52 protein-coding genes (1 of these 52 running past the window's edge) are annotated in these 53,875 nt (G+C 63.6%); 26 read left to right on the top strand and 26 right to left on the bottom strand.

Annotated elements, in window-relative coordinates; all coding sequences use genetic code 11:
* Positions 1–563: 563 nt before the first annotated feature.
* Positions 564–1,757, bottom strand: coding sequence for a serine hydrolase domain-containing protein (locus tag AC5ZG1_RS24530; RefSeq protein WP_496134307.1), 1,194 nt, complete (start codon positions 1,755–1,757; stop codon positions 564–566).
* 256 nt (positions 1,758–2,013) lie between these two features.
* On the opposite strand from AC5ZG1_RS24530, the gene AC5ZG1_RS24525 reads away from it, so the two are divergent.
* The 3 genes from AC5ZG1_RS24525 (at position 2,014) to ftsZ (ending at position 5,788) form a co-directional block, all read left to right on the top strand.
* On the top strand, positions 2,014–2,334 hold the full coding sequence (locus AC5ZG1_RS24525; RefSeq protein WP_028162550.1) for a hypothetical protein: 321 nt from the start codon (positions 2,014–2,016) through the stop codon (positions 2,332–2,334).
* A gap of 252 nt (positions 2,335–2,586) precedes the next feature.
* A complete protein-coding gene (locus AC5ZG1_RS24520; RefSeq protein WP_496134306.1) occupies positions 2,587–4,080 on the top strand; it encodes an NAD-dependent succinate-semialdehyde dehydrogenase in 1,494 nt (497 codons plus the stop codon).
* A 460-nt stretch (positions 4,081–4,540) separates the two neighbouring features.
* Positions 4,541–5,788, top strand: a complete 1,248-nt coding sequence (ftsZ, locus tag AC5ZG1_RS24515; RefSeq protein ID WP_496134305.1) for a cell division protein FtsZ — start codon at positions 4,541–4,543, stop codon at positions 5,786–5,788.
* An 88-nt stretch (positions 5,789–5,876) separates the two neighbouring features.
* On the opposite strand, the gene AC5ZG1_RS24510 is transcribed toward ftsZ, so the two are convergent.
* The 4 genes from AC5ZG1_RS24510 to AC5ZG1_RS24495 form a co-directional block, all read right to left on the bottom strand.
* Positions 5,877–6,431 carry a hypothetical protein gene (locus AC5ZG1_RS24510; protein WP_496134304.1) on the bottom strand — a complete coding sequence of 185 codons (555 nt, stop codon included), beginning with the start codon at positions 6,429–6,431 and terminating at the stop codon, positions 5,877–5,879.
* A 264-nt stretch (positions 6,432–6,695) separates the two neighbouring features.
* Positions 6,696–8,903, bottom strand: coding sequence for an SLC26A/SulP transporter family protein (locus AC5ZG1_RS24505; protein ID WP_496134311.1), 2,208 nt, complete (start codon positions 8,901–8,903; stop codon positions 6,696–6,698).
* Positions 8,904–9,108: 205 nt separating this feature from the next.
* A complete protein-coding gene (locus tag AC5ZG1_RS24500) occupies positions 9,109–10,023 on the bottom strand; it encodes a phosphoribosylaminoimidazolesuccinocarboxamide synthase (protein WP_496134303.1) in 915 nt (304 codons plus the stop codon).
* Between the two features lie 65 nt (positions 10,024–10,088).
* Positions 10,089–11,006 (bottom strand): pirin family protein, encoded by a 918-nt coding sequence (locus AC5ZG1_RS24495; protein WP_496134302.1) that lies wholly within the window; start codon positions 11,004–11,006, stop codon positions 10,089–10,091.
* A gap of 171 nt (positions 11,007–11,177) precedes the next feature.
* Here AC5ZG1_RS24495 and AC5ZG1_RS24490 point away from each other — a divergent pair, with 171 nt between their 5' ends.
* Genes AC5ZG1_RS24490 through AC5ZG1_RS24480 form a run of 3 tightly spaced genes read left to right on the top strand, consistent with a single transcriptional unit; the run spans position 11,178 to position 14,038 of the window.
* Complete coding sequence (locus AC5ZG1_RS24490; protein ID WP_496134301.1) at positions 11,178–12,539, top strand: MBOAT family O-acyltransferase; 1,362 nt, start codon at positions 11,178–11,180, stop codon at positions 12,537–12,539.
* A gap of 4 nt (positions 12,540–12,543) precedes the next feature.
* On the top strand, positions 12,544–13,428 hold the full coding sequence (locus AC5ZG1_RS24485; RefSeq protein ID WP_496134300.1) for a hypothetical protein: 885 nt from the start codon (positions 12,544–12,546) through the stop codon (positions 13,426–13,428).
* A 43-nt stretch (positions 13,429–13,471) separates the two neighbouring features.
* Entirely contained in the window at positions 13,472–14,038 is a 567-nt protein-coding gene (locus AC5ZG1_RS24480; protein WP_496134299.1) for a GNAT family N-acetyltransferase, read from the top strand.
* Positions 14,039–14,043: 5 nt separating this feature from the next.
* On the opposite strand, the gene AC5ZG1_RS24475 is transcribed toward AC5ZG1_RS24480, so the two are convergent.
* Positions 14,044–15,414 (bottom strand): MmgE/PrpD family protein, encoded by a 1,371-nt coding sequence (locus tag AC5ZG1_RS24475; RefSeq protein WP_496134298.1) that lies wholly within the window; start codon positions 15,412–15,414, stop codon positions 14,044–14,046.
* A 129-nt stretch (positions 15,415–15,543) separates the two neighbouring features.
* Between AC5ZG1_RS24475 and AC5ZG1_RS24470 the strand changes: the two genes are divergently transcribed.
* From AC5ZG1_RS24470 to AC5ZG1_RS24460, 3 genes are all read left to right on the top strand, one after another.
* Positions 15,544–16,662, top strand: coding sequence for an FUSC family protein (locus AC5ZG1_RS24470; RefSeq protein WP_456644244.1), 1,119 nt, complete (start codon positions 15,544–15,546; stop codon positions 16,660–16,662).
* 413 nt (positions 16,663–17,075) lie between these two features.
* The gene (locus AC5ZG1_RS24465; RefSeq protein ID WP_456644245.1) at positions 17,076–17,594 is read left to right on the top strand and encodes an RlpA-like double-psi beta-barrel domain-containing protein; all 519 of its coding nucleotides are present in this window, start codon (positions 17,076–17,078) and stop codon (positions 17,592–17,594) included.
* A 260-nt stretch (positions 17,595–17,854) separates the two neighbouring features.
* Positions 17,855–18,259 (top strand): hypothetical protein, encoded by a 405-nt coding sequence (locus tag AC5ZG1_RS24460; RefSeq protein WP_496134297.1) that lies wholly within the window; start codon positions 17,855–17,857, stop codon positions 18,257–18,259.
* A 41-nt stretch (positions 18,260–18,300) separates the two neighbouring features.
* Here the strand turns inward: AC5ZG1_RS24460 and AC5ZG1_RS24455 are convergent, their stop codons facing one another.
* The 5 genes from AC5ZG1_RS24455 to AC5ZG1_RS24435 all read right to left on the bottom strand — a co-directional run bounded on the left by AC5ZG1_RS24455 (position 18,301) and on the right by AC5ZG1_RS24435 (position 23,246).
* Positions 18,301–18,774, bottom strand: a complete 474-nt coding sequence (locus AC5ZG1_RS24455) for a DUF2867 domain-containing protein (protein ID WP_496134296.1) — start codon at positions 18,772–18,774, stop codon at positions 18,301–18,303.
* Complete coding sequence (locus AC5ZG1_RS24450) at positions 18,774–20,189, bottom strand: MATE family efflux transporter (protein WP_496134295.1); 1,416 nt, start codon at positions 20,187–20,189, stop codon at positions 18,774–18,776. The genes AC5ZG1_RS24455 and AC5ZG1_RS24450 overlap by 1 nt, the downstream gene beginning before the upstream one ends.
* A gap of 151 nt (positions 20,190–20,340) precedes the next feature.
* Positions 20,341–20,628, bottom strand: coding sequence for a hypothetical protein (locus AC5ZG1_RS24445; protein ID WP_464347148.1), 288 nt, complete (start codon positions 20,626–20,628; stop codon positions 20,341–20,343).
* A gap of 60 nt (positions 20,629–20,688) precedes the next feature.
* Complete coding sequence (gene murA, locus AC5ZG1_RS24440; protein ID WP_496134294.1) at positions 20,689–21,984, bottom strand: UDP-N-acetylglucosamine 1-carboxyvinyltransferase; 1,296 nt, start codon at positions 21,982–21,984, stop codon at positions 20,689–20,691.
* A gap of 125 nt (positions 21,985–22,109) precedes the next feature.
* Positions 22,110–23,246: an aldo/keto reductase gene (locus AC5ZG1_RS24435; protein ID WP_496134293.1), complete on the bottom strand. Its 1,137-nt coding sequence runs from the start codon at positions 23,244–23,246 to the stop codon at positions 22,110–22,112.
* A 151-nt stretch (positions 23,247–23,397) separates the two neighbouring features.
* Between AC5ZG1_RS24435 and AC5ZG1_RS24430 the strand changes: the two genes are divergently transcribed.
* Positions 23,398–24,327 carry a LysR family transcriptional regulator gene (locus tag AC5ZG1_RS24430; protein WP_456644251.1) on the top strand — a complete coding sequence of 310 codons (930 nt, stop codon included), beginning with the start codon at positions 23,398–23,400 and terminating at the stop codon, positions 24,325–24,327.
* Between the two features lie 27 nt (positions 24,328–24,354).
* Here AC5ZG1_RS24430 and gyrB read toward each other — a convergent pair whose 3' ends face one another.
* Positions 24,355–26,790 (bottom strand): DNA topoisomerase (ATP-hydrolyzing) subunit B, encoded by a 2,436-nt coding sequence (gene gyrB, locus AC5ZG1_RS24425; RefSeq protein ID WP_456644252.1) that lies wholly within the window; start codon positions 26,788–26,790, stop codon positions 24,355–24,357.
* A 333-nt stretch (positions 26,791–27,123) separates the two neighbouring features.
* Here gyrB and AC5ZG1_RS24420 point away from each other — a divergent pair, with 333 nt between their 5' ends.
* Positions 27,124–29,010 (top strand): acyltransferase family protein, encoded by a 1,887-nt coding sequence (locus AC5ZG1_RS24420; protein WP_496134292.1) that lies wholly within the window; start codon positions 27,124–27,126, stop codon positions 29,008–29,010.
* A 2-nt stretch (positions 29,011–29,012) separates the two neighbouring features.
* On the opposite strand, the gene recF is transcribed toward AC5ZG1_RS24420, so the two are convergent.
* The 5 genes from recF to rpsT form a co-directional block, all read right to left on the bottom strand.
* Positions 29,013–30,152 (bottom strand): DNA replication/repair protein RecF, encoded by a 1,140-nt coding sequence (gene recF / locus AC5ZG1_RS24415; RefSeq protein WP_130229518.1) that lies wholly within the window; start codon positions 30,150–30,152, stop codon positions 29,013–29,015.
* A gap of 78 nt (positions 30,153–30,230) precedes the next feature.
* A complete protein-coding gene (locus AC5ZG1_RS24410) occupies positions 30,231–30,536 on the bottom strand; it encodes an endonuclease domain-containing protein (protein WP_130229517.1) in 306 nt (101 codons plus the stop codon).
* A gap of 149 nt (positions 30,537–30,685) precedes the next feature.
* Positions 30,686–31,804 carry a DNA polymerase III subunit beta gene (dnaN, locus tag AC5ZG1_RS24405; RefSeq protein WP_496134291.1) on the bottom strand — a complete coding sequence of 373 codons (1,119 nt, stop codon included), beginning with the start codon at positions 31,802–31,804 and terminating at the stop codon, positions 30,686–30,688.
* 271 nt (positions 31,805–32,075) lie between these two features.
* On the bottom strand, positions 32,076–33,506 hold the full coding sequence (gene dnaA / locus AC5ZG1_RS24400; protein WP_028162525.1) for a chromosomal replication initiator protein DnaA: 1,431 nt from the start codon (positions 33,504–33,506) through the stop codon (positions 32,076–32,078).
* Between the two features lie 1,215 nt (positions 33,507–34,721).
* A complete protein-coding gene (gene rpsT, locus AC5ZG1_RS24395; protein WP_028162524.1) occupies positions 34,722–34,988 on the bottom strand; it encodes a 30S ribosomal protein S20 in 267 nt (88 codons plus the stop codon).
* A 356-nt stretch (positions 34,989–35,344) separates the two neighbouring features.
* Between rpsT and AC5ZG1_RS24390 the strand changes: the two genes are divergently transcribed.
* The 3 genes from AC5ZG1_RS24390 (at position 35,345) to AC5ZG1_RS24380 (ending at position 37,290) form a co-directional block, all read left to right on the top strand.
* Positions 35,345–35,662 carry a hypothetical protein gene (locus AC5ZG1_RS24390; RefSeq protein WP_028162523.1) on the top strand — a complete coding sequence of 106 codons (318 nt, stop codon included), beginning with the start codon at positions 35,345–35,347 and terminating at the stop codon, positions 35,660–35,662.
* A 132-nt stretch (positions 35,663–35,794) separates the two neighbouring features.
* The gene (gene msrA / locus AC5ZG1_RS24385) at positions 35,795–36,451 is read left to right on the top strand and encodes a peptide-methionine (S)-S-oxide reductase MsrA (RefSeq protein ID WP_208823490.1); all 657 of its coding nucleotides are present in this window, start codon (positions 35,795–35,797) and stop codon (positions 36,449–36,451) included.
* Between the two features lie 155 nt (positions 36,452–36,606).
* Entirely contained in the window at positions 36,607–37,290 is a 684-nt protein-coding gene (locus AC5ZG1_RS24380) for a polysaccharide biosynthesis/export family protein (protein WP_245474700.1), read from the top strand.
* Between the two features lie 142 nt (positions 37,291–37,432).
* Here the strand turns inward: AC5ZG1_RS24380 and AC5ZG1_RS24375 are convergent, their stop codons facing one another.
* The 3 genes from AC5ZG1_RS24375 to AC5ZG1_RS24365 all read right to left on the bottom strand — a co-directional run bounded on the left by AC5ZG1_RS24375 (position 37,433) and on the right by AC5ZG1_RS24365 (position 39,392).
* On the bottom strand, positions 37,433–38,104 hold the full coding sequence (locus AC5ZG1_RS24375) for a dienelactone hydrolase family protein (protein ID WP_496134290.1): 672 nt from the start codon (positions 38,102–38,104) through the stop codon (positions 37,433–37,435).
* Positions 38,105–38,256: 152 nt separating this feature from the next.
* On the bottom strand, positions 38,257–38,607 hold the full coding sequence (locus AC5ZG1_RS24370; RefSeq protein ID WP_028162519.1) for a hypothetical protein: 351 nt from the start codon (positions 38,605–38,607) through the stop codon (positions 38,257–38,259).
* Positions 38,604–39,392 (bottom strand): alpha/beta fold hydrolase, encoded by a 789-nt coding sequence (locus AC5ZG1_RS24365; RefSeq protein ID WP_496134289.1) that lies wholly within the window; start codon positions 39,390–39,392, stop codon positions 38,604–38,606. The genes AC5ZG1_RS24370 and AC5ZG1_RS24365 overlap by 4 nt, the downstream gene beginning before the upstream one ends.
* Positions 39,393–39,603: 211 nt before the next feature.
* Between AC5ZG1_RS24365 and AC5ZG1_RS24360 the strand changes: the two genes are divergently transcribed.
* Complete coding sequence (locus tag AC5ZG1_RS24360) at positions 39,604–40,704, top strand: HD-GYP domain-containing protein (RefSeq protein WP_496134288.1); 1,101 nt, start codon at positions 39,604–39,606, stop codon at positions 40,702–40,704.
* A 173-nt stretch (positions 40,705–40,877) separates the two neighbouring features.
* Here the strand turns inward: AC5ZG1_RS24360 and AC5ZG1_RS24355 are convergent, their stop codons facing one another.
* Together AC5ZG1_RS24355 and AC5ZG1_RS24350 are read right to left on the bottom strand one after the other, a co-directional pair.
* On the bottom strand, positions 40,878–42,452 hold the full coding sequence (locus AC5ZG1_RS24355; RefSeq protein ID WP_496134287.1) for an AMP-binding protein: 1,575 nt from the start codon (positions 42,450–42,452) through the stop codon (positions 40,878–40,880).
* Between the two features lie 219 nt (positions 42,453–42,671).
* Positions 42,672–43,091, bottom strand: coding sequence for a VOC family protein (locus tag AC5ZG1_RS24350; RefSeq protein ID WP_496134286.1), 420 nt, complete (start codon positions 43,089–43,091; stop codon positions 42,672–42,674).
* A 137-nt stretch (positions 43,092–43,228) separates the two neighbouring features.
* Between AC5ZG1_RS24350 and AC5ZG1_RS24345 the strand changes: the two genes are divergently transcribed.
* From AC5ZG1_RS24345 to AC5ZG1_RS24300, 10 genes are all read left to right on the top strand, one after another.
* Positions 43,229–44,203 carry a Bug family tripartite tricarboxylate transporter substrate binding protein gene (locus AC5ZG1_RS24345; protein ID WP_496134285.1) on the top strand — a complete coding sequence of 325 codons (975 nt, stop codon included), beginning with the start codon at positions 43,229–43,231 and terminating at the stop codon, positions 44,201–44,203.
* Between the two features lie 122 nt (positions 44,204–44,325).
* Positions 44,326–44,601 carry a DUF3551 domain-containing protein gene (locus AC5ZG1_RS24340; protein ID WP_456644266.1) on the top strand — a complete coding sequence of 92 codons (276 nt, stop codon included), beginning with the start codon at positions 44,326–44,328 and terminating at the stop codon, positions 44,599–44,601.
* A gap of 318 nt (positions 44,602–44,919) precedes the next feature.
* The gene (locus AC5ZG1_RS24335; protein ID WP_456644267.1) at positions 44,920–45,366 is read left to right on the top strand and encodes an ArsR/SmtB family transcription factor; all 447 of its coding nucleotides are present in this window, start codon (positions 44,920–44,922) and stop codon (positions 45,364–45,366) included.
* Positions 45,366–45,710, top strand: coding sequence for an SRPBCC family protein (locus tag AC5ZG1_RS24330; RefSeq protein ID WP_496134284.1), 345 nt, complete (start codon positions 45,366–45,368; stop codon positions 45,708–45,710). The genes AC5ZG1_RS24335 and AC5ZG1_RS24330 overlap by 1 nt, the downstream gene beginning before the upstream one ends.
* Before the next feature lie 21 nt (positions 45,711–45,731).
* Positions 45,732–46,469 carry a DUF899 domain-containing protein gene (locus AC5ZG1_RS24325; RefSeq protein WP_496134283.1) on the top strand — a complete coding sequence of 246 codons (738 nt, stop codon included), beginning with the start codon at positions 45,732–45,734 and terminating at the stop codon, positions 46,467–46,469.
* Between the two features lie 139 nt (positions 46,470–46,608).
* Positions 46,609–46,968: a DUF1428 domain-containing protein gene (locus AC5ZG1_RS24320; protein WP_130225788.1), complete on the top strand. Its 360-nt coding sequence runs from the start codon at positions 46,609–46,611 to the stop codon at positions 46,966–46,968.
* 121 nt (positions 46,969–47,089) lie between these two features.
* Positions 47,090–47,707 carry a hypothetical protein gene (locus AC5ZG1_RS24315; RefSeq protein WP_130225789.1) on the top strand — a complete coding sequence of 206 codons (618 nt, stop codon included), beginning with the start codon at positions 47,090–47,092 and terminating at the stop codon, positions 47,705–47,707.
* A complete protein-coding gene (locus tag AC5ZG1_RS24310; RefSeq protein WP_456644268.1) occupies positions 47,694–48,074 on the top strand; it encodes a transcriptional regulator in 381 nt (126 codons plus the stop codon). The genes AC5ZG1_RS24315 and AC5ZG1_RS24310 overlap by 14 nt, the downstream gene beginning before the upstream one ends.
* 33 nt (positions 48,075–48,107) lie before the next feature.
* Complete coding sequence (locus tag AC5ZG1_RS24305; protein WP_496134282.1) at positions 48,108–48,830, top strand: di-trans,poly-cis-decaprenylcistransferase; 723 nt, start codon at positions 48,108–48,110, stop codon at positions 48,828–48,830.
* Positions 48,831–49,018: 188 nt separating this feature from the next.
* Entirely contained in the window at positions 49,019–49,177 is a 159-nt protein-coding gene (locus tag AC5ZG1_RS24300; protein WP_165435197.1) for a hypothetical protein, read from the top strand.
* Between the two features lie 28 nt (positions 49,178–49,205).
* On the opposite strand, the gene AC5ZG1_RS24295 is transcribed toward AC5ZG1_RS24300, so the two are convergent.
* Positions 49,206–49,718, bottom strand: a complete 513-nt coding sequence (locus tag AC5ZG1_RS24295; RefSeq protein ID WP_496134281.1) for a DUF1697 domain-containing protein — start codon at positions 49,716–49,718, stop codon at positions 49,206–49,208.
* 80 nt (positions 49,719–49,798) lie between these two features.
* Between AC5ZG1_RS24295 and AC5ZG1_RS24290 the strand changes: the two genes are divergently transcribed.
* The gene (locus AC5ZG1_RS24290) at positions 49,799–51,010 is read left to right on the top strand and encodes a threonine ammonia-lyase (RefSeq protein WP_496134280.1); all 1,212 of its coding nucleotides are present in this window, start codon (positions 49,799–49,801) and stop codon (positions 51,008–51,010) included.
* A 135-nt stretch (positions 51,011–51,145) separates the two neighbouring features.
* On the opposite strand, the gene poxB is transcribed toward AC5ZG1_RS24290, so the two are convergent.
* The 3 genes from poxB to AC5ZG1_RS24275 all read right to left on the bottom strand — a co-directional run.
* Entirely contained in the window at positions 51,146–52,873 is a 1,728-nt protein-coding gene (gene poxB / locus AC5ZG1_RS24285) for a ubiquinone-dependent pyruvate dehydrogenase (RefSeq protein ID WP_496134279.1), read from the bottom strand.
* 128 nt (positions 52,874–53,001) lie between these two features.
* Complete coding sequence (locus AC5ZG1_RS24280; RefSeq protein ID WP_130225794.1) at positions 53,002–53,769, bottom strand: ABC transporter permease; 768 nt, start codon at positions 53,767–53,769, stop codon at positions 53,002–53,004.
* Positions 53,766–53,875, bottom strand: the final stretch of a protein-coding gene (locus tag AC5ZG1_RS24275) for an ABC transporter ATP-binding protein (protein WP_496134278.1). The gene runs 712 nt beyond the window's last position; only the last 110 of its 822 coding nucleotides appear in the window; its start codon lies beyond the right edge, outside the window; its stop codon occupies positions 53,766–53,768. The genes AC5ZG1_RS24280 and AC5ZG1_RS24275 overlap by 4 nt, the downstream gene beginning before the upstream one ends.

The following is a 53,875-nucleotide window of genomic DNA, read 5'->3' as shown; positions in this document are numbered from 1 at the left end:
GACGCCGTCATGCCCGGGCAAAAGCGCGAAGCGCGTCTTCGCGCAGATGTCCCGGGCATCCACGTCCTTTGCCTCCGCGCACGGGAGAGAACGTGGATGGCCAGGTCAAGCCCGGCCATGACGGAGGAGAGGATTGCGCAATGCGTCCCACTGTCATTCCGGGGCGATGCGAAGCATCGAGCTATGATGTGCAATTGCACATCAGAGAATCCATTTCTCCGCCTCCGCTCGCGGCTCGATAGATTCCAGGCTCGCGCCAAGAGGCGCGCCCGGAATGACGGCGGTGATTGTGGCCCCGCGAGCGGGCGGCTGATTGCGCCGCGGTGGTACAGTCAAAATTCCTGTAACCAGCGGCAGATAGGGAAGACGGGAGCTCGACAATGGCCGACGTTATTTCTGGCGTTAGGATCCCCGATAGCAAGATCGCCCGCGAGGCCGCCGAACGCGTGCGGCAACATGAAACCGAGATGTTCGCTTTGAGCCACCTGTGGCGTGCGCGCGGCGGATCATGCTTTTCGCCTTCGCTCTTGGCGAAGGCGAAAAGCTGATTTCGCCCTACGTCATCACGCCGCCCTCTTGCCGCTGTCGGCGTCGAGGCCGGCATAGATGCCGCGTTCGAAGCCGGCGAAGGCTTCCAGGCATTTGCCGTCGGCGAACGGCAAGAGCTGCATCAGGATCACACCTGTGACATCGCGCGCCGGATCGATCCAGTAATAGGTGTTGGCGAGGCCCGCCCAGGCGAGGCTGCCGGCGCTCCGTCCTTCCTGCGTCTTCAGAGTGTTGATGAGGAAGCTGAGGCCCCATTTCTTGTCCATGTCCGGATAGAGATCGACATGGTTGGACAAAGTGAGATCGGCCGAGACCATCTTGGTGACGTTCAGATCGCCCATGTGGTTCTGGCCCATCAGCGCCACCGTCTCCGGCTTCAGCACCTGGTTGCCGTTGCCGCGGCCTTTGCCCAGGATCATCCGCGTGAACTTGATGTAGTCGCCTGCAGTCGAATAGAGGCCGCCGCCGCCCATATGGAATTCCGGCTCCTGCTCGAGCTCGAACGGGATCGGTGCCAGCGTCCCATCGGGGGCTCTCGCATGCATGCCGACAAGGCGCTGGCGCATCGCATCGGTGATCTTGAATCCGGTATCGCTCATGCCGAGCGGCGCGAACAGGTGATCCCGCAAGTAGGCGTCAAGCCGCTTGCCGCTCGCCGCCTCGACGGCCTTGCCGATGAAATCGATATTGATGCCGTATTCCCAGCGCGTGCCGGGATCTGTCGTCAGCGGCAACTTCAGCGCATCGTTCTTGCAGGTGGTGACGGCGGGCATCCCGGTTTTTGCGAGATACTTGCCCATGTCGTCGTTCCACATGTGGTAGCAGAAGCCCGCTGTGTGGGTCATCAGGTGGCGCAGCGTGATCGGCGTCCTGGCCGGCCGCAGCTTGGGCTCGCCGTCGGCATCGAAGCCCTCAAGCACTTGCGGTGAAGCCAGATCAGGCAGCACCTTGCCGATCGGTTCGTCCAGCGAGAGCTTGCCCTGCTCGACCAGTTGCATCGCGCCTGCGCTGGTCACCGCCTTGGTCATCGAGGCGATCCAGAACACGCTGTCCGTCGTCATCGCATCGTCTTTGCCGAGGTCGCGTTTGCCGAACGCGTTCTCGTAGATGATTTCGTTGCCGGTCGCGGCAATCGCGACCACGCCGGGGATTTCCTTCGCGTCGCATTTCTGACGGAGAAGCTGATCGATCTGAGCTTTGCTCTGCATGGGGCACCTCCTGATTGTTGTTGTGGAGGCTTGATCTTCTTACCGTGTGGCGCGTCCCGCAAGCCGGCCGCTCGCGGATTTTGATTTCAGCGGAAATGCAGCGACGACAACCAGAAACCATCCACGATAACGTGATTTGGTATTGCTTCCTGTCAATGGTTTCGTGATGTAACGCATTCTAATTCCAAGGCAAACTATGCTTCTGGTCTGAATGTTTTGAAGCAAATGGTTGCTTTCGAAGTTGCAGGATGTGGCGATGATCTCGACGTGGAGTGAGTGGAAACGGTACCCCCGGCCCGGCCGGGGCGAGAACATCGAAGCCCCGATCAGCCCCGGCCTTTACGAGGTCCGTTACGCCGGCACCGGCGCGTTGCACTCCTTCGAAGCGGTCGACAATGTCGCGCAGGCGCTGGCGCTACTCCAGGTCGCGCCCAGGTCGTGGTTCGGCCGCCGTGACCCGGCCAAGTTGCCGGACCTCGAATATCGCACCTGCGCGACGTCCTCGAAGGCCGATGCCAAGGCGGCGGCGGAACGTATGATCGGGCGTCGCGAAACCTATCTGAACGGCGCGGCCTAGAGCTTCGGTTCTGATTGAATCAGAACCGAAGCTTGCTGGTTTTGGTGCGTTTTTTGCGCGGATAAGTCTACGCAGCGAACCGGTGTCCACCCTCGGATCAAGTCCGAGGCTATGCTTCGCTCGAAAACGCTCCAGCGGCTCCCGCACACCCGCAAAATTGCTTGACGCATCCGCCCTCAGCGGACGATGCATTGCGACCGGTTTCGACTTATCTTTGGGCGACAACGCCCAGAAAATGCCAGGAGTGACGCCATGAATCCGCCCGTTGCCGCACGCGCTTCGCAATCAGGAACCTCGCTTCGCGATCGCCTGAAAGATCCCTCGCTGCTGCGCGACCGCTGCTTCATCGATGGCGCCTGGGTCGGAACGCCCGTCTTCTCCGTGAACAATCCCGCTACCGGCGCCGAACTGGTGCAGATCCCGCAACTCAGCGCCGGTGACGCCACCAAGGCGGTCGAAGCCGCCGAACGTGCTTTCCCAGCCTGGGCCAAGCTGACGGCCAAGCAGCGTTCCAACATCCTGCGCAAATGGTTCGAACTGATCATCGCCAACCGCGAGGACCTGGCGCTGATCCTGACCTCGGAACAGGGCAAGCCGCTGGCCGAGGCGCTCGGCGAGGTCGATATCGGCGGCGCCTATGTCGAGTTTTTCGCCGAGGAGGCCCGCCGCGTCTATGGCGAGACCATCCCGACCCAGCGGCCGGATGCGCGGCTGCTCGCGATCAAGCAGCCGATCGGCGTCTGCGGCGCGATTACGCCGTGGAACTTCCCGAACTCGATGATCACCCGCAAGGTTTCGCCGGCGCTTGCCGCCGGCTGCACCGTGGTGCTGAAGCCTGCCAACGAGACGCCGCTGTCGGCGCTGGCGCTGGCGGCGCTGGCCGAGAAGGCCGGCGTGCCGAAGGGCGTGTTCAACATCATCACCGGCGATGCGCCGCCGATTGGCAAGGTCCTGTGCGAGCATCCTGCCGTGCGCTTCGTCGGCTTCACCGGCTCGACCGAGGTCGGCAAGATCCTGTACCGGCAGGCGTCCGTCGGCGTGAAGAAGCTCGGGCTGGAGCTCGGCGGCAACGCGCCCTTCGTGGTGTTCGATGACGCCGATATCGATGCCGCGGTCGAGGGCGCGATCGTCTCGAAATACCGCAACATGGGCCAGACCTGCGTCTGCGCCAACCGCCTTTATGCCCAGGACAAGATCTACGACGAGTTCGTGCAGAAGCTCTCGAAGAAGGTTGCCGCCATGAAGATCGGCGACGGCACCGAGCAGGGCGTGGTGCAGGGGCCGCTGATCAACATGGAAGCGATCGAGAAGGTCGAGCGGCACATTGCCGATGCGGTGAAGGGCGGCGCCAAGGTCGTCACCGGCGGCAAGCGCTCTTCGCTCGGCCGCACCTTCTTCGAACCGACGGTGCTCTCCGACGTCAAGTCGGATGCGCTGGTATCGCAGGAAGAGACATTCGGCCCGCTCGCGCCAGTGATCCGCTTCAAGGATGAAGCCGACGTGATCGCGATGTGCAACAAGTCGCCGTTCGGCCTCGCCTCGTACTTCTACTCACGCGACCTCGGCCGCGTCTGGCGCGTCGCGGAGGCGCTGGAATCAGGCATGGTCGGCGTCAACACCGGCCTGATCACGACCGAAGTCGCGCCGTTCGGCGGCGTCAAGGAGAGCGGCCTGGGGCGCGAAGGCTCGCATCACGGCATGGAAGAATATGTCGAGATCAAATACGTGATGATGGCGGGCGTGTAGTCCGTCGTCGGAGCGAAGTCGCGTAGGGTGGGCAAAGCGCAGCGTGCCCACCATCCGCAGTCGAGCCAGAATGGTGGGCACGCTGCGCTTTGCCCACCCTACGACGCTGAGGTCGCTCTTTCCGGGCGGCTTTTTGCTGAGTCAGATCATACACGCCCGGTAACACTCTGTTAACCAACGCAGCCTAGCCTGCGGTCATCGCCCGGTCATCATCAGCCGATTGCCGCCCGGTTCGTTCTAGGAGAACAGCCGATGTCCGTTGAGGCGCTGACATATGCCGCTCCAGGTGCCCGCCTGACAGTCCCGCCAGAGGCTGCTCGTTCGCTTGCCAAGCGACGTCAGGCAACATCGCCCATTAGCGGCGAAGATCGAGAACCAAAGTGGAAACAGACCGCAGGGCTTGTAGATAGCTGATCCGTACCCTCTCATTCCCGACTTGCCGGAGCAACGTGAGGCAAAAATGACCCAGACCATCGATATCAGGGAAATGAAGGCGCGCGTTGTCGTGTTTGGGGTCGGCGGCGCCGGCGGCAATGCCGTCAACAACATGATCGCGAGTGGGCTGAGAGGCGTCGACTTCATCGTTGCCAATACCGACGCGCAGGCACTCAGCATGTCGAAGGCCACGCGCATCGTTCAGATGGGCACCCAGGTGACCGGGGGTCTTGGCGCCGGCGCGCAGCCTGAAGTGGGCTGCGCTGCGGCCGAAGAGGCGACCGATGCAATCCGCGATCATTTGGCCGGCGCGCACATGGTGTTTGTCACGGCCGGCATGGGCGGCGGTACGGGCACTGGGGCGGCGCCCGTTATAGCCAGGACCGCGCGCGAGCTTGGCATTCTCACCATTGGTGTCGTCACCAAGCCATTCCACTTCGAGGGTCAGCGCCGCATGCGCGTTGCCGAAGCAGGTATTGCCGAACTGCTGAAGGCTGTTGACACGCTGCTGATCATCCCGAACCAGAACCTGTTCCGGGTCGCCAGCGAGAGAACCACATTCGCCGATGCCTTCGTCCTGGCCGATCAAGTGCTTTATTCGGGCGTGGCATGCATCAGCGATCTGATCGTCAAGGAAGGTCTGATCAATCTCGATTTTGCCGACGTTCTCTCGGTCATGCGCGAGAAGGGCAAAGCCATGATGGGCAGGGGCGAGGCTTCCGGCGAGAAGCGCGTGCTCAACGCCGCTGTGGCCGCGATTTCCAATCCATTGATCGAGGACCCCTCGATCAAGCGCGCCAGCGGCCTCATCGTCTCCATCTCCGGCGGCAGGGATCTGACGTTGTTCGAGGTCGACGAAGCCGCTACGCGCATTCGCGAACAGGCCGACCCGGACGCCAACATCATCATCGGCGCCACTTTCGACGAAAGCCTGGAAGGCATCGTCCGCGTCTCCGTGGTGGCGACCGGCATCGATAATCTTGGCCCGGCGCAACGGGTGGAAAGCGCAGTTACCGAACTTGCGGGCAGGCTGCAGAACGACAACCGTCGCATTGCCAATGGGATCGAGCGTCGTGCACCGGTGCCTCAATCAGAGCGTTCGCCGCTCCGCCCGACGAGCCGCCACCCTGAACCGGCAGCGCCGATTTCGGAACATGCGCGTCATGCGGCTCCGCAAGGCGTCGATTCGTACGGCCGCTCCGCTCCCGGGCGGAATTTGATCGAGGAAAACCTTCTCGATATCCCGGCCTTCCTGCGCCGGAAGGCCACCTGAGCACATCCAACTGCCGGAAGTAGACGGATTGCAAAAGTCCGTCACACGAGCATCGAGGGTCTTCCTTGAGGTGCGCAGCGCCGATGTTTTACGCGACTGTGCTGCCCGGGTTCTCTGCTGCTTCTTTATTTCCAACCTCCTTGCTGCGCGACAGCCATGCTGGAAGACGGAGTAAGCCAAGCAGGCGATCGTTATTATCTTTTGGCAGCTCGGTCGGCGCCTCATTGGTCAGGCGCGGGAGATCCAGCGCAGCCTGGCCAACTCGCACCGCATCCGCGCGTCGGTCCAGTTCGCGCAACAAGGGATCGATGACGGCTTCGACTTCGGTCGCGACGGATGATAGAAAATTATTGAGCTCGCGAGCTTCGGGCACAACTGCCGCCGCCATCTCTGTCGCCTCGCAGAGCTCGCTGATGACAGGTGTAAACGCTTTGCCAGTTTGCGCGATTCGCTTTTTTATCGCTTCGATTTCGCCCAAAACGTGATTGCGTTCGCGCCGAACTCTTTCCTCAGAAAGGCGGGCCTCGATCTCGGCGATCTGAGCCGTCAGTGTCGTGACATCGGATGCAAGTGCGTCGCGCTTTCCGCGCGCGCGATCGAGATCGCGGCTGAGAGTGTCCACTAGATCGTTCTCTCCGGACATTTTTTGCTCCGCGTAGGACAGCCGTAACGCGAACCGTCAGCCTGGCAAAGGAACGTAAGATCGGCCGACAAAGGCATCGACTTCGTTCGCGTCGCCGGGGCGGTGGATCTAAATACCCCCCAAATCATTCGCATTAGGCGACCGTATGGTTAACAAGTGGTTAATTTCCACCGGAGCCAAGCGCGAGAACCCCGGATTGCGCGGAGCCTGTCATCGGGCGCGCATTCGCGCGACCCGTTGGCTCCATCCGGGCTACGACCGTTGCTATCGCCGCAGCACCGCGATGGTGCGGTTGGCGAAGCTCAGGCGCTCGGCCATGATCGAGACGAAATAGGTCAGGAGCTTGTGGCTGAGCGCGGGGTCGCCGTCCCTGAGCGCTTCGAACTGATGCGTGTTCAGGACGTAGAGCACGCTTGCGACCTCGGCCTGGATGGTGGCGCTGCGCCGCGTTTGCGAGACGAGGCCCATCTCGCCGACCGTGGTGTAGCGGCCGAGGCTGCGCACGCGGGTCGGGCGGCCATCATCGGCCGCGACCATCACACCGACGCGCCCGTCCAGAATGAAATGCATGGATTCGGCGAGGTCGCCGGCGCGGACGATGGTCTCTCCGGCATCGACCTCGACGCGCTCGCAATAATGCATCAGCGCGCTCGCCTCCTGCTCGGAGCCGAGAATTTCGGTGAACCAGTCGCGCAGGCTCGCTTCCTCCTGCTCCAGCCCGCGGTGCTCGGCGATGATCTCGTTCTCGCACCATTCCAGCGCATGATCGAGCTCGGGCTCGATCCTGACCTCGCCGGAAATGAAGCCGCTCGCGCGCAACGTCTTTTCGGCTGCTGGCGCCAGATGCACCAGCAGCAGCTTGACGCCGCGCTCGTCGGCGCAGCGCTTGATCTGTGCAAAGCTGTAGGCTGCCGATGAATCGATGCCGGTGACGAGCTTGAAGTCGAACACCAGATAGTGGCATTCCGGATGGCGCGCGAGCAGCGCCTTGACGTGCTGGTAGAGCCGGTTGGCCGAGCCGAAGAACAGATAGCTCTGCAGGTTCAGGCCCTGGATCGCGCTGCCATGGTCCGCCAGCAGGTCGAGATCATCGCGCGAGCGGTCCAGCGAGCTGCGATACTCGGTGCCGTCGAAACCATACTTGATCGATTCGATCCGCGCGGCGCTGAAGGCAAAGGTGGCGCAGCCGATCACGACGCCGATCAAGACCCCGGCGACGAAGCCCCATTGCAGGATGATGAGGATGATCGCGAGCAGCGACACATATTCGGTTTTCGACAACCGCCGTCGCGACTCGACGATCCATTTGTGGAGCTGATCGGCGCCGAGATAGATCAACAGGCCGCCGAGCACGAATTTCGGCATGTAGCCCAGCAACTCGGGCGCGACCGCGAGCATCAGCACCGAGAAGGCCGCGACTGTCACGCCGCAAAGGCGGCCGGTGCCGCCGCTGTTCAGACTGAGCAGCGAGCGGGTGGTGGAGGTGCAGCCGGCGTAACCGGCCAAGGCGCCGGTCAGGATGTTGGCGAGGCCGGTGATATTGAGTTCCCGTTCCAGGTTGGCCTCGCGATGCGCGGCGACCTCGATGCCGGTGGTGTTGAAGAGGGTGCTGGTTGCCGTGACGAACACGACGGCGACGAGATTGCCGAGCAGGTCCGGCACGGCATACCAGGGATAGTCAGCGAAATTCTCCGCGCTCCACGGCAGCATGAATCTGGTCGGAGGCGGCGGATGAAAGGTCCAGCCCGCGGCCTGCGCCTCGGCGGGCGTGAGGCCGACGATCCAGAATGCGAGATGGCCGATGAGCACGCCGCCGACCAGGATCACCGGCAGCCCGAACGGGCTGCGCGAGCGATGCCAGGTCAGGTACAGGATCAGCGCCATGGCGCAGGCGGCCGACAGCTCGGCGATGGTGACGACGTTTGCGAACTGAGGCAGCGTCGCAAACTTCAGCTCCATGCCCGTGATGACCCTGATGGCGCCGAGCACGAGCAGGCAGCCGGTGGCGCCGAGGAAGCCGCCGACGACGGGATAGGGCACATAGCGGATGGCGCGGCCCATCCGCGTCACGCCGAAGCCGCACAGCACGATGCCGGTGACGATGGTGGCAAGCCCGAGCGTGATCAGGACCGGCGCCAGCATAGGCGCCGCCGGATTGACGGCCGCCACGCGCTCGACCAGCGCGGAGGCGAGGATCGCGGTCATCGCCGCGGTGGAACTCTCGGGACCCGCGACCGCAAATGGCACCGAGCTGCCGAGCGCGATCACCAGCGCCAGCACCGCCGATGAGATGAAGGTGGCGGCGACGCCGTAAGCGAGATAGGGCGACAGTGGGCCTGCGAAGATCAGGAGCGCATAGGACAGGCCGAAGGTGATCGAGAGTACGCTGGCGGCGCTGCCGCCGAGGATGTCGCTGAACGCGCGACCAATCCGCGGACCCGGTTTGACGTTTCGATGCACCACGCCTTGCATTGCCCTCAACACCCGCGCCACTGGTAAACGAGCGCGGCCGGCCGCGACAACAAGATTCTTGTGTCAACGCGTGCATTCGTGGTTCCCGCGAAAGCGGGAACCCATAACCACAGGGGAGTCGTTGTCTGGCGAGAGTGTCGAGCAGATCGCGCTATGGACGGATGTCGCGGAATGGGTCCCGGCTCAAGGCCGGGACGACGAGAAGTTAGATTTTGAGCTCGCTGCCCGTTACCCGCCGATAAGCCTCCAGGTAGCGCTTGCTGGTCGCGTCCACCACGCTGGCTGGCAATGGCGGCGCCGGGGCGTCGCCGTTCCAGCGGCCGGCGTGGCGCTCAGTGTCGAGATAGTCGCGCAAGGGCTGCTTGTCGAAGCTCGGCTGCGGCTGGCCCGGCTTGTAGACATCGACCGCCCAGAAGCGCGAGGAGTCCGGCGTCATCACCTCGTCGATCAGGATGATCCGTCCATCCTTATCGCGACCGAATTCGAACTTGGTGTCGGCGATGATGATGCCGCGCTCGCGGCTGGCCTTTTCGCCGTAAGCGTAGACCGTGCGCGCCATCCGCTCCAGCGTGTCGGCAACATCAAAGCCGACGATCTCGCGCACGCGGGCGACCGTGATATTCTCGTCATGCCCGGTCTCGGCCTTGGTCGCCGGGCTGAAGATCGCAGGCTCCAGCTTGGCGCTCTCGACGAGGCCCGCCGGCAGCTTTTCGCCGGCAAGCGTGCCGTGCGCGGCATATTCCTTCCAGGCCGAGCCGGAGATGTAGCCGCGGATCACGCATTCGATCGGGAAGACGGTGGTGCGCCGGCACAGCATCGCGCGCCCGACGATATCGGCGCGATGGCCTTTCAGCGCGGGCACCTCGCGGATGATTTCATCGGCATCGGCGCTGATCATGTGATGCGGCACGGTGCTCTCGAGCTGGCGAAACCACCAGGCGCTGATCTGGGTCAGCACCGCGCCCTTCATCGGGATGGTCTCGGCCATCACCACGTCGAACGCCGAGATGCGATCGGTGGTCAACAGCAGCACGCGGTCCTCGCCCACGGCATAGATATCGCGGACTTTGCCGCGGCCGATTTGCGGCAAGGGCAGGTCGCTGGCGCGCATCGCATTCATCTGGTCAGACCTTCAAAGCGGCCGCCCGCGAGATTGCGGGCGGCATAGAGCGATGGGGAGATAGCTCACTCCGGCAGCGGAATGAACTCATGTTCCTGCGGGACCGGCTCGAAACGTCCGGTTTTCCAGTCCTGTTTGGCCTGCTCGATCCGCTCCTTGCTGGACGAGACGAAATTCCACCAGATGTGGCGTGGGCCTTCGAGCGCGTCGCCGCCCAGGAACATCATCCGCGTCGGCTGCAGCGCTTTCACGGTGATGCGATCGCCGGGCCGGAAGATCAGGAGGCGCGGTCCCTCATAACGCTCGTTCGCGATCTCGACCTCGCCGTCGACGAGATAGATCCCGCGTTCCTCATGATCGGGATCGAGTGGCACGCTGGTGCCGGCTTCTGCGGCGACCTCGGTGTAGAACCAGGGCGAGACCATCTCGACCGGCGAAGAGATGCCGAACGACGAGCCCGCGATGACGCGCGCGGTGAAGCCCCGTTCGCTGATCATGGGCAGGTCGCCGGCGGCATAATGCTGGAACGAGGGCGCGATCTCTTCCTTGGCCTGAGGCAGCGCGATCCAGCTCTGCAGGCCCAGCATCTTCTGGCCGTCGCGGCGCTGGACGTCGGGCGTCCGTTCGGAATGGGCGATGCCGCGGCCCGCCGTCATCAGGTTCATCGCGCCGGGCTGGATCTCCTGGATGTTGCCCTCGCTGTCGCGGTGCATGATGCTGCCGTCGAACAGATAGGTGACGGTGGCAAGCCCGATATGCGGATGCGGCCGCACATCCATGCCCTTGCCGGCAATAAACTGCATCGGCCCGAAATGGTCGAAGAAGATGAAGGGGCCGACCATCTGCCGCTTGCCATGCGGCAGCGCGCGCCGCACGGCAAAGCCGTCGCCGAGATCGCGGGTGCGCGGCACGATGACGAGCTCCAGCGCGTCGCAGGTCTTGGGATCGCCGAGGATCGGATCGTTGGAGGGAAGCCAGCTCATGAGGGGGACTCCTTATTTCGTGGCTTCAATGATAGCAGGAATCCGCCGCCCGCACGCCATCATCCCGGACGTGCACGCCGGGTGCCGGCTTTTGGCATCATCGTGGCTTGACTCCGGAATCGCCAATGGGGCATGCCATGGGCTTCAAGGTTCCTGCGAGGCCCCCGGAACATGACTTTCACGTCGTGGCAATTCGGCTTGTTTGCCGCGATCGTATTTGTGGCCTACTACCTCCCGCCGCTCCGGCGGTTCCAGGTCCTGCTCCTGGTGGTTGCGAGCCTGTTCTTCTATGGATACGGCCAGCCCGAGCTGCTGCCGCTGCTCGCGGTCGCGGTCGGCGGGACCTATCTGTTCCTGGTGCTGTCGCTGCACGATCGGCGCTGGCTGCCGGCCGGCATCGTCTTCAACCTCGCGCTGCTCGCCTTCTTCAAATACAAATTCCTGTTTCTCGATCCGAAGGCGCCGGTGCTGGTCGACAATGCGGCGATCGACTTCCTCTTGAGGCTGCCGCTACCGATCGGCATCTCCTTTTTCGTCTTCCACAATATCAGCCTGTTGGTTGACCTCACGCGCAGCAAGGCCTTGCGGCCGCCTCTCACCGACGTCTTCCTCTACATCATCTTCTTTCCGCAGCTCGTCTCCGGGCCGATCACGCGCGCCGGCAATTTCATGCCGCAGATCGTGCCGAAGCGGCTTGCCGACGTGCCGTTCGTCGAAGCCACGAAATGGATCATCGCGGGCTTCTTCTTCAAGCTCTACGTGGCCAACAATCTCAACGAGATGACGGCCTATATGGACTTCCCGCTCTACGAGACGCTGCAAACCCAGGACCGCTGGCTGCTCGTTTTCCTCTACGGCTATCAGATCTATGCCGACTTCTTCGGTTATTCTGCAATCGCGATCGGTCTCGCGCTTCTGTTCGGCTATCGCCTGCCGATCAATTTCGACCTGCCCTATACGTCGCTGTCGTTCTCGGAATTCTGGACCCGGTGGCACATCTCGCTGTCAACCTGGCTGCGCACCTATCTTTACATCCCCTTAGGGGGAAACCGCCATGGGCGTGTCAGAACCTATCTCAACCTGATGATCGTGATGGGGCTGGGCGGCCTCTGGCACGGCGCAGGCTTCAGCTATCTGGCCTGGGGCGTACTGCACGGGCTGTTCCTCGTGATCGAGCGGCCGTTCCTGCGCCTGCTGCAGGCGATCGATTCCGTGCCGCTGCGGCTGTTGCGGATGGGGGTGGTGTTCTTCTGCGTCACCATGGCCTGGATCTTCTTCAAGCTGCCGAATTTCGATCATGCGCTCGCCTATCTCACCGGCATGTTCACGCCGACCACCAACCCGAATCCGCCCAAATTGTTCTACAATCTTGCGCTGCTCTACGCGCTTCCGGTCCTGCTGCAGCATATGCGCATCACATCGCTGTTCGAGACCGCGCTGACGCGGTGGGAGCCATATGCCTATGGTGCGCTGGTCGCGCTTGCCTATCTGGAGGCGGGGCCGGACAGTGCCTTCATCTATTTCCAGTTCTGATCGCATGGAGCAGCAGCCCAAACCCACCGCCTGGTTGATCAAGAGCGCCGTTGCGGCAGCGCTCCTGCTGCTCGCCTGCGGTATCGCGACCGCGCGGTTCGGACACACGCTGCAACTGCCGGTGACGACCGCGCGCGATGGCGCGCTCGTCATCGTGAACCGCTATGTCGACAATCCCGTTCCGGATGTCGTGCTGGTCGGCAGCTCGCTGACCTTCCGGCTGAGGGAGGAATATTTCGAAACGCCGCGCGTGGGGAATCTGGCGTTCGCGGGCGGCTCGCCCGTCACTGCGCTCGAGATCCTCGCGAGCCAGCGGCAGCTTCCCAAGCTGATCGTCGTCGAGACCAATATCTTGTCCCGCGCGCCGGATGTGGAGCTGGTGAAGCGCTTCTCCACCAAGGAAGGGCACGAGGCGCTGTTCTTGCGCCCGATCCGGACCGCCGTTGCGGCCTATGAGAACCGGGTGCATGCCCCGGTCACCCACGCCCAGATTGCGGCCCGGCTGAAAAGCCTGCTCGCGCAGCCGCCCGGCAATTTCGACAACCAAGTCTATCTGCAGCGGGCGATCGGAGAGATGGAGTCCGAAGACCCGAGCGCCGCCGCCAAGGTCAATATCGAAACGATCGGCCGGCTGATCGAGGTGCTGGAACAGCGCGGCGCCCGCGTGCTGCTGATGGAAATGCCCTACGCTGCCCCGATCGAGACATCGCTCTATGTCAGGACCACGCGCGAGATCGTCCATCGCGCATTTCCAGATCAGAGCCGGTGGCTGCCGATCGACGTCGACCGTAGCCAACTGCGATGGGACGACGGCGTGCACCTGGACGCACGGTCGGCGGTGCTGGTGAGCCGCTACCTGGATGAACGCTTTTCCGCTAGATTGAAGTGATATCCGCGGATCTTCTCATTCTGGTCAGTAGGGTGCAGGAGCAATGGTCGCTTGGCTCAAGTCCGGCTCAGCGCCGGCGCAATTTCACGGTCCCACAATCGAGACGCCGCGGTTGATCCTGCGCTCGTGGAAGGCTTCCGACATCGCGCCGAACACCGCCATGCTCGCCGATCCCGAGACGGCGCGATTCATCACGCCCGACCACAAGGCGGTGACAAACGAAACGACTGGCTGGCGCAACGCGGCCGTCATCGCCGGGCACTGGGCGCTGTATGGTTTCGGCATGTTTGCCGTCGAAGAAAGATCATCGGGCCGCTACGTGGGCCGTGTGGGCCCCTGGTACCCGGCGGGATGGCCGGGGTTTGAGGTCGGCTGGGGTATCGCCAAGGACTATCGCGGCAAAGGCTATGCGGTCGAGGCCGCGCGCGCGGCCATCGACTGGGTGTTCGCCAATCTTGCAGTCGATCGCATCATTCATTGCATCGATCCGGTCAACGCCGCCTCGCAGAGCGTGGCACGCCGGCTTGGTGCGAAAATCGACGGCCAGGCCGAGCTCAATGGCGATACCGTCGATATCTGGGTGACCGATCGCGATCGATGGACGGTTTGAGAGGCCTACTGCCGGCCCAATTGCGTCGCCTGTTCCACGCGGTCGAAGCGTTCCAGCGACAGGATCGCATCGGCGAATTGGTCGGCACGGCCGTTCAGGACCGGGCGGGCCAGGGTGAGGAATTTCTGCTGCATCGCCTGCGCATCGGGGAACGAGGTCGGCTCGCCGGAGGGATCGGCATAGAGCCGCTCATGCACGCCGTCGTCGGTGGTGATGCTGACGCGCGCGCCGAACGGATGGGTGCGGCCGATCTCCAGCCGGTCGTCCTGCACCACGTCGAACTTGTCGGCGAGCGCATCGATCGCGGCATCGCCAAGCCGACTGTAGTCGTCCCAGCCGAAGCGGCCCTGGTCGAGTGCAACAGCACCGGTGAAGAACATCGAGAACTGGCCGCCAACGATCGAGGTCGGATGCCGCTTGGTGGCGGCGTCGCCGGTCAGGGTGATGCCGTTGCGGTGCAGGCCGATCTCGACCCGCTTCACCTGGTCCGGCGTCAGATTGTGCTCGCGCCGCATCGCGATCAGCGCATCGATCGCGGCATGGGTGTAGCGGCAGCTCGGATAGGGTTTGACGCCGATCTTCATGGTCTCAAAGATGCTACCGAGCCCCGCAATCGCCTTGTCCGGGTGCGCGTCGTCGCTGTAGCCGACGAGCAGGCCATGCTTGCCTTCCACCGATTCGACCGAGCCGACGAAATCGTTGCGCGCCAGCGTTGCGGCGATGACGCCGTTCATCGCGGCGGCGCCGACCTGGTAGCGCTTGTTCCAGGCGCCGTTGATCAGGAACTGCAGCGAGCCCGCGGCCTGGCTGCCGGAGACGCCGAAGGCCGCGATGATCTGCTCCTTCGATAGTCCGAACAGTTTCGCGGCCGCCGCCGCCGCGCCATAGGTGCCGGCGGTCGCGGTCGGATGGAAGCCGCGCGCATAATGCGAGGTCGGATCGAGCGCATTGCCGAGCCGGCAGCAGACCTCATAGCCCGCGACAATAGCGGTCAGCACATCGCGGCCGGACGCGCCGACCATCTCGCCGACGGCAAACGCAGCAGGCACCACGGGCGCGCTTGGATGCAGCGAGGAATCGGCATGCGTGTCGTCGAAGTCGAGCGAATGGCCGAGCGCGCCGTTGAGCAGCGCCGCGACCGCCGGCGTCCAGGTCTTGCCGTCGCCGAACACGGTGGCTTCGCCCTTGCCATCAAGCGCCAGCGCTTCCAGCATCTTGAGCAGCGAGGGCGTGGATTCGGCTTCGCGCCGCGCCCGGATCGTGCTGCCGAGGAAGTCCAGCGTCAGCACCTTGGCGCGCTGCAATACTTCCGGTGGAATATCCGCGAATTTCAGGTTAGCGACATAGGCGGCGAGCGTTGCGGTTTCGTTGGCCATCGTGTTTCCTCGTTCTGTCGCGCAGGGTAGGCGGGCCGGTTTCACGTTTCAAGCCGCCTTCACGCCGCGGGCATCAGCCATGCCGAACGTCAGCCATAGGATCGTCGTGAGCAGCAGAGATTTGGTCGCATGACAGCCGCCGCGAAACGTGTGCTCGGCTGGATTCGCAGCCGAAAGGGCCAATTGGCGCTGGCAGTCAGGGTCACGGTGGCGGCCGCGATCGCCTATGCGGTGGCCGTCGCGCTGCACCTCCTGCTGCCGCTCTGGGCGGTGCTGACGTCGCTGATCGTGACCCAGATGAGCGTCGGCCGATCGCTGAAGGCAACCCGCGACTACATGCTCGGCACCATCGGCGGCGCGATCTATGGCGGCGCCATCGCGGTGCTGATCCCGTATTCCGGAGAGAGCGGCCTGCTCGGCTTGCTGGTGCTGGCGGTTGCACCACTGGCCTTTGTCGCGGCCATCAACCCCAGCCTCAGTGCGGCCACCGTGACGGCCGTGATCGTGCTGCTGGTCCCGACCATGCATCACGCCGATCCGCTGGTATCCGCAATCGACCGCGTCAGCGAGGTCGCGGTCGGCGCGGTCACTGGGCTTCTGGTGTCGTTTCTGGTGTTGCCCTCACGCGCGGTGAGCCAGATCCGCGTCAACGCCGCGCGCCTGCTGGAACTGATCGCGGCCGCCTTCACTGAGCTGCTCGCCGGCCTGACGCGCGGCCGTGACAATGACGCTCTCCACCGCATCCAGGACGGCATCGGCACCGCGCTGGTCGGCTTGGACGCGACCGGCGCGGAGGCGGAGCGCGAGCGCTCCGCGCATCTATCGTCCGGTCCGGATACCGGGCCGCTGCTGCGGACCATCTTGCGACTGCGCCATGATGTCGTGATGATCGGCCGCGCCACTGTGGTGCCGCTGCCGGCGAATGTGCAGGCGCGACTTGCGGCGCCATTGTCCGACGTCAGCAAGGCGATCACGCTCTATTTGCGTTCTGCCGCCGCAGCGCTGCGCATGGGCGCTGGCGCGCCGCCGATTGCGCCTGTTCATGCCGCCCTGCAGCGCTATGCGAACGAAGTCGCCGCTGTTCGCAGCGAGGGCCTGATCCGCGGCCTTCCGGGCGACATGGCGGAGCGTTTCTTCGCACTCGGATTCTCGCTGGAGCAGATGCGGCAGAACCTGCTCGATCTCGATCGCGTCGTTGGCGAGTGGTCGGAGACGTCGGCAGCGGCGAAAGAGGCGGCCGAAGAATAGGGCGTGCGCTCTGTAGGATGACATAACAATGAGATCGCGGCCCCTGTCCTTGGCTGCTGCGATGATGGCTTGATAGGGTTGCCCGTTCTCCACTGAATCGTCTCGCAGGAAACACCGGCCTTCTTGGCCGCATTTGCCGCGCGATCCAATGGGCTTGTGGCTTGTTCCTTGCGCCCTCGGCAGAACGCTTGCTCCTGCGCACGCGCTGTCATGCTGCTGACGCAATCTCTGTCTTAGTCGACGAGAACTAAAACACTGTGTGAGAACCACCCCGGTTCCCACAGCGGTTCCATCGCCCGGGTTGGCGCGAATCCGCAAAAAATTGGCACGAGTTCGTAAACGCCTCCGCGTTCGCTTGGCCATGCGTTGCGGCATCGGGAACCGAACGATCGAAGAAAATCAATCAAGGAGTTATGATGCTCTTCCGCTCGAGCGCCGCAATTTGCGGCGCCCTAGTTGCACTTGCCATTTCTGTTACCATTGCTCGCAGTGAAACCCGCGCGGTTTATTCAAGCGCTGTCGTCGATGTCGCTTCTGGGGATGCGATTGTTGGCGCAGCATCCATGTACAATCCGTTCCGGCCCGGATGGCGGGAGGGCGGCCCGAATACAGCCTCCGGCGAGCGCTATGATCCCTCTGGCTGGGCGGCTGCCATCAAGACAAGTTTGCGTCAGAAATTCGGTGGGGTGCAGTATGGCGCGAAGCCGAAGTATGCCCTCGTTGAGGCTGTAGGCAAGAAGGTCATCGTCAAGATAAATGACGTGGGGCCACTGACGCCTGGCCGCATCATTGACCTGAATGAGCGGACGATGCGCCATTTCGATCCAAGCCTGCAGCTCGGAGTCATCAATGACGTAACGGTCAGGCCGCTCTCAGGGGACGATTGGACCCCCGGACCGGTCCGCGATGGCCTCCTCGCCGCTGATTCTTGAAGCGATTGCACCTCTGGCGACAAGACGCCGGCGGGCGCAATTTGCACGCCGGCGATCGCGCCTATTTATGCTGCCCTGCAGCGCGACGTCGGCGAAGTCGCCGCCGTCCGCAGCGCTCGTGACCAAGGCGGAAGTTACACCTTAAGCTATCGTTTACTCTCGAAAGCTGCACTTTACCGCCTCGCGCTCAACCGCTCTTAAATCTTAGGAGGTATCGTCCGGAGACACAGGCTTCATCTCCACTATCATGCGGCCATGCGATGAATGATACCGAATCCGAAGAAAGCAAAGCTCAGCGCTTTGCGGCATTACCGAGATGGAAAAGATGGCTCGTCTACTTCGGCATCCTTAACCGCCGCTTCTTGCTTATGAGCGATGCCGAACGGCAGACATTCAGGACTGAGCAGCTCAGGCGATTTGCCGATTGGCCGATGTGGAAGAAGTTGCTCGCGACGGCAGGGCTTGCGGTCGGCGCGATTGCGGGACCTTTGCATTTCTACTTATTCGGACAATTGACAATCGGATGGAAAAAGCTCGGTTTTACCAGGACGATTGTTGCCTCCGAAGAGCCCGTGCTTTTCGTTGCGACGTTGCTGTTTCTCGAGTGCACCGTCATCTTGATGCTTTGTCTCACGACCAAAGTTTTCTTCTTCCATCGCGACTAGGTTCAGTTCACGCCCGAGCGCGCGATGCGGTTAGGCTGGCTCTAAAGCGCGACCTGCCGCAGCATCGCGGCCACGACCAGACGGTGAAAGGGCAGGATGATCGCGAGGTAGGTCCGGCCGAGCCGATTATGCGTCCGCACCAGCGTGGTGGTGGTGACCTCCTGGCCACCGGCATGCGCCGTGACATCGACCACGACACGAAAATCGAGATGGCTGTCGTTGAAGCCCGCCACCAGCCGTTCCGGCGTCTCGCTGAGAACCGGAAACATGCCGACCATGCCAAGCGATGCCCTATCGCCTTCGCCCGACGTCTTCAGGCCAAGCGGCGCGACAATCAGATTGCGCAATCGCAACAGCGCTTCGATCCAGCGCTGCCGGCGCGCGAACATCTTCTCGGCCGCCTTGCGCGCATCGAGCGCGGTGCCGTCGACGGCGATGCGAAAGGCGTCGATGAACTCGGCGCCGGCGAGGAGCGGGCCGGGATCGATATCGGGCGTGACTTCGCGCGCTTTCATCACATGGCCAGTCTGTTGCTCAGCAGGCGGAAACGCAAGATCAGCAGAATGGCATAGGCCGCGGTTCCGGCCGATAGCCCGATCCAGATGCCGACCGCGCCGAGCGTGGTCGCGAAGCCGAGCAGGCATGCGGAGGTGAACCCGATCAGCCAATAGCTGATCGTGGCGAACAGCAGCGGCAGGCGCGTATCGTTCATGCCGCGCAGCGCGCCGGCGGCCACCGTCTGCACGCCGTCGGCGATGAAGAACGTCGAGCCGACCAGGAGCAGCGAGGCCGTCAATTGCACGGTCGCTTCGGCTGCTTCGCCGAGGAAGATTTCGGCGATCGCGGATCGTCCGAGAATGACAAAGAGCGTCATCGTCGACATGAAGGCGATGCCGAGCCCGGTTGCGACGAGCCCCGCGCGCCTGACCGCCTGCGCATCGGTGCGTCCGACCGCATGGCCGACACGGACCGTCGCCGCCATGCCGATGCCGAACGGCACCATGAACAGGATGGCTGCGATCTGCAGCGCGATCTGATGCGCGGCCAGCGCGGCCGTCGAGATCAGGCCCATCAACAGCCCCGCCGCGCCGAACAGGCCAAATTCCAGCAGGAACGAGACCGAGATCGGCGCGCCGACAATGACGAGCTGCCGCATCAGTGGCCAATCGATGCGCCAGACGCGGCCGAGCACCTGGTATTTCCGGAACGGCCGGCGGCGGTAGGCGAACCACAGGCCGGCGAGGAAGGTCCCGAGATTGACGATCGAGGTGGCAATGCCGACCCCGAACAGCCCGAGCGACGGCAATCGCCAAGCGCCATAGGAAGCACCATAGAGCAGGAGATAGACCAGCAGCGCATTGGCCGGGATCGCCGCGAGCGTGATCCACAGGATCGGCTCGGGCCGGTTGACCGCACTCATGAAGCCGCGGATCGCGATGAACCACAACGCCGGCAGCATGCCCCAGGCGAGGCCGAACAGATATTGCTGCGCGAGCTGCGCGGCCGTGGCGGACTGGCCGAGCGCGAGCAGGATCTGCTCACCGCGGAACGGCAGCACCATCAGCGGCAGCGTGATGAACAGCGCGGCCCACAGCCCGACGCGGAGCGAGCGCCGCACCATGCGCGGATTGCGCGCGCCAAAGGCTTGCGCCGCCAGCGGGGCGACGGCGGACATCAGGCCCATGCCGAAGGTGAAGCTGACAAAGTAGACCGTGCCCGCCAAGGCTGCGGCGGCGACAGCCTCGTCGCCGAACCGGCCGATGAAGGCGAGGTCGGTCGTCATCATCGCGATCTGGCCGAGCTGCGTCAGCGCCATTGGCACTGCCAGGCGCAGGGTCTCAGTGAGCTCGTCGCGCAAATGGTGACGAGGCGCACGCGCGGCCACGCGCGGCGCCATCGAAGCGCGTTCGATGTTCTCGGTTGAGGTCATGGCGTGAGATTAGCACTGCCGCGCGCCTAAAAGGTGGCGGAACAGCCACTGCGGTGGCCCGGGTGGAGCGCAGGCGTAACCCCCGCCCCCTCGCGAATGCCGATGCGGCTGTCCCGGGTTGTGCTTCGCTTCACCCGGGCTACGGCCCGGTTTACGGCTGGCCCTGCCTGATCGCGTTGATTTCGCGCTGCTGGGCCTCGATGACGCCGTCGGCGATCTGTCCGACGCGGGGATCGCTGACATGGGCGCGCTCGCTGGTCAGGAGCGCCGCCGAATGGTGCGGGATCACGACCGGGATGCCCGCGACGCCGCTCGGGCTCTCGTTGCTATGCGCGAGCCAGAGCGCAATCGTCAGCACCGCGACTGCTGCCGCGGCAATGGTGAGATTGGCGGCATCGCCGCCGGTGATCTGGAGAAAGCTGGGCAGACGAACGCGCATGGTCGCACCTGCCTATGGGGGATTGGCAGTGCAACGGACAGGTCGGCCGATTGTTCCAATTTACCGCACGCGTTCGGGCACGCGGGTGATCTTGGCGCCGAGCGCGTTCAGCCGCTGCTCGATCCGCTCGTAGCCGCGCTCGATCTGGTCGGCATTGTTGATGGTGGAAGTGCCCTCGGCGCAGACGGCCGCAAGCAGCATCGCCATGCCGGCGCGGATGTCGGGGGAGGTCATCGGCGCGCCGCGCAGGCGGCTCGGACCGGCGACGATGGCGCGATGCGGGTCGCACAACACGATGCGCCCGCCCATTGCGATGAGCTTGTCGACGAAGAACATCCGCGATTCGAACATTTTTTCGAACATCAGGATGACGCCATCGCATTGGGTCGCGGTGACGATCGCGATCGACATCAAATCTGCGGGGAAGGCCGGCCAGGGCTGGTCCTCCAACTTCGGCACATGGCCGCCGAAATCATCATGGATCTTCATGGTCTGGCCCGAGGGCACCACGAGGTCGTCGCCCTCGACGCCGCAGACGATGCCGAGCCGCTCAAAACCCATCCGGATCGAGCGCAGATGCTCGACGCCGGCACGCGCGATGCGCAGCGGCGAGCGCGTCACCGCGGCAAGCCCGATCAGCGAGCCGACCTCGATGTGATCGGGCTGGATCGCGTAGTGCGTGCCGCCGAGCGTGGCCGGGCCGTGCACGATGATGGTATTGGTGCCGATGCCCTCGATCTTGGCGCCAAGCGCGACTAGGAAATGCGCGAGATCCTGCACATGCGGCTCGGACGCGGCGTTGCGCAGGTATGTGGTGCCGCGCGCGGCCACGGCCGCGACGAGCGCGTTCTCGGTCGCGGTGACGCTGGGCTCGTCGAGGAACACGTCGGCGCCCCTCAGGCGGGAGGCGCGGAACTCCAGCCGATGGGTCGCGGTGACGCTGGCACCTAACTGCTCGAAAGCGAGGAAATGCGTGTCGAGACGGCGGCGCCCGATCACGTCGCCACCGGGCGGCGGCAACGCGACTTCTCCGCAGCGGGCGAGCAGGGGTCCCGCAAGCAGGATCGAAGCGCGGATCCGCGCACACAGTTCCGGATCGAGATCGGCGGCGCGGATCTCCTTGGCGTGGATTGCAAGCGTGTTGCGCTCGGTCCACTCGGCCGACGCGCCGACGGAGCGGCAAAGCTCAACCAGCGTCTCGGTGTCGCGGATCCGCGGCACATTGGTCAGCGTGACCGGATGCTCGGTCAGTAGCGCCGCCGCAATGATCGGCAGCGCCGAATTCTTGTTGCCGGACGGCTCGATCGTGCCGGAGAGCCGGTGGCCGCCCTCGACGATATATTGGATGGGCGCCACGTTGTCCTCGACGGGTTGGTTGCTTCGCTCGTGGAAGATTCCGTAACGGAATCAAAGGGCGATGCGAGCGACATAGCACATAAGGTCCGTCCAAGTCATGCCCTTAGCGAGCCACTGCCCGGCCATCAGGCCGGGACTGTGGCTGCCTGCTCGATCAGCCCGCTTTCCTTCAGCTCCTGCCAGAATTCCGCGGGGATCTTGGCCTGTATTGAATTGTAGTCCTCGAGGATCTGCCGGTGGCTGCTCGCGCCCACGACCAAGGCGACGACAACGTCAGGGGCTGATGAGAACTGCAACGCCGCGGTCCGCAGATCGACGCCGTGGCGGGCGGCAGCTGCGCGCAGCTGGTCGCGTTTCTCGATATGGGCCGGGGAGATCTTGTAATTGTTCGGCCCGTAATTGTAGCGCGGACTGCCGGAGATGAAGCCTGCATTCAGCGCCGAGCCGATTACCAGCGACACGTTCTTTTTCCGCACCGCCGGGAAAACCTGATTGACGGCGTTGGCATGATCGACCAGCGAGTACTGCGACGCGCACAGGCAGACGTCGGGATCGGCAACGTCGATGACGCGCAGGATCGGCTCGGGACAATTCACGCCGATGCCCCAGGCCTTGATGATGCCTTCCTCGCGCATGCGCGACAGTGCAGGGAACGCGCCGCGTTCGGCGATCGCGAACTGCTCCTGCCATGATGTCGGGAAGTATGGAAAATCAGGCGAGATGTCGTGGACGAACGCCACATCAAGGCTGTCGACACCGAGCCGCTGCAGGCTGTCCTCGATTGAACGGCGAACACCGTCAGCGGTGTAGTCGTAGGTGACGTCATTCGGCGAGTCCGAGAGTGGAAAGATTTCCGCATGCCGGTTGTTCTTCGAGGCCTTGAACAGCTTGCCGACCTTCGACGAAAGGACGTAATCGCCGCGGGGCTTGTTGTGCAGGAAGTGGCCGAAGCGGCGCTCGGACAATCCGAAGCCGTACCAGGGCGCGACGTCGAAATAACGCACGCCTGCGCTCCACGCAGCCTCCAGCGTCGCCTCGGCATCGACGTCCGTGACCTTGTTGAACTCGTTGCCAAGCGGAACGCCGCCCAGCCCGAAGCGGAACTCCGGCTTGAAAAGCTGTGTCGCCCGATTTGCCTGTGCCATGCGATTGTCTCCTTTAGTGTCGGTGGCGGCTATCACCAATGACGGTGCCGCAAGGGCGCCGACCGTCGCCGCGGCGACGGTGAGGAAATCCCTGCGGCTGCCAGTTCGTTTCGTCATCGCGTGTCTCCTTCGTCATGCGGGGAAGGCGCCGAGAAGCGCGGCTCCATGCGCGGCGCCTCTTCCTTGAAACTTGAGTATGGGTCGTAAAACCGCGGCGACCAGGGTAGGTTCGTTGAGTGCAGCTCAACGACGTCTTGAGAAGCGGTTCATGAAAACGTTCGACCGAAACATGCTGGCGGACCTGAACGTGTTCCTGACAATCGTGCGCCGCGGCAGCCTTGCCAAAGCGGGCATTGAACTCGGCGTGAGCACGTCCGCCTTGAGCCATCGGCTGCGCAAGCTGGAGTCCGATCTGGGCGTAAGGCTGTTGCATCGCTCCAGCCGTTCCGTCAGGCCGACTGACGCAGGAGCCGCGCTTGCCGCTGAGCTGGAGAATGGATTTCGCACCATCCGCGATGCCTTGACCGGGCTGGAGAACCATCGACGTGTCCCGGTGGGGCGGCTTCGTCTCAACGTTCTCCGTGATGCCGCGCGGCTTGTGCTTGGTCCCGTGCTGCCGCGTTACTGCAAGGAATTTCCGGGCATGTATGTCGACGTAATCGTCGAGGATCGCATGGTCGAGATCATCGCCGAGGGCTTTGACGCCGGTATCCGTTACGGCGATCGCGTGCCGCTGGACATGGTGGGGATAGCGCTGACGAAACCGTTGAAGTGGGTCGTGGTCGGCTCACCCGAACTGATCGCGCGTGCTGGCCGTCCCGATACTCCCGGCGATCTGCTGCAGCTTCCGTGCGTCGAGATGCGCGTCGGCGATAACCGCAACTTCCCGTGGGAATTGGGCAATGGCGATTCGATGATCCGGCTCGATGTCCGCGGGCCGGTATGCGCCAACGAGACGGAACATGCGGTCGACATGGCGCTGCGTGGCGTGGGCTTCGTCTATTGCCTGGAACGGCGGATCGAAGCGGAGGTCGTATCCGGCGCGCTGGAAATCCTGTTGCCGGATTGGGCCTCGGAAGGCCCGCCCTTCACCATCTACTATCCGAGCCGCCGCCAACCGCCGCCCGGTCTGCGCCAGCTCATCGACCTCACGCGCAAGACCGAAAGCCTGCCGCCATTGGCCGCGACCGACGCCTGATGCGCTCGGGCTGGCAGCGTCGCGGCCTCAGATGTCGATGGTTGCGCTGAGCGAGTTTTCCTGGATGAAGTCGCGGCGCGGCTCGACCACATCGCCCATCAGCTTGGTGAAGATGTCGTCGGCCTCATCGACCTCCTTGACCTTCACCTGCAACAGCGAGCGCGCGTCGGTATCCAGCGTGGTCTCCCAGAGCTGCTCCGGGTTCATCTCGCCGAGACCTTTGTAGCGTTGCAGGGTCAGGCCCTTGCGGGCCGTGTTGGTTACGGCTTCGAACAGGTCGACGGGGCCGTAGATGAGTTGCTCGCTGTCCTTGCGGCGCAGCTTGCCGGAGCGGGCATAGACGCTCTGCAGCCGCTCCCGGTATTCGTGGAGCTTGCGGGCGTCGGCCGAACCGAGGAAGGCGTCGTCGATGACGGCGACATCCTTGACGCCGCGTACGGTGCGTTCGAACATGAAGCCCTGGCCTTCGACGAATTGTCCGGCCCAGCCGCGTTCGACTTCTTCGGCCTGATTGTCCAGCCGTCCCGCCATGTATTCTGCCGCGGCAGCGGCGGTTTCGGGATTGCTGTAGATATCCTTGCCGAACAGACCTGCGATGGCAGCCTGCTCGACGACCTTCCGATTGTAGCGGCTATGCAGGTTGCGCAGCACGGCGCGAATGACGCGGGCATCGTCGATCAGGGAGCGCAGATCGCGGCCCGAGCGTTCCTCGCCGGTGCCAAGCGTGAACACGCAATCGTCGAGCCCGGCCTCGATCAGATAATCTTCCAGCGCGCGCTCGTCCTTCAGATACTGCTCGGACTTGCCGCGCGTGACCTTATAGAGCGGCGGCTGCGCAATATAGAGATAACCGCCGTCGATGATCTCGCGCATCTGGCGATAGAAGAAGGTCAAGAGCAGCGTGCGGATATGGGCGCCGTCGACGTCGGCGTCCGTCATCACGATGATCTTGTGATAGCGCAGCTTGTCGATCGAGAAGTCGTCGCTGATCCCGGTGCCGAGCGCCGTGATCAGCGTACCGATCTGCTCAGAGGACAGCATCTTGTCGGGGCGGACGCGCTCGACATTGAGGATCTTGCCGCGCAGCGGCAGCACCGCCTGGAATTCGCGGTTGCGGCCCTGCTTGGCGCTGCCGCCTGCCGAGTCACCCTCGACGATGAAGAGTTCCGACTTGGCGGGATCCTTCTCCTGGCAGTCGGCCAGTTTGCCCGGCAGCGAGGAGACCGCGAGCGGATTCTTGCGGGTCAGTTCGCGCGCTTTGCGCGCGGCCTCGCGGGCGGCCGCGGCCTGGATCACCTTGCCGACGATGACTTTCGCCTCGCTCGGATGCTCCTCGAACCAGGCGGCAAGGGCCTCGTTGATGACGTTCTCGACGACGGGACGCACTTCCGAGGACACCAGCTTGTCCTTGGTCTGCGACGAGAACTTCGGATCCGGCACTTTCACCGAGAGCACGGCGGTCAGGCCCTCACGACAGTCGTCGCCGGTCAGCGTGATCTTTTCCTTTTTCGCATTGGCCTCGGCATAGCCGTTGACCTGACGCGTCAGCGCGCCGCGGAAGCCGGCCAGATGGGTGCCGCCGTCACGCTGCGGGATGTTGTTGGTGAAGCACAGCACGTTCTCGTGGTAGCTGTCGTTCCACCACAGCGCGGCTTCGACCCCGATGCCGTTCATCTCCGAACGGACCATGATCGGATTGGCGACGACCGCCTTCTTGTTGCGGTCGAGATATTTGACGAATTCCTCGACGCCGCCGACATAGTGCAGTTCCTCGCGCTTCTCGACCGCATGGCGCATGTCCGAGAGCACGATGTTGACGCCGGAATTGAGGAAGGCGAGTTCGCGCAGGCGATGCTCCAGCGTCGCGAAATCATATTCGATGTTCTTGAAGGTCTCGGTGGAGGCGAGGAAGGTGACCTCGGTGCCGCGCTTGCCATTGGCGTCGCCGACCACCTTCAACGGGGCGAGCGAATCGCCATGGGCGAACTCGACAAAATGTTCCTTGTCGTCGCGCCAGACGCGGAGCTTCAACGAACTCGACAGCGCGTTGACGACGGATACGCCGACGCCGTGCAGGCCGCCCGAAACCTTGTAGGAGTTCTGGTCGAATTTACCACCGGCATGGAGCTGGGTCATGATGACCTCGGCCGCGGAGATGCCTTCGCCCTTGTGGATGCCGACGGGAATACCGCGGCCGTCGTCGCGCACGGTGACGGAATTGTCGGGATTGAGCACGACTTCGACGCGCGTCGCATGGCCCGCGAGCGCTTCGTCGATCGCGTTATCGACGACTTCATAGACCATGTGATGCAGGCCGGAACCGTCATCGGTGTCACCGATATACATGCCCGGCCGCTTGCGCACGGCATCCAGGCCCTTCAAGACCCGGATCGATTCCGCACCATATTCCACGGGAATGGGATGCTCGCTTTCGGCAGGGGTCTGCCGGGCTGGTTCTGTCATGTGAGGCCTTAGGATGTCCCGAATCAGCAGCGCAAAACTGAGGGCTGATTACACTATTTGTGCCACGAAAGATGCATCGCGCCTAGCGCAAAGTCTGTCTCCGCAAGCTGTTGAATAAATAGTATTTTTCTGCCTTTTTTCAAGGCGGTTTAAGGCTGTTTCAAAGGCCGCGAAAAAGCGCGATTCGAGGTCCATTTCGAGCGCTCGAGAATCCCGATTTGGATCGCTCGGCGAGCTCCCTCTGGCAGCGCTTCGCGGACCTGCTAGAGAGGGCATCGAAGCAGGCTGACTTCGATGCCTTCTCCTAGTTCCGCGATTTCGGATTATTTGCCCTTGTCCCTGCCGTCCCAGCTTTATCGGCCCGATATCGATGGCCTCCGCGCCATCGCCGTGATGCTGGTGCTGATCTTCCACGCTTTTCCTGAAGCCGCGCCGGGCGGGTTCGTCGGCGTCGATGTCTTCTTCGTGATTTCCGGCTTTCTGATCACCGGCATCATCGCGCGCGAGCTCGGCGAGCAGCGCTTCAGTCTGGCCGGCTTCTATGCCAGGCGCATCCGGCGGATTTTTCCAGCGCTGATCGTCGTGCTCGCTGTCGCGCTGGTGGCGGGCTGGCTATTGATGCTGCCGTCCGCCTATGTGCAACTGGGCAGCGACGTCTTTGCCAGCGCTGCGTTTCTCGCCAACATCGCGCTATTGCTGCAGTCGGGCTATTTCGACGTCGAATCGGCGAAAAAGCCGCTGCTGCATCTGTGGTCGCTCGGCATCGAGGAGCAGTTCTACCTGTTCTGGCCGCTATTGCTAATCCTGGTGGCGCGGCTGCGGCTGAAACTGTTCTGGATCGCCGCAATCCTCGGCGCCGCCTCCTTCGCCCTCAATCTGGTGCTGATCGGCGCAAACCCGGTCGCAACCTTCTATCTGCCGTTCACGCGCGCCTTCGAATTGCTCGCCGGCGCCTTGCTGGCGCTGGGCTGGAGCCAGACCGGCAAACCGACCGTCGCGAGTGATTGGCGTGCGTTCGCAGGGTTCGCCCTGATCGCGCTCGCGGTCGGCCTGTACGACAGTCACAGCCAGTTTCCGGGTTGGCGCGCGGCGCTGCCGGTAGTTGGGTCCGCGCTGCTGCTGTCGGCTCCCGCTGCCTGGCTCAATCGCAGCCTGCTCGCCAGCCGGCCGATGGTATGGATCGGGCTGATCAGTTATCCGCTCTATCTCTGGCACTGGCCGCTGCTGGTGTTCTTTGCGCTGATCAAGTTCAGTCCGCTGACGCTGCTCGAGCGCGGCCTGATCCTGCTGCTCAGCGTGCTGCTCGCCTGGGCGACCTACCGCTTCATCGAGAAGCCGCTGCGTTTCGGCCGGCCGCAGCCGCGCAAATTGGTTGCGCTGGGTGCCAGCATCGTGCTCATCGCCGCGCTCGGTGGCACTGTCGTTTGGGGGCGTGGCTATGATTTCCGCCTGCCGCCGGAAATCCGCGCCATGGCCGGTGTATCGACACAGTCAGCGCAATGGCGGTTCCATCAATGCCTGCTCGATCTCGGCCGCGATACGTCGTTCGCCGATGATTGCGTCGATCAGGGCCGCCGCCCGCTGGTCGTGATCTGGGGCGACTCGACCGCGGGCGCGCTGTTGCCCGGATTGCGGAAAGTGCAGGAGACGAAGAATTTCGGCATCGCGCAGTTCACCTCGGCATCCTGCGTCCCCATCCTGAATGTCGATGTGCCCGGCACGCCCAACTGCCGCGCGATGAATGACAAGGTGTTCTCACTGATCCGCGATATCAGGCCCGACATCGTGCTGATGCACGGCACCTGGGATCGATATCCGGATAAGATCGCCGAGACCGCCGCCGCGCTGAAGCGTGAGACCGGCGCGCGCGTGGTCGTGCTCGGTGCGGTGCCGACCTGGCGGCGCGGGCTGCCGAATGAAGTGCTGCGTTATTTCCTGCTTTATCACGACCTGCTCCCGGCGCGCTGGAGCGGCGGCGTGACCAGCGGATGTTTCGACGCGGTGATGCGTGACAAGCTTGCGCCCACCGGTGCGGACTTCGTCTCCGCCTGGGATGTGCTGTGCAATGGCGAGGGCTGCCTGACCCGGATCGGCGACAGTGCCGGCGATATCACCGCTAGCGACGGCATTCACCTCACCGAGAAGGGTTCGGCCTATCTCGTCGACGCGGTGATTGACCGTGTGCTCGACGGGCGCAAAGCAAGCGATCCGGGAAAGTAGCGTCAGCCGCGGCGGCTGATGCGGCCTGCGTCGACGTCGAAGATCTCGCCATTGGCCCCAATATCGACGAACGCGGCAGGATCGGCGCCGGTCATCCAGACCTGCGCGCCGAGCTTTGCCAACTCGTCGAACAGCGCCTTGCGCCTGTTCGGATCGAGATGCGCCACCACTTCGTCGAGCAACAGCAGCGGCACGATGCCGGTCATCTCGGCGACCAATGTCGCATGTGCCAGCACCAGCCCGATCAGAAGCGCCTTCTGCTCGCCGGTGGAGGCGTCGCGTGCCGGCATGTTCTTCGGCGCGTAGACGACCTGCAGATCGGTCAGATGCGGGCCGTCGAGCGTGCGTCCGGCGGCGGCATCCCGCGCGCGGCTGAGGCGCAGGATCTCGCGGTAGCGGTCCTCGACGGCCGTTGCGGGCTCGCTGAGCAGCGCATTCTCCATCCAGCCGTCGAGCGCGATCTCGGCGGAAGGAAACGCCGAGCCCTGCGCGCGCTCGCGCAGCATCGCCGACAGTCTTGCGGCGGTCTGGCCGCGCGTCGCCGCCACCGCGACCGCAAGCTCTGCGGTCTCGCGTTCGATCGCGCCGCACCAGTGGTCGTCATAATTGCGCACTTCCAGGAGGCGATTGCGCGAGCGCAGCGAGCGCTCCAGCGCCGAGACGCGGCTGGAATGCTCGGAGTCGATCGCAAGCACCAGCCGATCGAAGAACCGCCGTCGTTCGGAGGCCGCGCCCATGAACAAGCCGTCCATCGCAGGCGTGAGCCACACCATACGCAGATGGTCGCCGAAGGCCGCGGCCGAACCCACCGGCTCGCGATCGATGCGGCAGCGCCGGCTGACGCTCTCGCCGCCTTGCGCGGGCGCTTCGATCCCGGTGCCGAGCGTCGACAGTCCCAGCGCGCCCTCGACCTCGGCGGAGACCGCCCAGGAACCTTCGCCCTGGTTGTCGGCGACGTCTTCCAGCGTCGCGCGGCGCAGGCCCCGCCCCGGCGCCAGAAACGAGATCGCCTCGAGGCAATTGGTCTTGCCGGCACCGTTCGGCCCGACCAGCACCACCACGTCACCGCGCGTCGAAACGCTCGCCGCCCGATAATTGCGGAAATGCGTCAGCGACAGCCGATGGATGCGCGAAGGGGTCATGTCGTTCGTCGTCCTTCCCCTCTCCCCTTGTGGGAGAGGGTGGCGCCTCGCGAAGCGAGGCGACGGGTGAGGGGTATCTCACAGCTCGGCAAGCTTTGCGAGAATGTCCTCCAATATCGCGCCGGGTTGCAGCAGCACATCGTTGTTCCAGTAACGTGCGACACGAAAGCCTTCCGCGATGAGGGCGGCTTCTCTCACCGCATCTCGTGTCGATGACGCGTGCTGACTGCCGTCTATTTCGATGACGAGGCGCTTCTCGAAACAGACGAAGTCGAGAATATAGGTCTGAAACGGGACTTGGCGACGAAACTTCAGGTGTGAAAGGCGTCGATCGCGGAGCAATCGCCACATCTTCGCTTCGGCATCGGTCGGCTCCCGCCGCATCTTCTTCGCGAAGGTGCGGATGCGCTTGGCGATCGGCCGATGGTGTGGTGTTTGCGGCGCGAACCCCTCACCCGGCGCCTCACTTCGTGAGGCGCCACCCTCTCCCACAAGGGGAGAGGGTACGTCGGAGCGCGTTTCGCGGGACGAGGTCACACCCGCATGGGCATCAGCACGTACAGCGCGCTCTTGTTGTCCTTGTCCTGCACCAGCGTCGGCGAGCCGGGATCGGCGAGTTTCAGGACTGCGACTTCGCCCTCGATCTGGGCGGCGATGTCGAGCAAATAGCGCGAGTTGAAGCCGATATCGAGTGCGTCGGAGGCGTATTCGACCTCCAGTTCCTCGGTGGCGCTGCCGGAATCCGGGTTTGTCACCGACAGCACGAGCTTGCCTGCCGACAGCGACAGCTTGACCGCGCGGCCGCGCTCGCTGGAGATGGTCGAGACGCGGTCGACGGCGGCTTCAAAATCCTTCTTGTCGACCACCAGTTCCTTGTCGTTGTTCTGCGGGATCACGCGGCCGTAATCGGGGAAGGTGCCGTCGATCAATTTCGAGGTCAGCACCACATTGCCGAGCGTGAAGCGGATCTTGCCCGGCGAGAGCTCGATGGTGATTTCCGCCTCGGTATCCTCGATCAGCCGCTGCACTTCGCCGACGGTCTTGCGCGGCACGATCACGCCGGGCATGCCGGCGGCACCCTTCGGCTGCACCAAGTCGACCTGCGCCAGGCGATGGCCGTCGGTCGCGACGCCGCGGAGCGTCGCCTGTTGGGCGGTGCCGGCCGAATGCAGGTAGATGCCGTTGAGGTAATAGCGTGTCTCTTCGGTCGAGATCGCAAACTGCGTGCGGTCGATCAGGCGCTTGACGCCAGCGGCGGGAAGCGAGAACGAATGCGTCATGTCGCCGGCGGCCAGATCCGGGAAATCGCTCTCCGGCAGCGTTTGCAGGGTGAAGCGCGAGCGGCCCGCCCGGATCGCCAGCACCGAGCGGTCGCCGTCCGCCTCCAGCACGATCTGGGAGCCGTCGGGCAGCTTGCGCACGATGTCGTAGAACATGTGGGCGGGCACCGTCGTCGAGCCGGCGGTGGCGGTTTCCGCGGCCAGCGTCTCCGTCACCTCGAGATCGAGGTCGGTCGCCTTCAGCGAGAGTTTGGCATTTTCGGCGCGGACCAGCACATTGCCGAGGATCGGGATGGTGTTGCGACGTTCGACCACGCGATGCACGTGGCCGAGCGACTTCAGGAGTTGCGCGCGCTCGACGGTGACCTTCATTGCAATACCCGCCAGATCCCTGAGTTGAGCATGGTCTGTCCGAAAACCGGTAACCCACCGTGCTCTGAGATGGAAAGGCCGGGCGGCCATGGGGCGCGCCGCGGCGTTTGAGGCCCGAAAGCCGGTTAATCCATGGGATTTGACCAAACCGTCGGGGGGACCGCAAGGTGGCGCGGATAACGCGCGAGCGCAAGGGAGCGGGACGCCGTTCCCCACGTTTTCAGGCATAAAGGTCCCTCCCGCCCCGGAAAACGGGGCGGGAGGGAAGAATTCATTCCTGCAATTGGCGCTTCAGGGATTCGACCTCTTCGGAGAGCGAGTTGTCCTTGGCGACCAGTGCTTCGATCTTGCGCACGGCATGGAGCACCGTGGTGTGGTCGCGCCCGCCGAAGCGCCGGCCGATCTCGGGCAGCGAGCGGAGCGTCAGCGTCTTGGCCAGGTACATAGCGACCTGGCGCGGGCGCACCACGTTCGCCGTGCGGCGCGAGGACAGGAGGTCGGAACGGCTGACATTGTACTGCCGGGCGACCACGCGCTGGATGTCCTCGATCTTGATGCGCTTCGGCTCCTGCGGGCGGATCAGATCGCGGACCTCGCGCTCGGCCATCTCCAGCGTCACCGGCTGGTTGTTCAGCTTGCTGTGCGCGAGCAGGCGGTTGATCGCGCCCTCGAGGTCGCGGCCATTATGGGTGATGGTGCGCGACAGATAGTCCAGCACCTCGTCCGGCACGTCGAAGCTTGCGTGATGGACGCGGGCCGCGGCCACGCGCGATTTGAGGATGCCGAGGCGCAGCTCCTCGCCGAGCGATCCCATTTCGACCACGAGCCCGCCGGCAAGCCGCGAGCGCACGCGATCGTCGAGGCTTTCCAGATCGGACGGCGGACGATCGGCCGCGATCACGACCTGGCGGCCGGCATCGATCAGCGCATTCAGCGTGTGACAGAACTCGGCCTGAGTCGATTTGCCTTGCAGGAATTGCAGGTCGTCAATCACCAGCACGTCGATGCCGCGCAGCGCTTCCTTGAACGCCAGCGCCGTCTGCGTCTTCAGCGCCGCGACGAACCCGTACATGAATTTTTCCGCGGTGAGATACAGCACCTTGCGCTCGCCACCGGAATTGCCGGCCCAGGTCACTGCCTGCAGAAGATGGGTTTTACCGAGCCCCACGCCGGCATGGATGTAGAGCGGGTTGAACATCACGGGATCGCCGCGGCGACCTTCCGCAACCTGGCGCGCCGCCGCATGCGCGAGCGTATTCGAGCGGCCGACCACGAAGCTCGCAAATGTCAGCCGCGGATCGAGCGGTGAACCACCGAGCGCATCGTGGCTCGCCGATACCGGCGCGGTCGCGGTCGAACGCAGTTCGACAGAAGGCCGTCCTTCCGGACGCTCGACGCGGCGCGTTTCTGCCGGCGCGGGAGTCTCCTTCACCGTAGCCGAAGGCCGCACTGCCGTGCGCACGGTCAGATCGATGCGATGCACCTCCGGCATCTCGGCCTGCCAGCAGGAGAGCACGCGATCGGCGTAGTGCGCCTGGATCCAGCTCTTCAGGAATCGGGTCGGAACCGACAGGCGGACGCTTTCGTCCTGCACGCCCTCAAGATCCATGCGTGCAAACCAGCTCGTATAGACATCCTCCCCTACGCTCGTCCGCAACCGTCCCTTCACCCGCGACCAGCGATCCTGTTCCGTGTTTGTCATTGCCTGAAGACTTTTCTCAAGAGTAGTGCCGTTGATTGTGAAAGCGCCGTGCATGTTTCTTGCCACGGCGCGACCTCTAGCGAGGCCCTCTGTTCCGGGCACATCTCTCCCGTTCGGCGAAACCGCCGCAGGGCAGATTTATGTGCTGGAACAGACGTGCGTTCGCGAGGTCAGCGCGTACTCGAAGGAGTATCCGGAGTTCGCGTGGAGCTGTTTGCGGAAGAGCAATTCAAGGTGTCGAATACGGACTTGTCTGAAATGCGCAATTCGAATGCTGCGATGGTTCCGTAAATCATACTGCCTCCCCCTCTCGCCGCGATTGCGCGCGGCGAGCAATCCGCTCGCAAGTGGTCCAAATTCAGTGTGCCGCTCCCAAACATCGAAATGTCCAGTGCTGCGCCGCCGCGTAGTTCAGTCCTTGTCAACCCATTCACGGGCACCGCGTTCCCCGCTGCTTAAGGCCGCGGCTGTTGCGTGTCTCCCCAGTTCGTCTCTCTCGCAGCGCGGACGCTGCGATCGAGAAATCCAGACACAGAACAACCGTTCTCATATTGCTATGAGTTGCCAACTCAGCTTCGCTTGGAAAGCGTCGCTAACGCGCACACCGCCGCCGATTTGCACGTCCGCCCGTGGGTCTAAGATCGCGCTGATCTTAAGAGCCGTGGGCGCCGCGAACGCATAAACAAATACACCAAGCGCGATTTCTGACAATCCGTTGTTTGTGGCTCGTGAGTTGAGTCTTCGCCGGTGTTGCGGCATTGCAATTGCGAAACCGGAAAGCAAGTTTTTGAATCACCGCGCAGATTCGCGCGTGTCACAAAGCGCGGTGTAACGGAAAAAAAAGTTCATAAAATATTTACGTAGCATCTCGGCGGCGCCATTTTTCAAACAAGTCGGCTTCGCTATGTGGGTAAGTGATTAGCGAGACGAAGTTTTTCGCGATTGCTTTTGGAGGGTAACCCTTCGCGGCTTTTCGCCGAGGAAATGTTTAGCGCTATTCCATTTATGCGGCGCGCGCGCGCGTATTTAATCGCGTCGTCGCGTGTGAGGCGCAGCAAGAACTGCAGGTTCGGTAAAACTACGGACGCGCGGAATATGGCACACGCGCTGTCCTGCAACAGCGAGTCACTTCGGGAGCACAGTCGTTCGAAGCTTCGCAAAAGAAAAAGGCCCGGCGTAAAGCCGGGCCCTTGACGAAAGTGTTTTTCCGTCAGCTCACTTCGCCAGCTTGGCGATCTGATGCGTCAGGCGCGAGACTTTGCGGCTCGCAGTATTGCGGTGAACGATGTTGCGCTGTGCGGCCTTCATCAGTTCGGGCTCGGCATGCGCCATCGCCTTCAGCGCTGCATCGCGGTCGCCGCGCTTGATCGCTTCTTCGACCGAGCGAACCGCACCACGCATCTGGGTGCGGCGCGACTTGTTGATGATGGTGCGGCGGGCAATCTTGCGGGTCGCCTTCTTGGCGGAAGTGGTGTTGGCCATGGTCTCAATTGTCCTTCGGCGTTGGTCGCTCTGTTGGTCGGGCTCGAGCGCGCCGGCCGTTGAAATCGCGTGATCTACTCTGCTGTGTTGTCGAGATGTGTTCTTGAGGGAGCCGTGCCCAGAAGCAAAAGTCCCGGCGGCCGCCCGTCCAAAGAACAGCGGCGGCAGGATTGCGCCCGCCGCCATTGCGCGGTCTTATAGAGGGGCCGGCCCCCAGCGTCAACGTTTTCCACCCGGTTCGGAGGGCCGAAACCGGCAAAAAATGGCCGCCAAGGTGCTGAACAGGTTGAATTTCCGCCCTTCCTGCCGTTAATGGGCCTTGGCGCGCTTGGGGCGGACAGGGACTAGGGTGAGGCATGATCCGCGGGTTTTTTCGGTTAATCGGCCTGCTGCTCCTGGCCGGCGGATTTGTTTTCATGGTCTATGACGGCGCCCGCTTCGTCGCCGATCAGACCCTGCGCTTCACCCGTTTCGGCCAGTTCTGGAACGACATCCACCAGTCCAGCCAGGCGGCCTTCCGTGCCTGGATCGAGCGCACCGCGCCTTTCCTCTGGGACAGCGTGATCAAGATCATCCTCGACCAGCCGGTTTTCGTCGTGCTCGGTGTCGCCGGCATCCTCTTGATGATCCTGTTCCGGCCGCGCAAGCCGCTGATCGGCTACGCGCGCGATTGATCGTAACTTTGCTCCTTCGGGTTGTGGGGACGTAACAGGGCTGCCAGATCGCGCGTAAATACCTATATTGAGGGCCAAGCCGGCCGAAGCCGCTCTCGGCTTCAGGCCGATATGCCCGCCTGGAGGTGATCCATGTTGTTCATGCGCAAGACCACCGCGTTGCCGAGTGCAGCCGAAGCGCTGCCGGGACGCGCCACGCCGATCCCGACCGCCACCACCCACTTCGTCAACGGCAGCAAGCTGCAGCCGCCTTATCCTGAAGGTCTGGAGCAGGCGGTGTTCGGGCTCGGCTGCTTCTGGGGCGCCGAGCGCAAATTCTGGGAGCTCGGCGATGGCATCTACACGACCGCCGTTGGCTATGCCGGCGGCTACACGCCGAATCCGACCTATGAGGAGGTTTGCTCCGGTCGTACCGGCCACACCGAAGTGGTGCTGGTCGTGTTCGATCCGAAGAAGATCTCCTACGAGCAACTCCTGAAGACATTCTGGGAAAATCACAACCCGACGCAGGGCATGCGTCAGGGCAACGATGTCGGCACGCAATATCGCTCCGCGATCTACACCTTTGGCGACGCGCAGCGGAAGGCCGCGGAGGCTTCGAAGGCCGCCTATCAGAAAGCGCTTTCGGCCAAGGGCCTCGGTCCGATCACCACCGAGATCGCAAAGGCCGGCGAGTTCTATTTCGCGGAAGACTATCATCAGCAATATCTCGCCAAGAATCCGGCGGGCTATTGCGGCCTTGGCGGCACCGGCGTGTCGTGCCCGATCGGGGTCGGCGTCACCGCCTGATCGCGTTCTCCCTCGCCCCGCAAGAGCGGGGCGAGGGAGTTCTCTCTAACAAACCATTTGTTAACCATAACCGGTGCAAGACTAGGCTGTCTCGCTTTTCAGGGATGGCCAGGGTGCGGGTTGCACGCGCGTTTCGATTGCCGATCACTGCCGTTATGACTGCACTCGTGCTGTCAGGCTGCATGCACGCGAGCGGCCCGGTCGCGGTCGCTCCAGCGCCGGCCGATCTCGACTCCATGGCTTATGGCGGGCCTGCCAGCCCTGCGCCGGTCGCGGTCGCCAGCAGCGGCGGTGGCGCCGTCGGTGCGCTTCGCTCCGCCTTTGCCGCTTCACCCCGCGCGGCCTATGCAGCGGCGCCGGTTGCTGCGGTCCGGTACGACTCGGCCTATCATCTCGATGCCGGCGACCGGCTGCGCGTCGTGGTCTACGGCCAGGAAGGGCTCACCAATACCTACGCGATCGATGCTGCCGGCTCGATCACCATGCCGCTCATCGGGCAGGTGCCCGCGCGCGGCAGGACGACGTCGGGGCTCGCAGGCGAGATCGCGGCAAAGCTGCGCAGCGGCTATATCCGCGAGCCTTCGGTCGCCGTCGAGATCGAGGCGTACAGGCCGTTCTTCATCCTCGGCGAAGTCGCCGCCCCCGGACAATATCCTTATGTGCCCAACATGACCGTCGAAAGCGCCGTGGCGATTGCGGGCGGCTTCTCGCCGCGCGCCAAGCGCGACATGGTGACGCTGACGCATACCGACGCTGGCGGTTCGGGGCGCTACACCGTGCCGCTCGGCACGCCGATGAGTCCCGGCGATACCGTGTTCGTCGGCGAGCGGTGGTTCTAGGCTACGCGACACTCTCTCAACTCTTCATTCCGGGGCGATGCGAAGCGTCGAGCCCGGAACCCATTTAGCCGCCGGCGCCTGCGGCCCGATGGATTCCGGGCTCACGCTGCGCGTGCCCCGGAATGACCGTGGAGAGAGTGCGCTATTTCAAATGCTTCGCGAAGAACACCAGGCTGCGCGGCCAGGCGATGTCGGCGCTGGCCTTGTCGTAGCTCGCCCGTTCGTCGCAGTGAAAGCCGTGCTGCGCGCCGGGATAGATGTGGATCTCGACCTCGGGCCGCTTGGCCTTGATGGTCTCCACATCGGTCAACGGAATACCTGAGTCCTTCTCGCCGAAATGCAGTTGCGTCGGCACTTTCGGCTTGTCGTCGGCAAAGCGGACGATGGCGCCGCCGTAATAGCCGACGGCTGCCTTCAGGCCCGTCAGCTTGGTCGCCGCGACATAGGCGACGCTGCCGCCGAGACAGAAGCCGATGATGCCGACCGGGCCGACGCTCTTCACGGCATCAATCGCAGCCTGCGTGTCGCGCAGTATCGCCGTCCAATCCGGATTGGCGACGAACTTTCGCGCGACGGCGATTTCATCAGGGGAATAGCCGCTCTGGAAATTCGGCTCGCTGCGGTCGAAGATCGAGGGTGCGATCGCGACATAGCCTTCCTGCGCGAGGCGGTCGCAGACCGAGCGGATGTGGTGGTTGACGCCAAAAATCTCCTGGATCACCACGATCGCGCCCTTTGGCGCGCCGGACGGGTCCGCGCGGTAGCCACCGAGCTTGAAGCCGTCCGACGCCGTCAGCGTGATATCTTGTCCCATGGGTCATCCCTTCTGGTTTGAGGGTTGCAATTGCGGTTCGCGAAAGAGGAGCGGGTAGATCATGATCCGATTACGGAATCGGATCATGATCTCCTCTCTTGTTTGAGCATGATCTTTTCGGAAAACCGGTTTCCACTTTTCCGGATCATGCTCTACCGCCACATCCAGTTCTGGCCCCAGTCGGCTTTCCAGCCGGCGAGCCGTCCTTTGCGGAACTGCAGGAACAGCCGGTCCTTGTGCGGGAACAGGCCGCTGCCACCGAGGTCACGGAAGGTGAGATAGATCTCGTTGCCGGGACGTCCGCTAATGTAGGTGAGGGGCGTGCCGAGCGCGCGCGACGTCTCTTCCACATCCATCCCGAACACCAGCGGCGTAATGTTCGACAGCGTCGTCACGAAAGTGGATGGCGCAGGAGCAGGACCGCCAAATGGCGGCAGGTGTTGCGCGTAGGCCGGTTCCGCGGCAGCGGCGAGCACGAGCAGTGTCGCGGTCATCCTCCTCATGACGCAGCCTTCTGCTCCGACTTGACTTCGAGGCTACCGAGGAACGGCAACACCGCCTCGATGAAGGCTTGCGGCTGATCGATATTGACGGCGTGGCCGGCGGCCGGGATCACGATCTTCTGCGCGCCGCGGATCTTGGCCGCCATATAGTCGGAGGCGGCGAGGAACGGCGTGTCGTCGGCGCCGACCACGATCAGCGACGGCACCTTGATCTCGGGCAGCGACTCGATCACGCGCGCGTCGCGCTGGGTCAGCATGCCGCGGGCGGCAAGTGCAAGACCGGTGGCATCGCGGTGCGTTACCGTCGAGCGCTCACGGCTGAACGACTTTAAAAGGTCCAGGCCTTCGCGCTCGAACTTCTCTGCGGTGTCGTAGGCGCGCTTGTTCCAGGCATCGCGGGCGTCGTCCTTCTTGAAGCCGGGTCCGGTGTCGATGATCAGGAGCGCGCGCACCCGCTCCGGGTGGGCGCGATAGAATGCAAGCGACATATAGCCGCCGAGCGAGAGCCCGCCGACGATCGCCTTTTCCGCGCCGACCGTATCGAGCAGCGCGGCCATGTCGGCGACCGTCAGGGCTTCGCTATAGGACGCGGGATCGCTCGGATAGTCCGACTGGCCGTGGCCGCGCATGTCCCACAGCACCAGCCTGTGGCGCTTCGACAGCGCCCCGACCTGGCCCTGCCACATCGCGGAGGTCGATGAATAGCCGTGGGTCAAAAGCAGGGGAGGGCCATCGCCATGGACCTCGTAATAAATCTCGACCCCATCTCGCTTGATTTTCGGCATTGCGTTTCCCCGACCAGATTTTCCGCAGCGATGCTGCGCAATCATCCTAGCGCGATCCGTTCGCGGGTGGGAAATGCGGAAATCGAAGGTCCGATCGTTAAAATTCTAGCATTTCCGCTAGACCGCTGTTCATCACGCCCATTAAGCCGGAGGGAACCCCTTTTCCGCTAGCCTTCGCTGTCGATCGTCATTGCGAACGCCCAGGAATTTCATGACAGCGTTAGCCAACAAGAATTCGCTAAGACGCCGCCGCCTGTTGCTGGCCTCGGATCGAGGCGACCAGAGCAGCGAACTGGCGAGGATTTTGCGGTCCGTCGGCGAGGTCGATACCATCTCGACCGCGGAGATTCCCGAGAAGCCCGCGGATAATCTTTCGGGCATCGTGGTCGACATCAACCTGCGCTCGCCCGAGAGCGTGCAGCTCGTGCGCAACAAGCTCAGGACGGAAGCCTATCGCGAAATGCCGCGCCTGTTCGTGCTGCAGGATGCATTGCACCACGCGACCATGCAGGCCTGGGCGCTCGGGGCCACCGACACGATCTCGCGTCCGTTCGACGCTGCCGGACTGTTGCAGCGCATTCGCGCCGCGTTTCCGGACGCCGACGGCTACGATGAAACCGATCGCGGCAAGGCGCTGAACCGCGGCGTCGAGGCGGCGCACGCGGTCATGGTCAAGATGTTCGAAAAGCTGCCGGCCGGCGTGCCCCTGCAATTCAGCGACATCGTCGCCGCCGAGCGCAAGATCCTGAAGGCGATCAAGCACTCATCCTTGCGCGAATGGCTGACCATGGTCGGCTGCCATCACACCGACACCTATCGTCATTGCCTGTTCGTGACCGGCTTTGCGGTGGCGTTCGCGCAGCACCTCGGCATGCGCGAGGACGACCAGCGCCGCCTCGCCCGCGCGGCGCTCTTGCACGATGTCGGCAAGGCGTTCATCCCGACCTCGATCCTGGACAAGCCGACCGAATTGACGGCGGACGAGATGGCCGAGATGCGCGAGCATCCGCGGCGCGGCTACGAGGCGCTCATGGTCCAAGGCGGCTTTCCGCCTGAAATGCTCGACGTGGTGCTGCACCATCACGAGATGCTGGACGGCTCCGGCTATCCGAATGGCCTCCACGGCGGCCAGATCAGCGACATCGTGCGGGTCACCACCATCGTCGATATCTATGCCGCGCTGGTGGAGAGGCGCGCCTACCGGCTGCAGTTCACCCACGCCAAGGCGTTTGCGATCATGGAAGATATGGGCGCCAAGCTCGACCAGCAATTGCTGCAGGCGTTCCGCCCGGTCGCGTTCGGGCATTATTGATTCGGACTGCTCCGCCCGTGATTGCGAGGAGCCAACGGGTCCCGCCTCTGGCGGGCCCGATGACAGGCTCCACGACGAAGCGATCCATGCTTCCGCAAGCGGCACCATGGATTGCTTCGCTTCGCTCGCAATGACGTGGAGAGGCGTAGCTCCGGAAATGACGCGTCCGCGTGTCACTCCAGCAGCTTGCGCAACTCCGCTTTGGCGACCTTCTCCAGCGTCGAGCGCGGCATGTCGTCGACGAAGCGGATTTCGCGCGGCACCTTGAAGTCGGCGAGCGCGTTGCGGCAGGCGGCCATGACATCGTCGTGCAGGCCTGCGGGTGCGACGCCGCCCTGCGGAATGATGAAGACCACCGGCACCTCCTCGAGCATCGGGTGCTTCTTTGCAACCACCGCCGCCTCGCGCACGCCTGCTACCACCGCGATCACCTGTTCGATCTCGGACGCCGCGACGTTCTCGCCGCCGACCTTCAGCATGTCCTTGGCGCGGTCGCCGAACTTGACGAAGCCGTGTTCGAGCAACATGACGCGGTCGCCGGTCAGGAAATAGCCGTGCTCGTCGAAGCTTTCCTGGGTAGCCTTTTCGTTGTGCAGATATTCCTTGAACAGCGACAATCCGGGAATGCCCTTGATCGAGAGATTGCCGGTGCCGCCGACTTCCGTCGCCGAGCCGTTATCATTGGTGATCCGGATCGAGTATTCGCTCGCCGCGCGGCCGATCGACATCGGCGCGTTCGGCTGGTCGACCTCGCCGACGATGCCGTGGGTGATGGTCTCCGTCATGCCCCACCAGCCGATGGTCCTGACGCCGAACGCGGCAAAGGCCGGCGGCTCGCACACCGCCGTGCCCCAGAGCCGGAACTTGTGATTCTTCGGGATCTCGTGCTCCACCAGCGCCTTCATGCAGAATGGGATGGTCGAGGTCCAGGTGCAGCCATGCTCCAGCGCGACGCCCCAGAACCGGCTTGCGGAAAAGCGCGGCTGGATCACACAGGAGGCACCGACCCAGAGCGTCGCCAGCATCGAATAGGCCAGCGCATTGGTGTGGAACAGTGGCAGGTAGGTCTGGTGCACATCGCCGGCATGCAGGTCTTCGTGCGCGGCATTGACCTTGGCGCCCCACAGCGCATTGGCATGGGTCCACAACACCGCCTTCGGGCGCGATGTCGTGCCGGAGGTGTATTGCACGCTGCAGGGGGCGAGCGGGTCGGTGGCGCGGCGCGGCCGGTCGGCGCTGTCGGCGAACAGCGCTTCAAAACTGTCGCTACGTGAGGTGGCCTGTGCCGGCGCGGCGCCGGCGTTATGCGAGATCACGGCGATCCAGCGCAGCTCGCGGCAATTGGCCGCGATCAGTTCCGCGTAGGCCGGCTGGGTGATGGCGGCGACCGCGCCGCAATGCCCGGCGAAATATTCCATCTCGGCGGCGGCCGAGCGCGTGTTGGTGGTGACCGCGATCGCGCCAAGTTCGACGCAGGCGAACCAGGCAAGCATCGCCTCGATGCAATTGTCGAGATGGATCAGCACATATTCGCCGGGCCTGATGCCGCGTCTCGCAAGTCCTGCGGCCAGCGCGCCGACGCGCTCGTGAAATTCGCCATAGGTCCATTTTCGCGCCGGCGCCTCGAACGGCGCCCAGATCAGAAACGGGTGATCGCGCCGGACCTCGGCGCGCATCCGAAGCAGCCACGGAACGTCGAGGCCTGCGAACGGTCCCACGATCCCAGGTGCTGCCTGTGAATTGGTCATGCTTCCTCCCGTGCAACCTTGCCGGCTGCTTTCGTCGTGCTTGTTCGGAGGACAGTTTTGCCACTGGATTCCGGCGCGATCAAATCGCGCTATTTCTCCCGTCATGGCCGGGCTTGACCCGGCCATCCACGAAACCGCGGCAAGCAAGACGTGGATGCCCGGGTCAAGCCCGGGCATGACGACTGAGGGCGTGCTCGGAAAGGTGCGCTTACTTCGCGCTTACTTGCCGCCATCCTCATACGACGAAATCTCGATCAGGCTGCCGTCGGGATCGCGGCAATAGACCGAGCGCAGCATGCCGCGCGCGCCATGCCTGGGCACCGGGCCTTCCTCGATCCTGACGCCGTTGGCCTTCAGATGCGCGACCACCTGATCGGGCGTGCTGGAGGTGAGGAAGCAGAGGTCCTCGCTGCCGGGCGTCTCGTGGTCGGCCGTGAACCACTCGATCTTGGAGGCATCGCGCGGCCGCACATTGATCTTCTGGTTGCCGAACTCCAGCGATGTCCGTGGCGCCTTGCCTTCGCCGGGATCGAACACCTTGACCTCCATGCCGAGGATCCTGCTGTACCATTCGGTGGATCGCGCCACGTCGTACACGTTGATCACGAGATGGTCGAGCGCGTTCACCTTGACGGCCATGGCCTCATCCTTTCGTCGCGGTCCAGCGCGCAGGCCGCGCACTGGCTGTCCAATGCGTAGTTTGTTACAACGCGCGCCGTCACTCATTCAACAGAAACGGACCGGAGTGTGAACCCGGCCATATCGGAGGAAACTACATGATTTCACGCCGTACTGCGCTTGGCCTGATCGGTTCCGGGATTTCGACATTTGCGATCGGCCGCGCTTCGGCAGCGGCGGACTATCCGGCTCGGCCGGTCCGCTGGATCGTCGGCTATCCGCCGGGCGGCGCCACCGATATCCTGGCGCGTCTGATCGGGCAGCGGCTGTCGGAAAAGCTCGGACAGCAATTCGTGGTCGAGAACAAGCCCGGCGCCGGCAACAATATCGGCACGGAGGCCGCTGTTAATGCCGAGCCGGACGGCTACACCGTGCTGCTGGTCAATCCCGCGAACTACATCAACGCCACGCTGTATGCGAATTTGAAGTTCAATTTCGTTCGCGACATCGCGCCGGTCGCCTCGTTCCAGCGGGTGCCGAACGTGATGACTGTCAACAAGGATGTCCCGGCCAAAAACGTCGCCGAGTTCATCGCATATGTGAAGGCCAATCCCGGCAAGGTGAACATGGCCTCATCAGGCAATGGCACTTCGGTGCATCTCTCCGGCGAGATGTTCATGGCGATGAGCGGCGCCAAGATGCAGCACGTGCCCTATCGCGGCGCGGCGCCGGCCATCACCGACCTGCTTGCCGGTCAAGTGCACGTGATCTTCGACAACATGCCCTCGATCATCCAGCATATCCGCTCCGGCTCATTGCGGGCGCTCGGCGTCACCACGGCGGAGCGTTCATCGCAACTGCCCGACGTGCAGGCCATCAGCGAGACCGTGAAGGGCTATGAGGCGAGCGCCTTGTTCGGCATGGGCGCGCCAAAGAACACACCGAAGGAGATCATCGCCAAGCTCAACAGCGAGATCAACGCTGTGATGGCCGAGCCGGCGATGAAAACACGTTTGATTGAACTGGGCGGCGAGCCGCGCATCCAGACGCCGGAGGCGTTCGGCGCGGAGATCGTCGCCGAGACCGAAAAGTGGAGGAAAGTCGTCGAGGGCGCCGGGCTCAAGGTGGAATAGGACACAAGCGCGCACCAGCCAGAACCTTCCTGCGGCAATCGCGTTCTGAACCTTGACGCCGGCGATGAGACTACGCAGATGCGGGGCAATGGTCAGCTTGGCCCAGGCGAAGGAGAACGACGATGCGCAAACTGATGTTGGCAGTGCTGGCCGTGATGGCCGTCGGGGCGGGTGTCACCGCCGGCTCCGCTCCCGCCGCGGCCTACGACTATCCCTGGTGCGCCCAAGGCAGGGGCTTCGGCATTCCGGGCGACTGCTCGTATCAAACCTACGGGCAATGCATGGCGAGCGCGTCCGGCCGCAACCTCTATTGCAACATCAATCCACGCGTAGCCTTCGGTCAGCAACAGCCGCCGCGTCGCGGGCGCGTGCATAGGGACTATTATTATTACAACTGAGCTTGCGAACGGCGCGCTTCACGCGGTGCGCCTTCGCGGCGTGAGTTGATGTGCCCTCTCCCTTGTGGGAGAGGGCTGCGCCGGCGTCAGCAACAGACCCGCTAGGGTGAGGGGTTGTCTCCACAATCACCGTCGCCCGCGGAGACAACCCCTCATCCGTCGCGCATTGCATGCGCGCCACCTTCTCCCACAAGGGGAGAAGGAAAGAACGGCGCGCGCTAGTCGCTTCTGTCCCCTTCTCTTGCGCGCCAAATTTTCGTGAATGTTCTCGCGATACGCGCCATTGACTCGTGATCGATCGCGTCTATACTAAACCATATGGTTAAGTATCTCGACGAGACGCTGGACCGCACTTTCGCGGCGCTTTCCGATCCCACCCGCCGTGCGCTTCTGGCACGGCTTGGCGAGAAGGACGACTTGTCCGTGAGCGAGCTCGCGCAGCCATTTCAGATGTCGCTGCCCGCGATCATGAAGCATCTCGACGTGTTGTCGGATGCCGGCCTGATCACGCGGGAGAAGACCGGCCGCACGGTGGCGTGCCGGCTGACCGCGCGCCCGATGGAGCAGGCGATGGACTGGCTCAATCGCTATGTGCGCTTCTGGTCCGACAATTTCGATCGCCTTGCCGCCTTCGTGGAGGAAGACCCATGGCCATCAGCACCGCCAGCTCCGGCGCCGCCGCGCGCCCCGGCCTCACCCTCACGCGCCGCCTCCGTGCGCGGCCGGAAAAAGTCTACGCCGCGTGGACCGAACCGGAAAACCTAGTGCAGTGGTTCGGGCCGGCGAATGTGAAGCCCGGCTCGGTGCGGGCTGAGCTCGACGTTCGCGCCGGCGGGCACTACCGCATCAGTTTCACCGGCAACGACGGCGAATATCACGAAGTCGGCGGCGTCTATCGCGATGTCGTGCCAAACGAGCGGCTGGTCTTCAGTTGGGCCTGGCATTCGACCCCCGAGCGCGAGTCGCTGGTGACCGTATCGCTGAGGTCAGATGGCGCCGGCACGCTGCTGACCTTCCATCACGAGCAGTTCGTCGACGAGACCGCGCGCGACAATCATGAGCGCGGATGGACGGAGCTGTTCACCAAGCTGGAAAGTTTCATCGCTTGAATACTGTCAAGGGAGGACACCATGCAGCCACACAAAGTCGTGTCACGCGAGGAGTGGATTGAAGCCCGCAAGGTCCATATGGCGCATGAAAAGGAGCTCACCCGTGCCCGCGATGCCCTCAGCGCGGAGCGTCGGGCATTGCCCTGGGTCAAGATCGACAAGGCCTACATGTTCAACGGCCCGAACGGCAAGATAGCGCTCGCCGACCTGTTCAAGGGCAGGCCGCAACTCGTGGTGCAGCACTTCATGTTCGGGCCCGATTGGGACGAAGGCTGCAAGAGCTGCTCGTTCTGGGCCGACGGATACGAGCGCATGATCCCGCATCTTGCAGCGCGCGACACCACGCTGGTGGCGATCTCGCGTGCGCCATTCGAGAAGCTGGAAGCGTTCAGGAAACGGATGGGCTGGACGTTCGACTGGCTGTCCTCGGCCAACAGCGACTTCAATCATGATTTCGCCGTGTCGTTCACGCCGGAGGAAGTGAAGTCGGGCGCCAAGATCTACAATTTCGGCACGTCCGGCTTCGGTGTCGAGGAGGCGCCGGGCATCAGCGTGTTCTACCGCGATGAGACCGGCAGCATCTTCCACACCTATTCGTGCTTTGCCCGCGGCACCGACATGATGAACGCGGCCTATCAGTATCTCGATCTCACGCCGCTCGGCCGGCATGAAGAGGGCCTGCCTTATCCGATGGACTGGGTGCGGCACCGTGACCAATACCAGCCCACGCCGGTTCAGGCATGCTGTTGCCATAGCTAAGAGCCACTGTCGTCGTTCCGGGGCGATGCGCGAGCATCGAACCCGGAACCTCGAGATTCTCCGATGCGCAATTGCGCATCAGAGTTCACGCGCCGCGTGCCGCGGAATGACGGTGGCTGAACAACAACAGGAATCGCCCATGCCCTATGTCGATGGCTTCATCGTCGCCGTCCCGAAGAAGAATCTCGCCGCCTATGCCCAGATGTCGCGAAAGTGCGGCAAGATCTGGCGCGAGCATGGCGCGCTGGACTATCGCGAATGGGTCGCCGAGGACGTCAAGCCCGGCAAGCTCACCTCGTTCCCGCAAAGCGTCAAGCTGAAACCCGGCGAAACCGTCGTGTTCGCCTGGATCACCTACAAATCGCGTGCCCAGCGCGACAAGATCAATGCCAAGGTGATGGCGGATGAGCGTCTCAAACCCATGATGAACGGAAAGTCGATGCCCTTCGACGGCAAGCGCATGATCTATGGCGGATTTGCGAGCCTGGTGAAGGTGTAGCGGCGCTGGCGCTACACAAACTGTTTCCATGGAGACGGCCGAAGTGATCCAGTCGGCCGCTGGCTGACTTGCGCCCGTCTCGCGACTCGGTGTACTTTGCAATGCAAAGTTCGGACAACCGATGCGCGATCTCGACAAGGCCCTGGCCGACATTCTTGCCATCCGCAGCCAGATTGCGGCGGGCACGGCGTTCCGCGGCTATGGCCCGGCGACCGTGGCCGCCACCGGCGGCGTCGCGTTCTTGACAGCCATCCTGCAGTTCCTCTGGCTCAACAATCCGACCGGGAACCCGCTCACCTTCTTTGGCGGCTGGACCGTCGCCGCGCTGCTTTCGGCCGCGCTGATCTGGACCGAGATGCGGGCGCGCTCGCGCCGGCATCATTCCGGGCTCGCGGACGCCATGATCCAGCAAGCGGTCGAGCAGTTCCTGCCCGCGGGCGTCGCCGGCGTCTTGCTCGCGATCCTGTTGTGGAAGTTCGCGCCCGAAACGCTGTGGATGCTGCCCGGCCTGTGGCAGGTGCTGGTGAGCCTCGGCGTGTTCGCTTCTGTCCGCTCGTTGCCGCGCAGCATCGCCTTTGCCGGCGCCTGGTATTTCCTCTCGGGCTTTGCGGTGCTGGTGGTCGCGAGCCAGAGCCACGCCTTGTCGCCCTGGACCATGGGCCTGCCCTTTGTCGTCGGTCAGGTTTTGATGGCTGCCCTGTTGTATTTCGCCACCGGAGAAAACGATGTCGAAGATTGAAGCCAACACCGCGCCGTTCTCCTATGACGGTCTCGACCGCGTGATCCACGAGAAGGCGCGACTCGGGCTGATGACCTCGCTGATGACGCATCCCAAGGGATTGGCGTTCGCCGATCTCAAGCAGCTTTGCGGATTGACCGACGGTAATCTCAGCCGTCATCTGCAGGTGTTGCAGGAAGCCGGACTCGTCGAAGTCACCAAGAGGTATGAGGGCAATCGCCCGCACACCACTTGCCGCCTCACCAAGGCGGGCCGCCGCCGCTTCCTCGACTATCTGGCTGTGCTGGAACGGCTGGTGCGCGACGCCGCCAAGGCCGCGGGCAAGGAGGGCGCCGCGCCTTCCCAGCTCGGCATCCTGCCGGCCTGATCACGATTCCCTTTTTTGATCGGAGACTTTGTAATGCAAAGTGATATTTCCTCCAAACTTCACGTCGGCATCATCATGGACGGCAATGGAAGATGGGCGACGCGGAGGGGGTTGTCGCGGCTGCGCGGCCACGAGGCCGGGGTCGAAGCGATCCGCCGCATCGTCGAGGCAGCGCCAGAACAGGGGATCGGTACGCTGACACTCTATGCCTTCTCCAGCGACAATTGGCGCAGGCCGAAGACCGAGGTCACCGCGTTGATGGGCCTGTTGCGCTTCTATCTCGCCAACGAGATCCAGGCGCTGGTGCGCAATGGCGTCCGCCTCACCGTGATCGGCCGCCGCGATCGTCTGCCCAACGGCATTGCGGCTGCGATCGCCCGCGCGGAAGACGCGACGGCCGATGGCGACGCCCTGCATCTGCGCATCGCGGTCGATTACTCCGCCCGCGATGCCATCCTCAACGCCGCGACGCAGGTCGCCGGCTTTGGCAAGCTCACGCGCGAGGCCTTCTCAGAGCTCGTCACCGGCGAGCCGAATCTGCGCGACGTCGATCTCATCATCCGCACCAGCGGCGAAAAGCGCCTGTCCGATTTCATGCTGTGGGAAGGCGCCTACGCCGAGCTGCACTTCACCGATCGGATGTGGCCGGAGTTCGACGGGGACGATCTCGCCGAGGCGCTAGCCTCCTTCCACGGCCGGGAACGCCGCTTTGGCGGCTTGCAACCGGTCGCGCTGGAGGAAGTGCCGAGCCTCTGAGCTTGGCCCTCGGCGCCATTGAGCCCGCGACCAGGTCGGCCTCGAACCGCAGGAAAATCGGCGCCGCGGCAAGATGGCTTGTCGAAGCCGCGCCTGATTTGCGTCATCGTCGTCACACTAGGTTAACCCTTAGCGGCTAGCTAGGCGCACTGACCTTCCCGCGAACCAGTACAACCAGGGTCATTCCCATGGACAAGCAGATGCGCTGCCAATGCGGCCGGCAACGGACCGTCGCGCTGGACAAGCATTTCCGTACCGTCCTGCATTGTGAGAATTGCGACGTGGTCGAGCGGGCCGAGCCGGTGAGGCCGCGCGAGCACGCCCAGGCCGCACTCCAGGACGCTTGAGCCGGTCTCCACTTCGCTCAAAGTCGCTCTAGCCGCCCGACGCGAGCTCTACGAGTTTGGCGATCGTGTTGATGTTCCGCGCCGTGCCGTTCGTCGCCGCCGGTATCTTCAGCTTCGAGCGACCCATGCCTGAGCCATAGGCGACATAGATCTCGCGCTTGCCGAGGCGGACGTCCTCGTCCTGCTGCCCCCTGATCGCGGCAAGCGCATCGGGCGGCGGCGCTTCGTCGAGGAAGATCGCAACCGTCCAGTTCGGCTGCGCCTTGGGGAACGGATTGGCCTTCAGCACCGCGGCCATCTCCTCCGCAGTCCTGATCACCACGCCGATCGGGCTGCCCGCATAGGCCTGCAGCCGCTTCTCCAATGCAGCCTTCACCTTCCCGGCGGGCAATTTGCTGTCGAACACCACATTGCCGCTGGCGATATAGGTTTGTACGCTTGCAAATCCTTCGGCGACGCACATCGCTTTCAGCTCGGCCATTGGCAGCTTGCCGGTTCCGCCTACATTCACGGCACGGAGCAGGGCAATATAGGTTGGCATTCCAGACCGTATCCAAGGAGGGAGGCCGTGAGCATGCCACAGGCGCGCCAACAGGAGCTACAGGACAAACCGAGGTCAACTTGAAAAACCTTCCGATCACCCTGGCCGATATCAGGGCCGCCGCGGCCACCATCCGCGATTCCGTCATCGTCACCGCCTGCAACCAGAGCCGGACGCTGAGCGAGATCTGCGGCTGCGAGATCTGGCTCAAATTCGAGAATTTGCAGTTCACCTCCTCCTTCAAGGAACGCGGGGCGTTGAACCGCCTGCAAGCTTTGTCCCCGGAGGAACGACAGCGCGGCGTGATCGCGATGTCGGCCGGCAATCATGCGCAGGGCGTCGCCTACCACGCCTTGCGGCTCGGCATCCCCGCCACGATCGTGATGCCGATCGGCACGCCGATGGTGAAGATCGAGAATACGCGGCGCCATGGCGCCGAAGTCATCATCTCCGGCGCGACGCTGGAGGACGCCGCGCAGTTTGCCCGCAAGCTTTGCGAGACACGCGGCATGACCTTTGTCCATCCCTATGACGATCCGCTGATCATGGCTGGCCAGGGCACGATTGCACTGGAGATGCTGGCGTCCGTGCCGGATCTGGATGTGCTCGTCGTGCCGATCGGCGGCGGCGGGTTGATCTCAGGCATCGCGATCGCAGCCAAATCGCTCAAGCCCGGTTTGAAGATCATCGGCGTCCAGGCCCAGCTCTACCCGTCGATGCACAACGCGGTCAGGAACGAGCATCTGCCGATGCGCGGCGACACCCTTGCCGAGGGCATTGCGGTCAAGTCGCCGGGCCAGATCACGACCAAGATCGTGCGCGAATTGGTCGACGACATCCTGCTGGTCACGGAAGATCAGATCGAGCGCGCGGTATCGATGCTGATCTCGATCGAGAAGACGGTCGTCGAAGGGGCCGGTGCCGTGGGCCTCGCGGCGGTATTGGCCGCGCCGCAGCGCTTCGCGGGGCAGAAGGTCGGCCTGGTCCTGACCGGCGGAAACATCGACACGCGCCTGATCGCCTCGGTGCTGACGCGCGAGCTCGCGCGCGAGGGACGGTTGACGCAGCTCACGCTCGACATCGTCGACCGACCCGGCCAGCTCGCCGCGGTCTCGGCGCTGCTCGCCGAAGCCGGTGCGAATATCATCGAAGTCTCGCACCAGCGCACCTTCTCGGCGCTCCCGGCGAAGGCGACGCTGCTCGAGCTCGTGATCGAAACCCGTGACCGCGCGCATCTGGACGATGTGCTGGCCAAGCTCGCGGGATCGGGTTTTTCGGCGCGCTGCACGTAGCGGCGGTGATCCCACCTCTCCCGCTTGCGGGAGAGGTCGGCGCGAAGCGCCGGGTGAGGGTTCTCTCCACTCAGGGAATCCCGATGCGGAGACACCCTCACCCCGCCCTCTCCCGCAAGCGGGAGAGGGAGCCTCTCACCGCAAGAGATTGGTCCGCGCCAGCGTGACGACCTCGTCGGCACGGCCGTTCAGCACTGCCTGCACCATGTAGAGCGTGAAGCCTTTGGCCATTTCGGTGGTGACCTTGGGCGGCATGGCGAGCTCAAGGCGGTTGACGACGGCGTCGATCACGACGGGTCCGGGATGCGCGAAGGCCTCGGCAAGCTTGCCCTCGACCTCGGACGGATCCTCGATGCGGACACCCTTGATGCCGGTGGCCTCCGCCATGGCGGCAAAGTTCGGGTTCTTCAGCTCGGTGCCGGTGTCGAGGAAGCCGGAGGATTTCTGCTCGAGCTCGATGAAGCCGAGCGCGCCATTGTTGAACACGATCACCTTAACCGGCAGCTTGAGCTGGGAAAGGCTGAGGAGATCGCCCATCAGCATGGTGAAGCCGCCATCGCCGGAAAGCGAGATGACCTGGCGTCCCGGCGCGGCCGCCTGGGCGCCGATCGCCTGTGCCATCGCGTTGGCCATCGAGCCATGCCAGAACGAGCCGATCAGGCGGCGCTTGCCGTTCATCGCGAGATAGCGCGCCGCCCAGACTGTCGGCAGGCCGACGTCGCAGGTGAAGATCGCGTCCTCACTGGCGAGCTGGCTTGCGACACGCGCGATCTGCTGCGGATGCAGCGTGCCGCCCTTGCGGCCGGAGGCGAGCTCGTCGAGGCCGCGGCGTGCTTCGGCATAATGCTTGCGCGCACCGTCGAGAAACCGCCGATCATCCTTGGCCGTCAGTCGCGCCAACAATGCGCGCACCGTCGGGCCGACCTGTCCGATGACGCCGAGCTCGACCGGCACGCGCCGGCCGATCGCCTCGGGCCTGACGTCGACTTGCGCGATCCGCGCGCCCTTCGGATAGAACTGCCGATAGGGGAAGTCGGTGCCGAGCATCAGCAGCGTGTCGCAGTTTTCCATGGCGTGATAGCCCGAGGAAAACCCGATCAGGCCGGTCATGCCGACGTCGTAAGGATTGTCCCACTCGACATATTCCTTGCCGCGCATGGCGTGGACGATTGGCGATTTCAGGGCTTCCGCAAGCTGCATCAATTCGTCGTGTGCGCCGGCGCAGCCGCTGCCGCAGAGCAGCGTGACGCGCTCCGACTGGTTCAGGAGGTCGGCGAGCTGCTTGAGTGCGGCATCGGATGGCGCCACCTCCGGCTGCGACAGCACCAGCCCTGTCGATGCCGAGGCCGAGGTGCCGGTGGCTGGCTTGAGCGCGATGTCGCCGGGAATCACGATGACGCTGACGCAACGTTCGCCGATCGCACGCCGCACGGCGATCTCGATCGCGCGGGGCATCTGTTCGGCGCTCGACACCAATTCGCAATAGGTCGAGCATTCCTTGAACAGATGCTCCGGATGCGTCTCCTGGAAAAAGCCCGAGCCGATCTCGGGCGAAGGGATATGCGCGGCGATTGCCACTACCGGCACACGCGAACGATGGCAGTCGAACAGGCCGTTGATCAGATGCAGATTGCCGGGGCCGCAGCTTCCGGCGCAGACCGCGAGTTCGCCGGTGATGTGCGCCTCGGCGCCGGCGGCGAAGGCCGCGACTTCCTCATGGCGCACATGCAGCCATTCAACGCCGCCGTGGCGGCGCAGCGCGTCAGTGAATCCGTTCAAGCTGTCACCGACAATGCCGTAGATGCGTTTCACGCCGGCTGCGGCAAAGGTCTCGACCATCTGGTCGGCAACGGTGCGGGCCATGAGGTTCTCCCTGGGGAATCAAGGTTTCGATCGGGGCATGCGTCCGGCGGCCTAGAAGATAGGCCATTCGGCCGACTGGGATATTTCGGGTTCGCACGACCTCGTCCTGAGGCCGGAAAGCGCTGCTGCTAGCGGCCGGCCCAGTGCACGAAGCGGCGTTCGATCAATAGAAACAAGAGATTGAGCGCGTAGCCGAGCGCGCCGGCGGCAAAGATCGCCGCATACATGCCGGGCATGTCGAACAATTGCTGCGCTTCGAAGACGCGCTGGCCGAGCCCGTCGGTCGAGCCGATGAACATCTCGGCGACCACGATGATGACGAGCGCAAGCGACACGCCGTTGCGCAAGCCTACGAAGGTCTGCGGCAGCGATTCCAAGAGCATCACGTCGAACAGCACGCGCGTGCGCGATGCGCCCATCACCTTGGCGGCAAGCAGGCGCGTCTTCCGCGCGTTCATGACGCCGTAGGCGACGTTGAACAGGATGACGAGGCCGGCGCCGAACGCGGCCACGGAAATCTTGGTGCGGTCGCCGACGCCGAACAGCACCAGGAACAGTGGAAACATCGCGGAGGCGGGCGTCGAACGGAAGAAGTCGATCAGGAACTCCACCGAGCGATAGAGCTTCTCCGAGGAGCCGAGCAGGATGCCGAGCGGAATGGCGATGACGGCCGCAATTGCGGTGGAGGAGATCGTCCGCGCCACCGTCTTGACGAAGTCGACGCCGAGCTTGCCGCTGGCCATGCCTTCCCACAAGGTCCTGAACGTCTCGGCGGGCGAGGGCAGCAGCACGGGATCGACCAGCTTCAGTCCGTTCACCAGCGTCCAGACGGCGAGCAGCATCGCAACGCCAACCAACGGCAGCAACGCCCTCGCGATTTGCTGGCGTCCCGTCATCCGCGGCGCACCTCGTGCTGGAACAGCTTCAGGCAGTGCGCCTTGGTGGCGACGAAGGAAGGCTCTGACATCGTCTTGTCCGTGCGCGGCCGCGGCGCGTCATAGG

The organism is Bradyrhizobium sp. Leo78 (genome assembly GCF_059512425.1).
The sequence above is the reverse complement of the archived record's forward strand: the minus strand, read 5'-3'. Positions and strand labels throughout refer to the sequence as shown.

What these genes read in the sequence shown, in the direction of transcription:
- AC5ZG1_RS24530 (WP_496134307.1), bottom strand. Translation starts at nt 1,757, where the DNA reads ATGCAGAGCAAAGCTCAGATCGATCAGCTTCTCCGTCAGAAATGCGAC.
- AC5ZG1_RS24525 (WP_028162550.1), top strand. Translation starts at nt 2,014, where the DNA reads ATGATCTCGACGTGGAGTGAGTGGAAACGGTACCCCCGGCCCGGCCGG.
- AC5ZG1_RS24520 (WP_496134306.1), top strand. Translation starts at nt 2,587, where the DNA reads ATGAATCCGCCCGTTGCCGCACGCGCTTCGCAATCAGGAACCTCGCTT.
- ftsZ (WP_496134305.1), top strand. Translation starts at nt 4,541, where the DNA reads ATGACCCAGACCATCGATATCAGGGAAATGAAGGCGCGCGTTGTCGTG.
- AC5ZG1_RS24510 (WP_496134304.1), bottom strand. Translation starts at nt 6,431, where the DNA reads ATGTCCGGAGAGAACGATCTAGTGGACACTCTCAGCCGCGATCTCGAT.
- AC5ZG1_RS24505 (WP_496134311.1), bottom strand. Translation starts at nt 8,903, where the DNA reads ATGCAAGGCGTGGTGCATCGAAACGTCAAACCGGGTCCGCGGATTGGT.
- AC5ZG1_RS24500 (WP_496134303.1), bottom strand. Translation starts at nt 10,023, where the DNA reads ATGAATGCGATGCGCGCCAGCGACCTGCCCTTGCCGCAAATCGGCCGC.
- AC5ZG1_RS24495 (WP_496134302.1), bottom strand. Translation starts at nt 11,006, where the DNA reads ATGAGCTGGCTTCCCTCCAACGATCCGATCCTCGGCGATCCCAAGACC.
- AC5ZG1_RS24490 (WP_496134301.1), top strand. Translation starts at nt 11,178, where the DNA reads ATGACTTTCACGTCGTGGCAATTCGGCTTGTTTGCCGCGATCGTATTT.
- AC5ZG1_RS24485 (WP_496134300.1), top strand. Translation starts at nt 12,544, where the DNA reads ATGGAGCAGCAGCCCAAACCCACCGCCTGGTTGATCAAGAGCGCCGTT.
- AC5ZG1_RS24480 (WP_496134299.1), top strand. Translation starts at nt 13,472, where the DNA reads ATGGTCGCTTGGCTCAAGTCCGGCTCAGCGCCGGCGCAATTTCACGGT.
- AC5ZG1_RS24475 (WP_496134298.1), bottom strand. Translation starts at nt 15,414, where the DNA reads ATGGCCAACGAAACCGCAACGCTCGCCGCCTATGTCGCTAACCTGAAA.
- AC5ZG1_RS24470 (WP_456644244.1), top strand. Translation starts at nt 15,544, where the DNA reads ATGACAGCCGCCGCGAAACGTGTGCTCGGCTGGATTCGCAGCCGAAAG.
- AC5ZG1_RS24465 (WP_456644245.1), top strand. Translation starts at nt 17,076, where the DNA reads ATGATGCTCTTCCGCTCGAGCGCCGCAATTTGCGGCGCCCTAGTTGCA.
- AC5ZG1_RS24460 (WP_496134297.1), top strand. Translation starts at nt 17,855, where the DNA reads ATGAATGATACCGAATCCGAAGAAAGCAAAGCTCAGCGCTTTGCGGCA.
- AC5ZG1_RS24455 (WP_496134296.1), bottom strand. Translation starts at nt 18,774, where the DNA reads ATGAAAGCGCGCGAAGTCACGCCCGATATCGATCCCGGCCCGCTCCTC.
- AC5ZG1_RS24450 (WP_496134295.1), bottom strand. Translation starts at nt 20,189, where the DNA reads ATGACCTCAACCGAGAACATCGAACGCGCTTCGATGGCGCCGCGCGTG.
- AC5ZG1_RS24445 (WP_464347148.1), bottom strand. Translation starts at nt 20,628, where the DNA reads ATGCGCGTTCGTCTGCCCAGCTTTCTCCAGATCACCGGCGGCGATGCC.
- AC5ZG1_RS24435 (WP_496134293.1), bottom strand. Translation starts at nt 23,246, where the DNA reads ATGACGAAACGAACTGGCAGCCGCAGGGATTTCCTCACCGTCGCCGCG.
- AC5ZG1_RS24430 (WP_456644251.1), top strand. Translation starts at nt 23,398, where the DNA reads ATGAAAACGTTCGACCGAAACATGCTGGCGGACCTGAACGTGTTCCTG.
- gyrB (WP_456644252.1), bottom strand. Translation starts at nt 26,790, where the DNA reads ATGACAGAACCAGCCCGGCAGACCCCTGCCGAAAGCGAGCATCCCATT.
- recF (WP_130229518.1), bottom strand. Translation starts at nt 30,152, where the DNA reads ATGACCCCTTCGCGCATCCATCGGCTGTCGCTGACGCATTTCCGCAAT.
- AC5ZG1_RS24410 (WP_130229517.1), bottom strand. Translation starts at nt 30,536, where the DNA reads ATGCGGCGGGAGCCGACCGATGCCGAAGCGAAGATGTGGCGATTGCTC.
- dnaN (WP_496134291.1), bottom strand. Translation starts at nt 31,804, where the DNA reads ATGAAGGTCACCGTCGAGCGCGCGCAACTCCTGAAGTCGCTCGGCCAC.
- dnaA (WP_028162525.1), bottom strand. Translation starts at nt 33,506, where the DNA reads ATGACAAACACGGAACAGGATCGCTGGTCGCGGGTGAAGGGACGGTTG.
- rpsT (WP_028162524.1), bottom strand. Translation starts at nt 34,988, where the DNA reads ATGGCCAACACCACTTCCGCCAAGAAGGCGACCCGCAAGATTGCCCGC.
- AC5ZG1_RS24390 (WP_028162523.1), top strand. Translation starts at nt 35,345, where the DNA reads ATGATCCGCGGGTTTTTTCGGTTAATCGGCCTGCTGCTCCTGGCCGGC.
- msrA (WP_208823490.1), top strand. Translation starts at nt 35,795, where the DNA reads ATGTTGTTCATGCGCAAGACCACCGCGTTGCCGAGTGCAGCCGAAGCG.
- AC5ZG1_RS24380 (WP_245474700.1), top strand. Translation starts at nt 36,607, where the DNA reads ATGACTGCACTCGTGCTGTCAGGCTGCATGCACGCGAGCGGCCCGGTC.
- AC5ZG1_RS24375 (WP_496134290.1), bottom strand. Translation starts at nt 38,104, where the DNA reads ATGGGACAAGATATCACGCTGACGGCGTCGGACGGCTTCAAGCTCGGT.
- AC5ZG1_RS24370 (WP_028162519.1), bottom strand. Translation starts at nt 38,607, where the DNA reads ATGAGGAGGATGACCGCGACACTGCTCGTGCTCGCCGCTGCCGCGGAA.
- AC5ZG1_RS24365 (WP_496134289.1), bottom strand. Translation starts at nt 39,392, where the DNA reads ATGCCGAAAATCAAGCGAGATGGGGTCGAGATTTATTACGAGGTCCAT.
- AC5ZG1_RS24360 (WP_496134288.1), top strand. Translation starts at nt 39,604, where the DNA reads ATGACAGCGTTAGCCAACAAGAATTCGCTAAGACGCCGCCGCCTGTTG.
- AC5ZG1_RS24355 (WP_496134287.1), bottom strand. Translation starts at nt 42,452, where the DNA reads ATGACCAATTCACAGGCAGCACCTGGGATCGTGGGACCGTTCGCAGGC.
- AC5ZG1_RS24350 (WP_496134286.1), bottom strand. Translation starts at nt 43,091, where the DNA reads ATGGCCGTCAAGGTGAACGCGCTCGACCATCTCGTGATCAACGTGTAC.
- AC5ZG1_RS24345 (WP_496134285.1), top strand. Translation starts at nt 43,229, where the DNA reads ATGATTTCACGCCGTACTGCGCTTGGCCTGATCGGTTCCGGGATTTCG.
- AC5ZG1_RS24340 (WP_456644266.1), top strand. Translation starts at nt 44,326, where the DNA reads ATGCGCAAACTGATGTTGGCAGTGCTGGCCGTGATGGCCGTCGGGGCG.
- AC5ZG1_RS24335 (WP_456644267.1), top strand. Translation starts at nt 44,920, where the DNA reads ATGGTTAAGTATCTCGACGAGACGCTGGACCGCACTTTCGCGGCGCTT.
- AC5ZG1_RS24325 (WP_496134283.1), top strand. Translation starts at nt 45,732, where the DNA reads ATGCAGCCACACAAAGTCGTGTCACGCGAGGAGTGGATTGAAGCCCGC.
- AC5ZG1_RS24320 (WP_130225788.1), top strand. Translation starts at nt 46,609, where the DNA reads ATGCCCTATGTCGATGGCTTCATCGTCGCCGTCCCGAAGAAGAATCTC.
- AC5ZG1_RS24315 (WP_130225789.1), top strand. Translation starts at nt 47,090, where the DNA reads ATGCGCGATCTCGACAAGGCCCTGGCCGACATTCTTGCCATCCGCAGC.
- AC5ZG1_RS24310 (WP_456644268.1), top strand. Translation starts at nt 47,694, where the DNA reads ATGTCGAAGATTGAAGCCAACACCGCGCCGTTCTCCTATGACGGTCTC.
- AC5ZG1_RS24305 (WP_496134282.1), top strand. Translation starts at nt 48,108, where the DNA reads ATGCAAAGTGATATTTCCTCCAAACTTCACGTCGGCATCATCATGGAC.
- AC5ZG1_RS24300 (WP_165435197.1), top strand. Translation starts at nt 49,019, where the DNA reads ATGGACAAGCAGATGCGCTGCCAATGCGGCCGGCAACGGACCGTCGCG.
- AC5ZG1_RS24295 (WP_496134281.1), bottom strand. Translation starts at nt 49,718, where the DNA reads ATGCCAACCTATATTGCCCTGCTCCGTGCCGTGAATGTAGGCGGAACC.
- poxB (WP_496134279.1), bottom strand. Translation starts at nt 52,873, where the DNA reads ATGGCCCGCACCGTTGCCGACCAGATGGTCGAGACCTTTGCCGCAGCC.
- AC5ZG1_RS24280 (WP_130225794.1), bottom strand. Translation starts at nt 53,769, where the DNA reads ATGACGGGACGCCAGCAAATCGCGAGGGCGTTGCTGCCGTTGGTTGGC.